Annotated in this window: 60 protein-coding genes and 3 tRNA genes (1 of these 63 only partly in view); 58 read left to right on the top strand and 5 right to left on the bottom strand. The window is 45.9% G+C overall.

Annotated elements, in window-relative coordinates; all coding sequences use genetic code 11:
- Positions 1–48: 48 nt before the first annotated feature.
- The 11 genes from rnpA (at position 49) to DESDE_RS20650 (ending at position 9,332) form a co-directional block, all read left to right on the top strand.
- Positions 49–384, top strand: a complete 336-nt coding sequence (rnpA, locus tag DESDE_RS20695; RefSeq protein WP_014795981.1) for a ribonuclease P protein component — start codon at positions 49–51, stop codon at positions 382–384.
- Positions 385–594: a membrane protein insertion efficiency factor YidD gene (gene yidD / locus DESDE_RS21445; protein ID WP_083838578.1), complete on the top strand. Its 210-nt coding sequence runs from the start codon at positions 385–387 to the stop codon at positions 592–594. It begins immediately after the preceding gene.
- Positions 595–605: 11 nt separating this feature from the next.
- Positions 606–1,301 (top strand): YidC/Oxa1 family membrane protein insertase, encoded by a 696-nt coding sequence (locus tag DESDE_RS20690; RefSeq protein WP_014795979.1) that lies wholly within the window; start codon positions 606–608, stop codon positions 1,299–1,301.
- Positions 1,302–1,322: 21 nt separating this feature from the next.
- Positions 1,323–1,961: an RNA-binding cell elongation regulator Jag/EloR gene (jag, locus tag DESDE_RS20685; RefSeq protein WP_014795978.1), complete on the top strand. Its 639-nt coding sequence runs from the start codon at positions 1,323–1,325 to the stop codon at positions 1,959–1,961.
- A gap of 205 nt (positions 1,962–2,166) precedes the next feature.
- On the top strand, positions 2,167–3,546 hold the full coding sequence (gene mnmE, locus DESDE_RS20680) for a tRNA uridine-5-carboxymethylaminomethyl(34) synthesis GTPase MnmE (protein ID WP_014795977.1): 1,380 nt from the start codon (positions 2,167–2,169) through the stop codon (positions 3,544–3,546).
- 8 nt (positions 3,547–3,554) lie between these two features.
- Positions 3,555–5,468 (top strand): tRNA uridine-5-carboxymethylaminomethyl(34) synthesis enzyme MnmG, encoded by a 1,914-nt coding sequence (mnmG, locus tag DESDE_RS20675; protein ID WP_014795976.1) that lies wholly within the window; start codon positions 3,555–3,557, stop codon positions 5,466–5,468.
- The gene (gene rsmG / locus DESDE_RS20670; RefSeq protein WP_014795975.1) at positions 5,458–6,177 is read left to right on the top strand and encodes a 16S rRNA (guanine(527)-N(7))-methyltransferase RsmG; all 720 of its coding nucleotides are present in this window, start codon (positions 5,458–5,460) and stop codon (positions 6,175–6,177) included. Before mnmG ends, rsmG begins: the two co-directional genes overlap by 11 nt.
- 250 nt (positions 6,178–6,427) lie before the next feature.
- A complete protein-coding gene (locus tag DESDE_RS20665) occupies positions 6,428–7,189 on the top strand; it encodes a ParA family protein (protein ID WP_014795974.1) in 762 nt (253 codons plus the stop codon).
- Positions 7,182–8,033 carry a ParB/RepB/Spo0J family partition protein gene (locus DESDE_RS20660; protein WP_014795973.1) on the top strand — a complete coding sequence of 284 codons (852 nt, stop codon included), beginning with the start codon at positions 7,182–7,184 and terminating at the stop codon, positions 8,031–8,033. The genes DESDE_RS20665 and DESDE_RS20660 overlap by 8 nt, the downstream gene beginning before the upstream one ends.
- An 80-nt stretch (positions 8,034–8,113) precedes the next feature.
- The gene (locus tag DESDE_RS20655) at positions 8,114–8,803 is read left to right on the top strand and encodes a DUF554 domain-containing protein (RefSeq protein ID WP_014795972.1); all 690 of its coding nucleotides are present in this window, start codon (positions 8,114–8,116) and stop codon (positions 8,801–8,803) included.
- A 28-nt stretch (positions 8,804–8,831) separates the two neighbouring features.
- Positions 8,832–9,332: a DUF4446 family protein gene (locus DESDE_RS20650; RefSeq protein ID WP_014795971.1), complete on the top strand. Its 501-nt coding sequence runs from the start codon at positions 8,832–8,834 to the stop codon at positions 9,330–9,332.
- Between the two features lie 71 nt (positions 9,333–9,403).
- Here the strand turns inward: DESDE_RS20650 and yyaC are convergent, their stop codons facing one another.
- The gene (gene yyaC, locus DESDE_RS20645) at positions 9,404–9,973 is read right to left on the bottom strand and encodes a spore protease YyaC (protein WP_014795970.1); all 570 of its coding nucleotides are present in this window, start codon (positions 9,971–9,973) and stop codon (positions 9,404–9,406) included.
- A gap of 119 nt (positions 9,974–10,092) precedes the next feature.
- On the opposite strand from yyaC, the gene DESDE_RS20640 reads away from it, so the two are divergent.
- From DESDE_RS20640 to rlmH, 34 genes are all read left to right on the top strand, one after another.
- A complete protein-coding gene (locus DESDE_RS20640) occupies positions 10,093–11,124 on the top strand; it encodes a YkvI family membrane protein (RefSeq protein WP_014795969.1) in 1,032 nt (343 codons plus the stop codon).
- Between the two features lie 101 nt (positions 11,125–11,225).
- Positions 11,226–11,570 (top strand): hydrogenase maturation nickel metallochaperone HypA, encoded by a 345-nt coding sequence (gene hypA / locus DESDE_RS20635; RefSeq protein WP_014795968.1) that lies wholly within the window; start codon positions 11,226–11,228, stop codon positions 11,568–11,570.
- Entirely contained in the window at positions 11,567–12,244 is a 678-nt protein-coding gene (gene hypB, locus DESDE_RS20630) for a hydrogenase nickel incorporation protein HypB (RefSeq protein ID WP_014795967.1), read from the top strand. The genes hypA and hypB overlap by 4 nt, the downstream gene beginning before the upstream one ends.
- Complete coding sequence (locus DESDE_RS20625; RefSeq protein ID WP_014795966.1) at positions 12,241–12,642, top strand: tetratricopeptide repeat protein; 402 nt, start codon at positions 12,241–12,243, stop codon at positions 12,640–12,642. The genes hypB and DESDE_RS20625 overlap by 4 nt, the downstream gene beginning before the upstream one ends.
- 114 nt (positions 12,643–12,756) lie before the next feature.
- On the top strand, positions 12,757–13,401 hold the full coding sequence (locus tag DESDE_RS20620; RefSeq protein WP_014795965.1) for a CBS and ACT domain-containing protein: 645 nt from the start codon (positions 12,757–12,759) through the stop codon (positions 13,399–13,401).
- 781 nt (positions 13,402–14,182) lie between these two features.
- Complete coding sequence (locus DESDE_RS20615) at positions 14,183–14,974, top strand: CvpA family protein (RefSeq protein ID WP_014795964.1); 792 nt, start codon at positions 14,183–14,185, stop codon at positions 14,972–14,974.
- A gap of 56 nt (positions 14,975–15,030) precedes the next feature.
- Positions 15,031–15,234: a DUF951 domain-containing protein gene (locus tag DESDE_RS20610; protein ID WP_014795963.1), complete on the top strand. Its 204-nt coding sequence runs from the start codon at positions 15,031–15,033 to the stop codon at positions 15,232–15,234.
- 84 nt (positions 15,235–15,318) lie between these two features.
- Entirely contained in the window at positions 15,319–16,419 is a 1,101-nt protein-coding gene (gene ychF, locus DESDE_RS20605) for a redox-regulated ATPase YchF (protein ID WP_014795962.1), read from the top strand.
- Positions 16,420–16,565: 146 nt separating this feature from the next.
- A complete protein-coding gene (rpsF, locus tag DESDE_RS20600) occupies positions 16,566–16,853 on the top strand; it encodes a 30S ribosomal protein S6 (RefSeq protein WP_014795961.1) in 288 nt (95 codons plus the stop codon).
- Positions 16,854–16,868: 15 nt separating this feature from the next.
- Positions 16,869–17,282 carry a single-stranded DNA-binding protein gene (locus tag DESDE_RS20595; protein ID WP_014795960.1) on the top strand — a complete coding sequence of 138 codons (414 nt, stop codon included), beginning with the start codon at positions 16,869–16,871 and terminating at the stop codon, positions 17,280–17,282.
- A gap of 20 nt (positions 17,283–17,302) precedes the next feature.
- Positions 17,303–17,533 (top strand): 30S ribosomal protein S18, encoded by a 231-nt coding sequence (gene rpsR, locus DESDE_RS20590; RefSeq protein WP_014795959.1) that lies wholly within the window; start codon positions 17,303–17,305, stop codon positions 17,531–17,533.
- Positions 17,534–17,657: 124 nt separating this feature from the next.
- Positions 17,658–17,981 carry a MazG-like family protein gene (locus DESDE_RS20585; RefSeq protein ID WP_028305652.1) on the top strand — a complete coding sequence of 108 codons (324 nt, stop codon included), beginning with the start codon at positions 17,658–17,660 and terminating at the stop codon, positions 17,979–17,981.
- Positions 17,982–17,995: 14 nt separating this feature from the next.
- Positions 17,996–18,952, top strand: a complete 957-nt coding sequence (locus DESDE_RS20580) for a DUF2232 domain-containing protein (protein ID WP_014795957.1) — start codon at positions 17,996–17,998, stop codon at positions 18,950–18,952.
- Positions 18,953–18,989: 37 nt separating this feature from the next.
- Positions 18,990–19,436: a 50S ribosomal protein L9 gene (gene rplI, locus DESDE_RS20575; RefSeq protein WP_014795956.1), complete on the top strand. Its 447-nt coding sequence runs from the start codon at positions 18,990–18,992 to the stop codon at positions 19,434–19,436.
- A 26-nt stretch (positions 19,437–19,462) separates the two neighbouring features.
- Entirely contained in the window at positions 19,463–21,472 is a 2,010-nt protein-coding gene (gene lonC / locus DESDE_RS20570) for a Lon family ATP-dependent protease (protein WP_014795955.1), read from the top strand.
- Positions 21,444–22,778, top strand: a complete 1,335-nt coding sequence (gene dnaB, locus DESDE_RS20565) for a replicative DNA helicase (RefSeq protein ID WP_014795954.1) — start codon at positions 21,444–21,446, stop codon at positions 22,776–22,778. The genes lonC and dnaB overlap by 29 nt, the downstream gene beginning before the upstream one ends.
- Positions 22,779–23,051: 273 nt before the next feature.
- A complete protein-coding gene (purB, locus tag DESDE_RS20560) occupies positions 23,052–24,350 on the top strand; it encodes an adenylosuccinate lyase (RefSeq protein WP_014795953.1) in 1,299 nt (432 codons plus the stop codon).
- A 57-nt stretch (positions 24,351–24,407) separates the two neighbouring features.
- Entirely contained in the window at positions 24,408–25,691 is a 1,284-nt protein-coding gene (locus DESDE_RS20555; protein WP_014795952.1) for an adenylosuccinate synthase, read from the top strand.
- Positions 25,692–25,834: 143 nt separating this feature from the next.
- Positions 25,835–25,910, top strand: a tRNA-Lys gene (locus DESDE_RS20550).
- A 297-nt stretch (positions 25,911–26,207) separates the two neighbouring features.
- Positions 26,208–27,389: an ABC transporter substrate-binding protein gene (locus tag DESDE_RS20545; RefSeq protein WP_014795951.1), complete on the top strand. Its 1,182-nt coding sequence runs from the start codon at positions 26,208–26,210 to the stop codon at positions 27,387–27,389.
- 136 nt (positions 27,390–27,525) lie between these two features.
- Complete coding sequence (locus DESDE_RS20540; protein ID WP_014795950.1) at positions 27,526–28,407, top strand: branched-chain amino acid ABC transporter permease; 882 nt, start codon at positions 27,526–27,528, stop codon at positions 28,405–28,407.
- 10 nt (positions 28,408–28,417) lie between these two features.
- The gene (locus tag DESDE_RS20535; RefSeq protein WP_014795949.1) at positions 28,418–29,494 is read left to right on the top strand and encodes a branched-chain amino acid ABC transporter permease; all 1,077 of its coding nucleotides are present in this window, start codon (positions 28,418–28,420) and stop codon (positions 29,492–29,494) included.
- Positions 29,487–30,281 (top strand): ABC transporter ATP-binding protein, encoded by a 795-nt coding sequence (locus DESDE_RS20530; protein ID WP_014795948.1) that lies wholly within the window; start codon positions 29,487–29,489, stop codon positions 30,279–30,281. The genes DESDE_RS20535 and DESDE_RS20530 overlap by 8 nt, the downstream gene beginning before the upstream one ends.
- A 5-nt stretch (positions 30,282–30,286) precedes the next feature.
- Positions 30,287–30,988, top strand: a complete 702-nt coding sequence (locus tag DESDE_RS20525; RefSeq protein WP_014795947.1) for an ABC transporter ATP-binding protein — start codon at positions 30,287–30,289, stop codon at positions 30,986–30,988.
- Positions 30,989–31,114: 126 nt separating this feature from the next.
- Positions 31,115–31,190, top strand: a tRNA-Glu gene (locus DESDE_RS20520).
- A gap of 6 nt (positions 31,191–31,196) precedes the next feature.
- Positions 31,197–31,272: transfer RNA gene (locus DESDE_RS20515), tRNA-Phe, on the top strand.
- A gap of 189 nt (positions 31,273–31,461) precedes the next feature.
- Positions 31,462–32,010 carry a hypothetical protein gene (locus DESDE_RS20510; protein ID WP_014795946.1) on the top strand — a complete coding sequence of 183 codons (549 nt, stop codon included), beginning with the start codon at positions 31,462–31,464 and terminating at the stop codon, positions 32,008–32,010.
- Positions 32,011–32,088: 78 nt separating this feature from the next.
- Positions 32,089–32,229 (top strand): six-cysteine ranthipeptide SCIFF, encoded by a 141-nt coding sequence (gene scfA / locus DESDE_RS21435; protein WP_014795945.1) that lies wholly within the window; start codon positions 32,089–32,091, stop codon positions 32,227–32,229.
- Positions 32,230–32,365: 136 nt separating this feature from the next.
- On the top strand, positions 32,366–33,817 hold the full coding sequence (gene scfB / locus DESDE_RS20505; RefSeq protein WP_014795944.1) for a thioether cross-link-forming SCIFF peptide maturase: 1,452 nt from the start codon (positions 32,366–32,368) through the stop codon (positions 33,815–33,817).
- Between the two features lie 15 nt (positions 33,818–33,832).
- A complete protein-coding gene (locus DESDE_RS20500) occupies positions 33,833–35,839 on the top strand; it encodes a molybdopterin-containing oxidoreductase family protein (RefSeq protein WP_014795943.1) in 2,007 nt (668 codons plus the stop codon).
- Positions 35,840–35,953: 114 nt separating this feature from the next.
- Positions 35,954–36,598: a tetratricopeptide repeat protein gene (locus DESDE_RS20495; protein WP_014795942.1), complete on the top strand. Its 645-nt coding sequence runs from the start codon at positions 35,954–35,956 to the stop codon at positions 36,596–36,598.
- A gap of 100 nt (positions 36,599–36,698) precedes the next feature.
- Positions 36,699–37,511: an MBL fold metallo-hydrolase gene (locus DESDE_RS20490; protein ID WP_014795941.1), complete on the top strand. Its 813-nt coding sequence runs from the start codon at positions 36,699–36,701 to the stop codon at positions 37,509–37,511.
- A gap of 20 nt (positions 37,512–37,531) precedes the next feature.
- Positions 37,532–38,695 carry a S1C family serine protease gene (locus tag DESDE_RS20485; RefSeq protein ID WP_014795940.1) on the top strand — a complete coding sequence of 388 codons (1,164 nt, stop codon included), beginning with the start codon at positions 37,532–37,534 and terminating at the stop codon, positions 38,693–38,695.
- 81 nt (positions 38,696–38,776) lie between these two features.
- Positions 38,777–39,256 (top strand): 23S rRNA (pseudouridine(1915)-N(3))-methyltransferase RlmH, encoded by a 480-nt coding sequence (gene rlmH / locus DESDE_RS20480; RefSeq protein ID WP_202947939.1) that lies wholly within the window; start codon positions 38,777–38,779, stop codon positions 39,254–39,256.
- A 569-nt stretch (positions 39,257–39,825) separates the two neighbouring features.
- On the opposite strand, the gene DESDE_RS20475 is transcribed toward rlmH, so the two are convergent.
- A complete protein-coding gene (locus tag DESDE_RS20475) occupies positions 39,826–41,016 on the bottom strand; it encodes a coenzyme F420-0:L-glutamate ligase (RefSeq protein ID WP_041917445.1) in 1,191 nt (396 codons plus the stop codon).
- Positions 41,017–41,147: 131 nt separating this feature from the next.
- On the opposite strand from DESDE_RS20475, the gene DESDE_RS20470 reads away from it, so the two are divergent.
- Positions 41,148–42,038 (top strand): LysR family transcriptional regulator, encoded by an 891-nt coding sequence (locus tag DESDE_RS20470; RefSeq protein ID WP_014795937.1) that lies wholly within the window; start codon positions 41,148–41,150, stop codon positions 42,036–42,038.
- Between the two features lie 67 nt (positions 42,039–42,105).
- Here the strand turns inward: DESDE_RS20470 and DESDE_RS20465 are convergent, their stop codons facing one another.
- The 3 genes from DESDE_RS20465 to DESDE_RS20455 form a co-directional block, all read right to left on the bottom strand.
- On the bottom strand, positions 42,106–42,372 hold the full coding sequence (locus DESDE_RS20465; RefSeq protein ID WP_014795936.1) for a hypothetical protein: 267 nt from the start codon (positions 42,370–42,372) through the stop codon (positions 42,106–42,108).
- Positions 42,373–42,382: 10 nt separating this feature from the next.
- The gene (locus tag DESDE_RS20460; protein ID WP_014795935.1) at positions 42,383–43,378 is read right to left on the bottom strand and encodes a DMT family transporter; all 996 of its coding nucleotides are present in this window, start codon (positions 43,376–43,378) and stop codon (positions 42,383–42,385) included.
- A gap of 191 nt (positions 43,379–43,569) precedes the next feature.
- Positions 43,570–44,481, bottom strand: a complete 912-nt coding sequence (locus tag DESDE_RS20455) for a LysR family transcriptional regulator (protein ID WP_014795934.1) — start codon at positions 44,479–44,481, stop codon at positions 43,570–43,572.
- A 741-nt stretch (positions 44,482–45,222) separates the two neighbouring features.
- Between DESDE_RS20455 and DESDE_RS20445 the strand changes: the two genes are divergently transcribed.
- The 12 genes from DESDE_RS20445 to eutJ all read left to right on the top strand — a co-directional run.
- Complete coding sequence (locus tag DESDE_RS20445) at positions 45,223–47,271, top strand: alkaline phosphatase family protein (protein ID WP_014795932.1); 2,049 nt, start codon at positions 45,223–45,225, stop codon at positions 47,269–47,271.
- 126 nt (positions 47,272–47,397) lie between these two features.
- Entirely contained in the window at positions 47,398–48,783 is a 1,386-nt protein-coding gene (locus tag DESDE_RS20440; protein WP_014795931.1) for an MFS transporter, read from the top strand.
- Between the two features lie 219 nt (positions 48,784–49,002).
- On the top strand, positions 49,003–49,299 hold the full coding sequence (locus DESDE_RS20435) for a BMC domain-containing protein (protein ID WP_005815246.1): 297 nt from the start codon (positions 49,003–49,005) through the stop codon (positions 49,297–49,299).
- 26 nt (positions 49,300–49,325) lie between these two features.
- Positions 49,326–49,616 (top strand): BMC domain-containing protein, encoded by a 291-nt coding sequence (locus DESDE_RS20430; protein WP_014795930.1) that lies wholly within the window; start codon positions 49,326–49,328, stop codon positions 49,614–49,616.
- A gap of 51 nt (positions 49,617–49,667) precedes the next feature.
- Entirely contained in the window at positions 49,668–51,191 is a 1,524-nt protein-coding gene (locus DESDE_RS20425; RefSeq protein ID WP_014795929.1) for an acetaldehyde dehydrogenase (acetylating), read from the top strand.
- Positions 51,192–51,220: 29 nt separating this feature from the next.
- Positions 51,221–53,767: a choline trimethylamine-lyase gene (gene cutC / locus DESDE_RS20420; RefSeq protein WP_014795928.1), complete on the top strand. Its 2,547-nt coding sequence runs from the start codon at positions 51,221–51,223 to the stop codon at positions 53,765–53,767.
- A gap of 46 nt (positions 53,768–53,813) precedes the next feature.
- Positions 53,814–54,797, top strand: coding sequence for a choline TMA-lyase-activating enzyme (gene cutD / locus DESDE_RS20415; protein WP_014795927.1), 984 nt, complete (start codon positions 53,814–53,816; stop codon positions 54,795–54,797).
- Positions 54,798–55,352: 555 nt separating this feature from the next.
- Positions 55,353–55,559, top strand: a complete 207-nt coding sequence (locus DESDE_RS20410; RefSeq protein ID WP_041917315.1) for a hypothetical protein — start codon at positions 55,353–55,355, stop codon at positions 55,557–55,559.
- A complete protein-coding gene (gene eutS, locus DESDE_RS20405; RefSeq protein ID WP_014795926.1) occupies positions 55,556–55,909 on the top strand; it encodes an ethanolamine utilization microcompartment protein EutS in 354 nt (117 codons plus the stop codon). Before DESDE_RS20410 ends, eutS begins: the two co-directional genes overlap by 4 nt.
- Positions 55,906–56,346 carry a EutP/PduV family microcompartment system protein gene (locus DESDE_RS20400; protein WP_014795925.1) on the top strand — a complete coding sequence of 147 codons (441 nt, stop codon included), beginning with the start codon at positions 55,906–55,908 and terminating at the stop codon, positions 56,344–56,346. Before eutS ends, DESDE_RS20400 begins: the two co-directional genes overlap by 4 nt.
- 45 nt (positions 56,347–56,391) lie before the next feature.
- Complete coding sequence (locus DESDE_RS20395; RefSeq protein ID WP_014795924.1) at positions 56,392–57,063, top strand: hypothetical protein; 672 nt, start codon at positions 56,392–56,394, stop codon at positions 57,061–57,063.
- A protein-coding gene (gene eutJ, locus DESDE_RS20390; protein ID WP_014795923.1) for an ethanolamine utilization protein EutJ crosses the window boundary here: on the top strand, positions 57,051–57,401 show its start. Its footprint extends 492 nt past the window's final position; 351 of the gene's 843 nt are visible here — the first part of the coding sequence; the start codon lies at positions 57,051–57,053; the stop codon falls past the right edge of the window. The genes DESDE_RS20395 and eutJ overlap by 13 nt, the downstream gene beginning before the upstream one ends.

Below are 57,401 nucleotides of genomic sequence, written 5' to 3'. Positions count from 1 at the left end.
TTTGTGAGTAAGACTAGAGTATATGAAGTTTTTGATTACGGAGGAGCCATGTTACAGAGAAAGTTTAGATTGCGTCAAAAATCTCTTTATAGAAAGGTTTTTGCACAAGGGAAAAGTTTCTCTGGTAAGGTTGTGGTAATCTATGTAGCAGAGGGCCCCTCACGATTCGGATTTATTGCTTCCAAGAAGGTGGGTAATGCTGTTGTCCGTAATCGGGCTAAGCGTTTGATGCGAGAGGTTATTCGACTCCATCTTCCCGAGATTAAAGAAAATACTCAAATAATTTGTATTGCTCGTTCTTCAATTAAAGGAGTTTCCTATTCTCAAGTAGAAAATAGTCTTTTGAAAAGCTTATATAAAGCAAAGGTTATGAAGGAACGTTGATTGATGAAAAATTTATTGGTTGGTTTAATTCGGGTTTATCAACGTTATATTTCACCTCTTAAACGACCATCCTGTCGTTTTTATCCTACATGTTCTGAATATTCTATTCAAGCTATACAAAAGTACGGGGTCATTAAAGGCGGCTGGAAGTCTGCAGTCAGGATTTTAAAATGCCATCCCTTTCACCCTGGTGGTTATGATCCAGTTTAAGGAGGGTTTCTGTGAATACATTTGTCGTATGGATGACCGCATTGCTGAAGTGGTTATATAATTTAACCGATTTGGTCGGTTTTGCAAGTTATGGTTTGGCTATTATTCTTCTAACCATTATTATTAAGACCTTGATCTACCCTCTTACCTGGAAGCAGATGAAGTCCATGCGAAAGACGATGGAGATTCAGCCTAAGCTTCAAGAAATTCAGAAGAAATATAAAAATAATCCCGAAAAGCTTAATCAGGAAACCATGGAGCTTTATAAGAAGCATAATCTCAATCCAGCCGGGGGCTGTCTGCCTTTGCTGGTTCAATTACCGATTTTCTGGGCTTTATACAGAACCCTCTTTAGTTTTAATAACTATATCACCGACCCCAGCCAGGCTATGTTCTTAGGCTTTAATATTACTGAGAACGGTAATTTGGTTCTGGCGATTTTAGCAGGCGCTACGACTTTTTTACAGACTAAACTTACTACGGCGTCCAATCCGGCTATGAAAGCCCAGAATAATAGTGGAAAACCTGATCCTACTCAGTCTACGCAAAAGATGATGCTGTATTTCATGCCTTTCTTTATGGCCTATATTACTTGGACTGTACCATCAGGTCTTGGTTTGTACTTCTTTACGATGAATATTGTTTCTGTTTTTCAACAGCTTTATATTAATCGCAAATTGAATAATGAACAGGGCGAGGTTGCATAGAGTTACAAAGGGAGGATATCCATGAGATTTGTTGAGAAAACAGGTAAAACTGTAGAAGAAGCTATTAATGCTTGTCTGAACGAATTGGGAGTTGAGCGGGATCGGGTGAGGATTGAGGTCTTAGAAGAGCCTACCAAAAAAGGACTTTTCGGATTATTGGGAACCACCCTTGCTAAAGTACGCGTTAGCTATGAAGACTGTCTGGGTGAGCTGGCCTGTTCCTTTCTTAAAGATGTGTGTAACTCCATGGGTGTCAGTGCAGAGTTTAAATATACACAACAAGGGCAGCATTGGCTTGTTGATATTTCCGGTGAAGAGCTTGGTATCTTAATTGGCCGTAGGGGAGATACTCTGGAAGCACTCCAGTACCTGACCAATCTTGCCGTAGCTAAACAGGTTTCTGAAAAAGTTCGTATTATTATTGATGTCGAAGGTTATCGTCAGCGGCGGGAAGAGACCCTGGTCCGTTTAGCCAAGAGACTATCTGATAAAGTAAAACGTACTGGAACTCGCGTTGTCTTAGAACCTATGAATCCTCATGAAAGAAGGATTATCCATACTGCTTTGCAAGATGATGCAAGGATCTCTACCTTTAGTGAAGGTGAAGAACCCAACCGTAAAGTGGTTATTTCCTTAAAACGGACAAAAGAGATTTCCTGAGGGGTGAGGCTACCCCTCTTTTTTTGCACTATCAGGTGATGAGTTAAATTATAGGCTCGGCGAGCAACAAGTGCGAAAGCACTGCTTTTGGGGTTTTCTTTGTATTATACATCTCCTTTAATGGTATATTAGTCAGGATAAGTTTTGAATGACTATAGATTGCTATTAAAATGAATCGGATACTGATTGAATGGGAGCGGATTCCATGGATGATACAATTATTGCCTTGGCTACAGCTGTAGGTGAAGGAAGTATTCATGTTTTAAGACTAAGCGGACCTCAGGCAAAAGAAATAATTGATCAGGCATTTACACCTCATCATCCTAAACGTTGGCAGGAGATGAGTCAATTTACTTTGCATTTAGGCCATTTCTATGCTGGTGAAAAGGTTTTAGACGAAGTGCTCATCAGTAGGATGTTAGCCCCGAGCTCTTATACAGGGGAAGATGTCTATGAGATAAATTGTCATGGCGGTCTTTATATTGCGGAAAGGATTATGAAAGAATGCATACGTCTGGGGGCACGTCTTGCTGAAGCCGGAGAATTTACGAAACGTGCTTTTCTCAATGGAAAGCTGGATTTAATCCAGGCTGAAGCTATTGTGGATTTGATTTCTGCCAAGACCGATAGCTCGGCCGATCTGGCACTTCATCAGATGGAAGGACTGCTCTCCCAAAAGATTTCTATCCTAAGGGAGCAGGTTCTGGAGACTCTTGCTTTTATAGAGGCAGGGATTGATTTTCCGGAAGATGATGTGGAAAGCCTGGATCGAGAGTCACTTCTTCAGCGCATTAGTAAGGGACTTGATTTAGCTCGTGATTTGCTTAAGGGGAGCAAGACAGGTAGAATCCTCCGGGAGGGAATGCTGACGGTCATTGTCGGACAGCCTAATGTTGGTAAATCCAGTCTGCTCAACGCCCTTATGGGGGAAGAGAGGGCTATAGTTACAGATATACCAGGTACCACCCGGGATGAAATTAGGGAAGCGGTTAATATAGGCGGAATACTTTTGCAGCTGGTGGATACGGCAGGAATTCGTGAAAGTGAGGATCTCGTTGAAAAGCTAGGTATCGAGCGAACCTGGAAAGCAATGGAGAAGGCCGAGCTGATCCTGCTTATTATCCAGGCCGGACAAGAACTCAGTGTAGAAGAACTTAGGATTTTAAATGAGTATAATAAAGATGTTATTGTTTTAATTAATAAAATTGACCTTTTCTATAGTAAGGAGCAATTTGAGGGGATTCTTCAGAACTACCCCACTCAGCAAGGGGTATGGATTCCTTTTTCGGTGAAAGAAAATTCTGGTTTTGATGAATTGGAGAAAGAAATTATAAGAAGAGTCTATCAAGGCAAAGATGAAAGGACTAAGGAGCCTTTACTTTCCAATGTACGTCAAATTATGGCATTGGAGAGGGCTTCTTTGGCCTTGGCAAGCGGGTTTGACTCGGTCAGAAACGGACTTCCTTGGGATATCGTATCCATTGATATTCGTCAGGCCCTTCAGGAAATTTCTCAAATTACTGGGGATACTATTCAGGAATCCTTGTTGGATGATATTTTCTCACGATTCTGTATAGGAAAGTAGGAGGAACAGTGGAATTTTTTGCGGGAAAATATGATGTTATTGTGGTAGGTGCCGGACATGCAGGCTGTGAAGCAGCTTTGGCTGCCGCACGCATGGGTTGTCAAACTCTATTGATCACCTTGAGTTTAGATAATATCGCCCATATGGATTGCAATCCTTCCTTGGGAGGACCGGCAAAAGGACATTTAGTCCGTGAAATTGACGCTTTAGGTGGACAAATGGCAATCACCGCCGATGAGACATCAATTCAAGTCCGTATGCTTAATACAGGAAAAGGCCCGGCAGTTCATGCTCTGAGGATTCAATCCGACAAGCAGGCCTATCATCTTAATATGCTCAATGTGGTCATGGGGCAGGAAAATTTGATACTTCACCAAGCTATGGTGGATCGGATCAAAACTGAAGAGGGAAAAGTGAGCGGGGTAGTAACCCGGACGGGAGCTTTCTATGCTGCACCCAATGTGATTTTAACCAGTGGGACCTATCTGCGGGGGCGGATCATTATTGGTGATGCGATGTATGATGGGGGTCCCAGCGGACAGCAAACGGCTATGAGCCTTTCCGGTGAGCTAAATGCCCTTGGCCTGGAGCTGGGACGTTTTAAGACGGGGACACCGCCGCGAATTCATCGCCGTTCAGTGGATTATTCTAAATTTAACATTCAGCCTGGAGATTCTGTCCCCTGGCGTTATTCTTTTATGCCCACCCAAAGCATGTATTGGGGACAGGATGTGGACAAACAATGCCCTTGTTGGTTAGGGTATACCACCCCTGAGACTCATAAGATTATCCAGGATAATATACACCGGGCGCCGTTATACTCAGGAAAAATTGAAGGGATTGGACCCCGTTATTGTCCTTCCATCGAAGATAAAGTAGTTCGCTTTGCCGATCGTCCTTCCCATCAGATCTTCCTTGAACCTGAGGGATGGGATAGTGACGAACTCTATGTAGCTGGACTATCCACCAGCATGCCGGAGGAGATTCAATATGAGATTCTGCACAGTGTCCCCGGATTAGAGAAAGCAGAACTTTTGCGTCCCGGCTACGCCATAGAATATGACTATGTGAAGTCGCATCAACTTTCATTGAGCTTGGAGGTACGCAAAATTCCCGGGCTTTTCACGGCAGGACAACTTAACGGAACTTCAGGCTATGAAGAAGCGGCAGCACAGGGCCTATTGGCAGGGATTAATGCAGCACTGCGGATTCAAGGAAAAGAACCCTTTATTGTTCGCCGGTCCGAAGGATATTTAGGTGTGCTGATCGATGACTTAGTCAATAAAGGTGTCAAGGAACCTTATCGTTTACTGACCTCAAGAGCGGAATATCGTTTGATTCTTCGTCAGGATAATGCCGATCTGCGTTTAACTCCAAGGGGAAGAGAGATCGGTTTAGTTAACGATGAGCGCTGGGAAGCTTTCCAAAAGAAAAAAGAGGCCATCAGTGAAATTCATGCCTTATGGCGAGGAACCACTTTTTCACCTCTTAATGAGCAATTGGCAGAGGTATTGGCATCAGTTAATTCTGCTGCAGTCCATGGTGGTATCAGCGGGGAAGAATTGATGAGAAGACCTGAAATTACGATAAATGAAATAAAGCAGCTTATGCCCCAGCTGGCGGAGTATGATGAAGAATCTCTGCTGGAAGCAGGTATTGAAATAAAATATGCGGGCTATATCGAAAAGCAGCTTGCGGAGATTGAGCGTTTTGCCAAGATGGAAGAACGCTTAATTCCTGAGGAGATTGTTTATGATCAGATAAAGGGATTATCGACAGAGGGTAGATTAAGGCTGAAAGAGGTTTCACCCTCTAATATGGGTCAAGCTACACGGATTACTGGGGTGACTCCGGCGGATATCTCTGTATTACTTGTCTATCTTGAGCAAAAACGCAGAGGGGGTCAGTTCCATGCTACCTGAGCATAAAGAACTTCTTAATAGATTGACCCTCGAGCGATTGGATATTCAACTCAGTCAGGATCAGGTTGAGAAGTTTTCTACCTATGCAGATTTATTAGTTCAATGGAATGAGAAGGTGAATCTAACAAGTATTACGGAACCCGAAGAAATAATCCTAAAACATTTTATTGATTCTCTTGCTTTGGTTTCTTTTATTCAGGGAAATAAGCTTGCTGATATTGGGACAGGGGCTGGTTTCCCTGGAATCCCACTAAAAATTTTATTGCCCGAAGTTGAGGTTTACTTGGTGGATTCTTTGGCTAAGCGTTTGGATTTTTTAGAAGTAGTCATTGAAGAATTGGAATTGAAGAAGGTAAAGACAATACACGCAAGGGCGGAAGATTTCGCCAGGGACCCTAAGTATCGGGAAACCTTTGATTGTGTTACTTCCCGAGCGGTTGCTCGCTTACCTGTATTGCTTGAGTATGCTGTTCCTCTGCTTAAAAAAGGCGGTTATTTTCTAGCGGCAAAGGGATCCCAAGCTAATGAAGAGGCTATGCAGTCAAAAAAAGCATTGGAAATCTTAGGAGCCGAAATAAAAGAAATTAAATTATTTAATTTGGGAGTAGAAGCAGAGCACCGGGCAATTATACTGGTGGAGAAAATTCTACCTACTCCCCATGCTTATCCCCGCAAAGCAGGTACTCCTGCTAAAAAACCTTTACTATGATTTTACGCGAACAGCTGCTATCGACTCAAGACGACCAATGAACCGGCAGCGCCTTTGTGGTAGATTTTTGATTTAAGCGCCTTTAGGGCGCTTTCTTTTTGCTTTTTATCGACTTTCCTATTCTTTTCCGACGGAAATCCCTAGTTTTATCTGGTGTGATTTGATACTATAAAAGGTAGTCAATGAACGGTGAGATATTGTCTATAGTATATTTAATTTTGCTTTGAAGTATTGAGAGGGGGGGCACATTTTGGCTAAAATTATAGCGATTGCCAATCAAAAAGGAGGAGTAGCCAAAACGACCACAGCAGTTAATTTAAGCGCCTGCCTTGTTGAACAAGGAAAAAAGGTTTTGCTCCTTGATCTGGATCCTCAAGGAAATGCTACAAGCGGTTGTGGAATACTTAAAAGTAAGCTGAAGGAAAGTATTTATGATGTACTTATTAATGAAGTTCCTATTGAAAGGATTATAAAAAGTACGGAGTTGGCTGGGTTATTTGTTGCGCCTGCACAAATCGAGTTAGCCGGTGCTGAGATTGAGCTTGTTGCACTGGAGAAGAGAGAAGGAAAACTTGCTTCTGCCCTAGCGACTATTAAAAACGACTATGATTTTATTATTATCGATTGTCCTCCCTCCTTGGGCTTACTTACTTTGAATGCTTTAACTGCCGCCACGGATGTCCTTATTCCAGTTCAATGTGAGTACTACGCTCTTGAAGGGCTGACTTTGTTAATGGATACGATTCATAGAGTAAAAGGTAGACTGAATCCTCATTTGAATATTCTTGGCGCGCTGTTGACAATGTTTGACGCACGAACCAATTTAGGAATCCAAGTGGTTGACGAAGTTAAAAAGTATTTTAAAAGTAAAGTTTTTTTAACTATTGTGCCAAGAAATGTCCGATTGGGGGAAGCTCCAAGTCACGGCAAGCCCATTGTCCTTTATGATGCGCGCTCACGAGGTGCTGAAGTTTACCGTGATTTAGCAGAGGAGGTATTGCAGCGTGTCTAAAAGAGCTTTAGGTCGTGGCTTAGAGGCATTGATTGGTGCTGAACCCGTAGGAAATGAAGCTTCAGTCCAAGAGATTGAGTTAAATAAGATAAAAGCTAACCCCGATCAACCGAGAAGGGGCTTTGATCAGGAAAGTTTGGAAGAATTAGCTGCGTCCTTAAAGACCCATGGTTTGCTGCAGCCAATATTGGTTCAGCCAAAAGATGATGGATATATTATTGTTGCCGGTGAAAGACGCTATCGTGCTGCAATGCTGGCTGGGCTTACTAAGATTCCCTGTCTTCTCCAAACAGGAAGTGAACAAGAGTTGGCGGAGAAGGCATTGATAGAGAATATCCAGAGATCTGACCTTTCACCGGTGGAAGAGGGCCTCGCTTATGCCCGTCTCATAAAAGAGTATGGACTGACTCAAGAACAAGTTGCTGAGAGAGTGGGAAAGGGACGTCCTACAGTAGCGAATCTTCTTCGTGTCATTCAGTTGCCTGATCCAGTGCTTCACTTAATTCAAGAAGGTAAATTAAGCCTCGGCCATGCAAAGGTCCTCCTGGCAATTAAGGATTCATCACTTCAGGTTCTTTTAGCACAGAAGACAGCGAAAGAGAATTTGCCAGTGAGGGAATTAGAAAACCTAATCTTAAAATATACAGAGCAGAGTAAGACTCCAAAGAAAGATAAAATGAAGGATTCACCGTTGTTTGCTCAAATTGAGGATCAATTGAGGTCTTCCTTTCAAACCAAGGTGAAGGTGAAGGGGAGCGCCGTCAGAGGCAAAATTGAAATAGAATATTTCTCTGAGGATGAGTTTAATCGCCTTTTAGAGATATGGAATATCAATATTGATTAAAAATGTTCCACGTGGAACACTCTACTCTTTGGGTTTGTAATAAATAGTGTTCCACGTGGAACAGTGATGAAGGTGAAAAGGTGTTAGGTACCATAGTAAATTCTTTAGCGATCATTGGCGGGGCTTTGGTGGGAATTATTTTTGGCAAGGCGCTGCCTGAAAAAATGAAGAAAACAGTAATTCAAGGGATAGGATTGGCAGTTATTCTCATTGGGTTAAGTATGGCATTAGAAACAAATAACCCACTGGTGGTTATAGCGAGCTTAGTTTTGGGAGGAATAATCGGGGAATGGATTGATATTGAGCATAAGCTTCAGCAGTTAGGTAAATGGCTTGAACATAAATTTGCTAAAGGCGGAAATGGAAATTTCACGAAAGGTTTTGTTTCCTCCAGCTTAATGTTCTGTGTGGGAGCTATGGCCATTATGGGAGCTCTTGAAAGTGGTATTAAAGGAGTGCATGACATACTCTATGCGAAATCTTTATTGGATGGCATTTCCTCAATTGTTTTAGCTTCATCTATGGGCATCGGTGTTTTGGTTTCTGCTGTACCTGTTTTTCTTTATCAAGGCGGAATAACTATCTCTGCATCACTTTTACAGGGGTTGCTTTCTGAGCCTGTCATTGCAGAGATGAGCGCTACCGGAGGATTACTCATTGTCGGCATTGGTCTGAACATACTTGAAATTAAAGAAATAAAAGTAGGAAATCTACTGCCGGGAATATTTGTAGCTGTCCCCATAACTATGATACTATCGCAAATGGTGTAGTCGCTATAAATGGATTGAGGAGGATACAATGAATTTGGAACAAATAATGCCCTTATCCACCTGGGCAATCATCTTGGTGGGAGTATTATGTGTCATTGAACTGATTTGGATTTTAGTTTTGCAGAATCGTATGAAAGGATTTCAAAAATCCTATCTCGCTCTCCAGACCTTTCTTGATGGAAGCTCATTGGATGAACAACTTAAAGAATATATAAATAAGGTTAATCATATCAATACTAATTTAGAGGCGACGGAAAAAAGAATGGATCAGGCAGAGCTTAAGCTTCGTTCCGCAATCGATAGGGCCGAACTGGTGCGGTTTAATGCTTTTGACAATATGGGAAGCGATCTCAGTTTTGCCTTAGCACTTCTGAATCAGCAGGGAGACGGTGTCGTTCTTTCCTCGATTAATAATCGTGAAGAATCAAGGGTTTATGCGAAACCGGTAATCCAAGGAGAATCCACCTATCATCTTTCTCAGGAAGAAAAGGCGGCTATTGTAAAAGCGAAAGAAACGATCAAAATATAATTTAAATCGTTTGAGAAGCAAAGTAAAAACCCGTTTTCAGGGATGACTGAAAACGGGTTTAATTTCGTGTGCTAGGAGAGCCTCGTTTTAATGTAGGCATTGCCCAAAAGGTCACTCATGGTTTCAGCCATTCTCCAGACTAAACCGAGGCGGGTATTTTGTAAAACCATGTACTCCATAAAACCTCCCACATTGACTATACCGGTGAGATGGACTTCTCCCACTGCCGGAAGCTCTTTATGAACACCTGCTCCAGGTTTTAAGGGCCCATTTGCAAGAGTGATATTCCCTACAGAATCCATTTTCCCGAGGCAAGCATCAATGGCGATGATAAAAGGGTTGTAATAGGAGTTCTGGATATGACTGATGTACTCCGATAAATTTGCTGCATGCACCGGTTGCTCAAGAGTTCCCAAAACACTAAGCTTAGGCAAAGCTTTTTGGCTTAGGTAAGTGCCCGTTATAGGACCGAGCGCATCACCGGTTGAGCGGTCAGTTCCAATACATAAAAACACCAACGGGCGATGACGTTCACTGTGCAATACTTCAATAAGCCGAGCTTCCATCTTCTGGGTTGCAACTTTATCATCAAAATGAGCTTTATATTTATGTGATTCGGTAAATACCGAAAGAATGCCCATGAATTCCCCTCCCAAAATATGTAAACATAAACATACCTATCTCAATTATTCCCCGATTGTCAGGAATTTATGCATGAGCGGAAAGAAGAGGCCATAAGCATGAGGCAGGGGGGAGTTTTATGAATAGTAAAGTGATTTTTCAAGTGGCAGCAACGTATGTGGGCGCTGTCATGGGAGCAGGCTTTGCCTCCGGCCAGGAAATACAGCAGTTCTTTACCAATTTTGGAGGTCTCGGAATCCTTGGGATTCTGTGCAGTACGATTCTCTTTGCTAGTCTGGGGTGGATCATGCTCGATCTGCAAAAGCGATGGAAAGTAACCTCCTACGCGGATTTTTTTCAACGCTTATTTGGTGAGCAATGGGGAAGCAGAATGGACATTCTAGTGAGCCTGCTTCTATTTATTGGCATGACAGCAATGATGTCAGGGGCCGGGGCAGTCTTTCGGCAGTTCTTTGATTTATCACCTTGGCTGGGAATTCTGATGACAGCCTTTATCATATCCTTAGCTTTGTGGTTCAAAGGAGAAGGGGTACTTTGGATTAATAGCATGCTTATCCCGGTGAAATTCGTGTTCTGCATAGGGATAGCCTTATGGGCCATACTCTTTGCCATGGGTACAAAGGATGCAGGGATGGAGCTTACCACGAATCCCCTTATCCAAAACTGGTTCTTTTCAAGTATTCTCTATGTCTCCTTTAATTTGACCTTAGCCATGGTGGTTTTCGCATCTCTAGGCAAAGAAGTTCAGAGGCCGGAAGGACGTATTGGGGCTTTTTTCGGCGGAATTGCACTTGGCCTATTTGCTATAGTCATTGCTCTGGCACTTTTGAAATTTCCCGAAGTCAGAGGCTTTGAGATTCCAATGGTTGCCGTAGCCGGAAGTTTAGGCCCGTGGTCAGGGTTCTGCTATGTGGTTGTTCTTTGGCTGGCCATGCTTACGGCGGCCATTGGCAATGGATTCAGTCTTATTAACCATATGGAAAAGAAATTTAAACTTCCTTATAAGAAGGCGGCTGTACTCCTCCTTATCCTGGTCATTCCTCTTTCGGGAGTAAAGTTTTCTTTAATAGTAAAAACTATCTACCCTCTATTTGGGTATCTGGGATTGATTTTTATTCCTGTGCTTTTTTGGTCATGGCTAAAAAGATAGGCGGATACCCTTGCGGATACGGTTATTTTTGGGATAAGATAGATTGAACAAGACTTTGTCCGGTGATCAGCTTGTAAGCATGGATGGCAAGGAGTGATTGAGTGCATGAGATGTCGTTAATGGGCGGGGTCTTTGAAGCTATTGAAGGAACTTTGGCTCATTATCATGTAAAAAAGGTGCTTTTGGTTAAACTTAAAATCGGGCAACTAACCAATGCTGAGCCCGAGGCATTACAGATGGCATTTGCTGCCTTCGCCAAAGGAACTGTGTGTGAAGGTGCGGAGCTTCAGATCGAATTGTTGCCGGTAAGGGGCCGATGTAGGAGCTGCGGTGAAGAATTTATGGTACCAGGACTTGTTTTTGCATGTCCTGCTTGTCAGTATCTCGGGATTGATATTATACAAGGAGAAGAATTGCTTCTGGAAAGTTTGGAGGTTGAAGAATGAGTAGCCAGCGTGAAATCGCCGTTATGGCCAATTTGCTGCAAAATAATGACATCCATGCAGAAATCAATCGCCAGCATTTTGTGAAAAACAACTGCTTAGCCATTAATATGATCGGTTCTCCAGGGGCAGGGAAAACCACTCTCTTGGAACGAACTTTATCCCATTTAAAAAATAAGCACAGCATAGCCGTGATTGAGGGAGATATTTTTACCAGCAGGGATGCCGACCGAATCGCCCAGCATGATATCCCTGTAGTCCAGATCAACACCGGTGGAGGCTGTCATTTGGATTCCAAGATGGTAGAGAAAGTTCTTCCGGAATTCCAGTGGGATAATTTGGATCTCATGATCATTGAGAATGTAGGCAATCTGGTCTGCCCTGCTGACTTCGATTTAGGAGAAGAATTTAAGGTGGTTGTCCTTAGTGTCGTGGAAGGGGATGATAAACCTTCAAAGTATCCCGTGATTTTCCGTAATTCAAAAGTGGCTATTTTAAATAAGATGGATTTATTGGCTCTGGTGGAAACAGATTTAGACGCCATGAAGGAGGATATCCTAAAAATTAATCCAGAGATCAGGATTTTCGAGGTTTCTTGCCGTACTGGAGAGGGTCTTCAGGAATGGACCCATTGGCTTGATGAAAAAGTTCTGCAAGCAAAAGGAAAGAATGCATGAGCAGCAACCATTACCAACAAGGATTAAAGCATCTTGAATCTGGGCAGCTTCGGGAAGCAGAAGAAGAGTTCTTGCAGTACTTGACTCAATGTCCGGAAGATGCGATGGGTTATAATAAGTTAGGCCTGGTCTATGGGAAAGGCCATGATTTTGAACGTGCTAAAGCGTGTTTTCTTAAAGCCATCGAATTGGACGAAGGATGTATCCATGCGTGGAATAACTTGGGAAATATTGCGCGTCAAGATGGGGACCTGGATCAAGCCATTCGTTATTACCAAAAGGCAGTAGACATCGACCCGATGAATCCGATTCCCGCTAAGAATTTAAAGACGGTACAAAGACAAGCCAAGTGGTCCTTTTCAAGAATAAAGGACCTTCTCGGGAAAAATAGAGATTAATTCTTATCGATTGTCCGTAGTACGTAAAATGTATCTTGGTGAGTAAGGGGCCCTTGAATTTAGAGGAAGTTGAAGGGCAAAAGTCGAATACTCTTAGCAAGAAAAGAGTGTTGAATGGAAAGGGTGATCTTAATGTATGTGAAGCAATTTATGACTTCTCGAGTATTTACAGTGAGCCCGGAAGATAATATTGCCGATACCATGGCTCTCATGCGAGAGAAGCAAATCAACCGTTTACCTGTAGTTGAAAAAGGCAAGCTTGTCGGGATTGTTACGGACGGAGATCTGCGCGAGGTATCCCCCTCGCCGGCAACGACACTCAGCATTTTTGAATTGAATTATCTGGTGGGGAAAACTCCTATTCGTGATGTTGCGGTCAAAAAAGTCATCACCTGTACCCCGGATACCAAAATTGAAGATGCAGCCCTTCTTATGAGGGAACATGGCATAGGTGCTTTGCCGGTCGTCGAGAACGGCAAGTTGGTGGGGATTGTGACAGAGTCGGATATTTTTGATACCTTCCTGGATATCATGGGCTTCCGGAGTCCTGGTCAGCGCTTTGTGATAGAGACCAAAGATGAAGTAGGGGTCATGGTGGATCTGGCATCCATCATGAAAGAGCATGATGTCAATATCACCAGTTTAGCAGTCTATCATTTAAGAGATAATAAAGTTCAGATCCTCGCCCGTCTTAACGGGGACCGTGTGAATGAGGTCAAGGAAAGCCTTGTCTCTAAAGGCTACGATTTAAGTCATTGAAAATCTGACACTATGCGGAAAAGCACCCTCAGGGTGCTTTTCCACTGTAAGCAAGTTTTCCTGAACGAGGCTTCCTTCAGTGTTTAATCTTCTCATGGCATGAAGTATAATAGAGAAGACTCTCATGCCGCTGCAGTAGTATTGGCGGAGGATGAGAAATGTTGTTTGTCTGGGTCACGTAGCTTTACGCACAACGTGTACTCCATAGCTCCAGGGCTGGTTCACTCGCTTTCTTAACAGCTCCGCCAAACCCCGCTGCTTTCTGCATGCGAACCAGTGGCTACGCTACGTTAAGAAAGCCTTATTCACCCGACCACCCCTCCGCTAAATCCGTTCGCTTTTGTGCATAAAGCTACGCTTACGGGTCCTTTTAGCTTTTCTTGCGGGTCTGTTTTCAGGCTAGAAAACATCCTGAACAAATACTCGAAAAACCACCTAAGGATTTTGCTTTAAGGCAGAGAACTGATTCTAAGCGAGCAGGTAAGCAATCTTCGTGAAAAGACTGCAGCGGAGTCGGGTTGGAAACAGGACGTTTCCAACCGGCCATTGAGAACAAGTGCGAAAGCAGTGCTTTCGAGGAGCCGATTTGGCCACGAAACCTGGGCGAGGGTTTCGCCCAAGCCGCCAATGCTACAGAGACTACTTAGCGGCGCAGGTGTACCCGACAGAGCGGAGGTCTTGAGCGATAGAATGCTCCGCGTAGCTTATGAAGTGAACGCCGAAAGCAAAATCCTGGAGATTTAGCTTTCAGAGAAGCCTGAGCTTTAGGAGGAGGGAGACCATGAACATTTTCGATATTCTCGTTTTGATTTTTGTCCTTATTGGGGCAATACAAGGGTATCGGAAGGGCCTTATTTCCGGCTTGATTAGTCTGGGAGGATCGATTCTTGGACTTGTTCTTGCTGCCAAAAATTATCCCACCCTGCTTCAATGGCTGGAGGAAAACACTCCTTTAAGAGGCTGGTTGGAAACAGTAATGTATCAACGAATGCTGCCTTCAGTACAGGCCAAAGCAGAGATGATCCAGGCAGAGACCCTGGAAAAGATCCTATCTATGTTTCCTGAAGAGTTCAGAGGTATTCTCAGCGGTTCCAATCTACCGGATATACATACCTATACGGATAGCGTATTGCAATCCATTGCCCAAACCTTCACCCAGGCTTTTACGGATAATGCCTTAAAAATTATTTCCTTTGCTTTGATTTACTTTGGGGTGATTATTCTTATTGAGATAATGTCCGCCATTCTTTTAGCTCCATTGGGTTTATTTTCGACAACCATCAATGGGGGTGGTGGATTCCTTGTGGGCGGATTTGTTTCCTTCCTTGGGATAGCCATCTTTGTCGGGCTGTTTGCCCCCTTGATTACTATGGCTAACCCCGGCGAAACCATAGGTTTCCTGGAGAGTTCTACCCTTTATCCTTATTTGAAACAAACCTTTACTTACTTAGGAGAATTCTTACGTTTTAATTTTGAACAGGGTCTGAACTGGCCCTTGGATTTACAGGAATTGAATTTACCTATAGATCTTAAGGATATTACTTTGCCTGATCCCCATAACATTGATTTATGACAGGCAATTGAGGGCACAATGTGTAATGGCAAGAGAGAAAAAGGGGGCTAATTGTTGTGATTCCTTTACACGTAGGAGATACAATTCGTCTACGCAAACCTCATCCCTGCGGGAGCATGGACTGGAAGGTCATGCGCACCGGCATGGATTTTCGTATTCAGTGCTTGGGGTGTCAACATCAGGCCTGGATTCCCCGAGTCAAGCTGGAACGGCAGATAAAAGAGATTCTTCAAAAAGCCCATAGTTCCGAGGAACAATGAGAGGAAAGCTTGCGGTTTGACCAAGATTCTCATATAATCTTAGAGGGTTTGATAGAGTGAAAATGAGCTGGAGGTTTTTTAAAAATGACATTGCATGCAGGGATTGTTGGTTTGCCTAATGTAGGAAAATCAACATTATTTAATGCCATAACTCAAGCAGGTGCGGAAGCCGCAAATTATCCTTTTTGCACGATTGACCCCAATGTAGGAATGGTACAGGTACCGGATGCCCGCCTGCAAGTTCTCTCTGAGATGGTTCATCCTGATAAAATAGTCCCTGCTACGGTGGAATTTGTGGATATTGCCGGATTGGTTAAGGGAGCCAGTAAAGGAGAGGGACTGGGAAACAAATTCTTATCCCATATTCGGGAAGTGGATGCCATTGTTCATGTGGTTCGGTGCTTTGAAGACAGTAATGTGGTTCATGTGGAAGGCAGTGTGGATCCGAAAAGAGACATCGATACCATCCAGTTGGAGCTTATCCTTGCCGATATGGAAAGTGTGGAAAAACGCTTAGAGCGTTCTGCTAAGCTCTTGAAATCAGGGGATAAGAAGGCTCTGGCAGAAGTAGCTCTGCTCAATCGCTTGAAGGAGACCTTGGATGCAGGTCTTGCAGCCCGCTCTTTGGAATTCAGCGATGAGGAACGGGAGCTCCTGAAATCCTTCCCACTCTTAAGCATGAAGCCGGTTCTTTACGCTGCCAATGTCAGTGAAGAGGAGATAGCCGATCCCGATAATAACCCCTATGTCCGGAAAGTAAGGGAAATCGCCGCTGCTGAAAATTCTGAAGTAGTGGTGGTTTGTGCGAAGATCGAGGCTGAGATCGCGGAGTTAGAGGAAGGAGAGAAGAAGGTCTTTCTGGAGGACTTGGGTCTTGCAGAATCCGGCTTGGACCGTCTGATTCGAGCAGCCTTCCATTTGCTTGGCCTTATGACTTATTTTACAGCGGGTCAAATCGAAGTGAGAGCTTGGGAGATTCGCCGGGGAATGAAGGCACCCCAGGCGGCGGGGGTTATTCATACTGATTTTGAGCGGGGATTTATCCGCGCTGAAGTGGTTTCTTACAAAGATTTTGTGGAAAACGGCGGTCTTAATGGGGCCAAGGAAAAGGGCCTGGTTCGCCTAGAGGGGAAAGAATATGTCATGAATGATGGAGATATCGTTCATTTCCGCTTTAATGTATAATACATTTATGGATAATATGAGATTTTCCATTTGCATAGTATTATGCAAAGTGCTATAATCTTTAAATGGTAGTCTTTATGTAGTCTTTTAGACTATGTATCCCTGCCCCTGTCATGGGGGCCGCAAGTCCGAGGGGAGGTGCAATTATGAAAGCGTACGAAGTACTTTATGTCATCCGTCCTGATTTGGACGATGAGGCTGTTGCCGCAACAGTGGACAGGTTATCCGAAGTTGTTACCAACAACGGTGGAGCAGACGTGGCTATTGACAAATGGGGCAAACGCCGCTTAGCTTACGAAGTTAACGATTATCGGGAAGGTTTCTATGTCCTGATGAACTTTAATGGTGAAGCTCGTACGGCACAAGAGGTGGAGCGGATCATGAAGATCTCCGATACCGTTGTGCGTTTCCTTACCACGAAAAAAGAAGATTAGTAGGGAGGGGTTACTATGTTGAACCGCGTCGTTTTAATAGGCCGTTTAACGAAAGACCCCGAGTTACGTTATACCCCGAATGGAGTTGCTGTAGCCAGCTTTACATTAGCTGTAGATCGCAATTTCAAGAATGCCAACGGGGAACGGGAAGCGGATTTTATTCCATGTGTAGTATATAGACAACTGGCTGAGCTCTGTGCGAATTATCTTTCCAAAGGTAAATTAGCAGCTGTCGACGGGCGGCTGCAAGTTCGTACTTATGATGCTCAAGATGGGCAACGCCGTTGGGTTTATGAGGTCGTCGCTGAGAATGTGCGCTTCCTCAGTCCCAAAGATGGCGGAAATTCCGGATATGGAGCATCTTCAGGAGCCAGTGACGTGGGGACTTATGGTCATGAAGTAAGCTTAGATGACGATATCCCATTCTAATCGGAAAGGGAGTGAATTTTATGAAACGTGAACGCGGACGCCGTCCAAGAAAACGGGTATGCAGCTTTTGTGTCGATAAGGTAGAAGCTATCGATTACAAGGATACACATAAAATACGCAAGTATATTACCGAGCGCGGCAAGATTCTACCTCGCCGTATTTCTGGTAACTGTGCAAAGCATCAACGTCAAGTGACAGTGGCTATTAAAAGAGCTCGCCACATTGCGTTATTGCCTTATATCGTAGAATAGAGAATGAAGGGGGGAGCTGTTGCTCCCCTTTTTGTACTTTCCTTGCAGGAAATCGGTGTCGGATTAGCGAACATTTTTTAGATAGGGATTTATAAGGTTATAACACACGGTACAGTGATAAAATATGACGGGAGGGGCACCCGTGGTTGAAGTCGATATAGTAAAAGGGTTAAAGGCTATTGAAGAGATTAAGGTAGAAATGCTTAAGGCCCAGTGGGCGATGCAGGAAGGATCTCTGCGCGGCTCGGAAGAAGAAATACTCCAGAGCTTAGCTGATCTTGTTGCTTTAAGCTATTTACTAACTCGGCGCATGGGGTTTGATTTTTCAAAGCTGGATCGCACCCTATTGCAGCGTTTAGAGGAATGGAAGGCCGAGGATCATCACAAAGTAGAAACTCAATGGGGTGATATCAGTTTATTATTAAGCTATTTAGCCCCTGAAGAATAGATTGGAGCATCAGAATGTACGTCAGTGACCAAAAAACCACCAATACCTTAGCAGTACTTGTCCTTGTGATCGGACCTTGGCTTGGAGTCTCCATGCAAGTCTGGGGATGGATGCTGGATATTCTCTTACTTATCGCCTTGTTGTGGGTTGGACGAAGTGTTGGAGGACAAGGTTTACGCTATGGAATGGTCTTTTTGATTTCAGGGTATGGACTAGCGTTGCTTTTTAACGGAGTTTCTTCCATCCAATATTTTAGCTTTGTTCCTTGGGCAGCTTTAGTAACTCTATGGGGAATGGGGGCCAATATCCCCCAGCGGGCGCTTGTTTTTTGGAGCTTAGTCGCGGCTGGGATCCTGGGAGTATTGCCTACCCTTGCTATGCTCATGCAAGGGATTCCTCAAGAAAGCATCCAGAACTTTGTCCAGAATATGATGGATCAATATCGTCAGGCGGGCCTGCTGGAAACCTTAAAAACTCAAGGGATATCTGAGCTGGAGCTTCAGTCCTTGTTTGAACAAATCGTCAACACCCTGATTATGTTGATTCCCGGTCTGGTAGCCATCACAGCCCTTGCCAAGTGGGGTGCAGTCTATTATACATTCATGCGCTGGATACCGATTCCCGGTCGGGAATATCGTCCTTTTACGGAGTGGAGATTGCCCTGGTACGCCATATGGGGAATGAATTTTGCCATTGTCAGTTACCTTATAGGAGATCAGTTCCAGTGGCTGGCTATTAAGAGCATTGGTATGAATCTTATGCTGGTTTATGGAGTCGTCGCTTTTGTTCTGGGAAGTGCTCTTTTTGTGTCTCTTCTCAAGAAGCCTTGGATATCAGGCTTTTTAAAATTCATCCTGCTCTTCTCAAGTTTTCTCTATATACAAGTGACGGCTATGGTCTTAATTATTATGGGTTTATTGGATCTGGTGTTAGATTTTCGCCATATGCCAATCCGCAAGAAAGAAGAATAAAATAACAGTTTAAGGATTGCAGAATGGAGGGTTTTAAATGAAAGTAATTTTAAAAACTGATGTTAAAGGGTTGGGAAAGAAAGGGCAAGTCTGTGAGGCTTCAGATGGCTATGCACGGAACTTTCTTTTTCCTAAAGGCTTAGCTGTAGAAGCTACATCGGGTAATCTCAATGATTTAGCTTCTAAAAAGGCTAATGAAGAAAAGAAAAAAGAAAAAGAGAAGCAGGAGGCGCAAGCTTTGGCGACAAAGCTGAGCTCCCTTTCCGTAGAGATAGTCACAAAGAGCGGTGAAGGGGGCAAGCTTTTTGGTTCCGTCACCAATAAAGAGATCGCCGAGGCACTCAAAGCAAAGTATGGGATTGATGTGGATCGCCGCAAGCTGGAGCTAAAAGAACCTATCAAAGCACTGGGAACCTTTAATGTACATGCCAAATTGCATCCAGAAGTCACAGCTCAATTTCAAGTCCATGTCAAAGCATCATGATCAGGCAACTGTGAAAGGGGTCCCTAATGAAAGGGTTATTAAATCATTGGTTTAAAAAAAATAAAACCGAAGAAATTCAAGAGGTAGAAGAAAAGGACTCATTAAGCAGCCAGGAGGAAGAGAGAAAAGAGGATATCCAGAGCGCCCATGAGAAATGGCATCATGAAGTGGACGCCCTCTATACCCTCCTTGCTAATTATTATGGGAGCGATAAATTGGTCTTAAAGGCAACCCGCCTTGAGGCCATTCCTCTTATTCAATCCGATACGATTCAGGAGCGTACGGCCGGCCTTCTTAAGCTCATTTTGGACGATCCGACGGACCGTCCCTTACCCAGTGAGGAGGAGATTCCCCAGCTTCTTATGGAGATTGAGGACCACTTAGCTGAGCTGATTGCCCGGAGGGCTGTTGAAGATCGTTTGGATAAAGCTGTTGCGGATAAAATGCAGGAGCGGCATGAGGATTACGTTAAAGAAATAAAAAGCCAGCTTCTGAAGGAAAATTCCGGACCGGATAATGCCCAGACCCTCAAGAAATTAGCTCATATCGAAAAGATGAATCAGGTGAAGCTGGCCAGCTCTGTTTCGGAAGTCCTGCGACCTCAAGCCGTCGCGGAAATCATAGGTCAGGAAATCCCCATGCAGTTTCTCTTAGCTAAGCTGGCAACGCCCTATCCTCAGCACATTATTATTTATGGACCTCCGGGTGTTGGCAAAACCTCGGCTGCCCGAGTGGCTTTAGAGGAAGTCAAAAAGAATGTTAACTCTCCCTTTGCCGAGAGTGCTCCCTTTGTGGAAGTGGATGGTACCACCTTGCGGTGGGACCCCCGGGATGTTACCAATCCATTATTGGGCTCCGTTCATGATCCCATCTACCAGGGGGCCAAGCGGGATTTGGCAGAGACCGGAATTCCTGAACCGAAGCTGGGCTTAGTCAGTGATGCTCATGGGGGCATTTTATTCATTGATGAAATTGGGGAGATGGACCCTGTTCTCTTAAATAAGCTTCTTAAAGTATTGGAGGATAAACGGGTTTCTTTCGAATCCGCTTATTATGACCCCAACGACCCTCAGGTACCTCTTTATATCAAAAAGCTCTTCGAAGAGGGTGCCCCTGCCGATTTTGTGTTAATTGGGGCAACCACCCGGGATCCCAGGGAAATCAACCCTGCTTTGCGATCCCGCTGTGCAGAGATTTATTTCAATCCTTTAGAACCAAGGGATATTCAGCACATCGTTTCCCAGGCTGCCCAGAAGTTGGGGGCAAACCTGGTGGAAAACGTTCCGGAGGTTATCAGTAATTATGTCTTTGAGGGAAGGAAGGCCAATACCATCCTTACCGATGCTTATGGGCTGTCCCGCTACCGTCACCCGGAACAGCCGGAAGTTCTGGTGCAGGTTGAGGAAGTCTACGAAGTATTGCGCTCAGCTCGGCTTACGCCCTATATCTCTCATAAGGCTGAGAACCATGGTGAGATAGGGAAGATTTTGGGCCTCGGCGTTCATGGCTTTGTAGGTTCCGTCATTGAGCTTGAGGCCATTGTTTTCCCAGGTCGGGAAGGAAAAGGCACCATCCGCTTCAATGAAACCGCCGGCAGTATGGCTCGGGATGCTGTATTCAATGCTACGGCAGTCATTCGTTCCCTCACCGGTGAAGACCTCAAAGACTACGACGTCCATGTTAACGTGGTAGGGGGAGGAAATATCGATGGACCCTCCGCGGGATGTGCCACCACCTTGGCCATTTACAGCGCATTGAAAAACATACCCCTGCGGCAAGATATAGCCGTAACCGGTGAAATATCAATTCAAGGAAGAGTACGACCCGTAGGGGGCATCGCTGAGAAGATCTTCGGAGCCAAGCAGGCCGGGGTAAAAACCGTCCTCATTCCCAAAGAAAATCAGGCAGATATACCCTCCGGTCTCCAAGGAATACAGGTGATTTCCATAGAAACCTTCCGGGAAGCCCTTGAATATGCCTTATTTGAGTTTTTAGGAGGAGAAGGTCATGGAACTTACCAGAGTTCCCCCCCATAATTTAGAGGCGGAACAATCGGTTTTAGGCGCATTAATGCTTGATCCGGAAGTGGGGAGTTCCGTTTTTGAAGTATTGCAACCCGAGGATTTTTATCGGGATAATCACCGCCAGGTCTTTCTTGCACTACGAGATCTCTTTGAAAAGGGAGATCCGATTGACTTAGTTTCCGTAGCGGAAAGTCTTCGTCAAAGCGGGCGGCTTGAACAAATCGGTGGTATTGCTACCATTTCCCAAATCGCTCGCTCTGTTCCTTCTGCAGTAAACTGTGAGTATTATGCCAGGATTGTAGCGGAGAAATCCCTATTACGCCAACTCATTCGCAGTACCGGACAAATTGCGGAGAAAGGCTATGAACCGGGAGAAGCCGCCACATCTTTATTGGAAGAAGCCGAAAAAGTAATTATGGATCTTTCTCAGAGACAGGTGAAGGACGGCTTCGAATCCATCCGTAATATCTTGGTCAATACCTTTGAAAAAATCGAAACCCTCTATGCCAATAAAGGGAGTCTGACGGGAGTTCCTACCTTTTTTACGGAACTGGATCGTATGACATCCGGCTGGCAGCCCTCGGATCTGATTGTTATTGCCGCCCGTCCCTCCATGGGTAAAACGGCCTTGGTACTGAATATGGCCCAAAATGCTGCGGTAAGGGCGAATGTTCCGGTAGCTCTCTTCAGCTTGGAAATGTCCAAGGAACAACTAGTTCAACGTATGCTTTGTTCGGAAGCTATGGTGGATCAACAAAGAGTCCGTACAGGAGATCTACTGGACACGGACTGGCCTAAGCTTACACGAGCGGTAGGCCCTCTCTCCGAAGCTGAGATTTTTATTGATGATACCGTAGGGATTTCCCTTGCTGAATTACGCTCCAAAGCAAGACGGTTGAAAATGGAGCACGGTCTCGGGCTGATTGTCATCGATTACCTGCAGCTCATGTCTTTAGGAAGACGAGCGGAAAGTCGTCAGCAGGAAGTTGCTCAGATCTCCCGAGGGCTCAAAGGGATTGCCCGGGAATTGAATGTTCCGGTCATTGCCCTTTCTCAGCTCAACCGGGGGGTAGAACAACGTCAGGATAAGCGGCCGATTATGTCCGACTTATTAGAATCCGGTGCCATTGAGGCGGATGCCGATGTCATCTCCTTTATTTATCGGGATGAATACTATAACCCTGAATCGGATAAAAAGGGAATCGCCGAAATCATCATCGGCAAGCATCGGAACGGACCGGTGGGATCGGTAGAACTGGGGTACCTCAAAGAGTTTACAAAGTTTGTGAACCTGGATCGTCAGCATCTTTCAGCCTAAGGACGAAAGTCTTTAGGCTTTTTGGATTAATAATTGAAGCAGAAAGTTTACCTACATATACGAACATTAAGGAATAAAATATCCTTAATGTTCGTATTTTTTATTGACAAGAAATAAGGGCGACTGCTAAGATAAAATTGGTCTGGGAATGATTTTTGTTATTAAGGGAAAAATATTGGGGACTTATTCTAGTGGGGTCCAGCTTAAGGAGTCAACTAAGGAATCGTTCGGACAGGGGTTCGAAGGGAATGAAGATTTAGGGGGACTTTTTTGTTGATTAATCGATATACACATCCTGAAATGGGCCAATTATGGCGGGAAGGATATGAATATGAGCGTTGGCTGGAAGTTGAGTTGGCCGTGGCTGAGGTGATGGCTGAGCGAGGTGAGATTCCGGCACAGGTTCTACCCGAGATCCGCAAAAAAGCCAAAGTCAATCCGGAACGAATAGCTCAGATAGAAAAAGTCGTTCGTCATGATCTCATCGCTTTTTTGCAGGGAGTTGTGGAAGAGGTCGGTGAAGCGGGAAAATACCTGCATCTGGGTTTAACTTCCTCCGACGTTAAGGATACGGGACTCAGTTTAGCATTAAGAGATGCCGGTCACCTTTTGCTTAAGGATTTGCGGGCATTGCGTGAGACATTGGCAGAGCGGGCAATCGAAAGCAAAGATATTCTTATGGTAGGCCGCACCCATGGCATTCATGCTGAACCTCTGACCTTCGGCTTGAAACTGGCCTTATGGATGGCTGAAGTTGAACGTCAGATCGAGCGACTAGAATCAGCCATTGAGTCGATCCGAGTTGGTAAGATTTCCGGTGCGGTAGGGACCTATGCCAATGTCTCCCCGGAAGTCGAAGAAGCAGTCTGTGTCAAATTGGGTCTCAAGCCGGCATTAGTCAGCAATCAGATTCTTCAGCGGGACCGTCATGCTCATTATGTCACCACATTGGCTTTGATTGGGAGCACTCTTGAGAAAATGGCTACAGAGATTCGCAATCTTCAGCGCACAGATATACTGGAAGTTGAGGAGTCCTTTGCTGAAGGACAAAAAGGGTCTTCTGCCATGCCTCATAAGAGAAACCCTATAACCTGTGAGCAGATCGCAGGAATGTCTCGGTTACTTCGCGGCAATGCCCTGGCAGCTATGGAAAATGTAGCTCTCTGGCATGAGCGGGATATGACTCATTCCTCTGTGGAGAGAGTGATTCTTCCCGACAGCTGTATTTTACTGGACCATATGCTGCGGCAAATGACCCGGGTTATTAAGGGTTTACGCATTCAATCCGATCGTATGATGGATAATCTCCTCAAAACCTATGGATTAACTTCCTCTCAACGGGTCCTTCTTGCCTTAGTCGATAAAGGGTGTATGCGGGAAGAAGCCTACCAATGGGTTCAGCAAGCTGCCTTTGCGGCATGGGACGCCGGGCGGGACTTCCGGGAAGTGATTCAGGAAAATTCACAGGTCATGGAGATACTCACCCGCGAGGAAATCAGCGCTTTGTTTGATTGGAGCTATCATCTTAAGCATATTGACGATATTTTTAAACGTCTGGGCTTATTGAAGTAAAGATTTCAGGAAAAGAAATAAGGGTGGGTTCAAGAAGAAGGAACGGGGGAATCAGGAATGGCATCCGTAGTGTTAATAGGTACTCAATGGGGTGATGAGGGAAAAGGAAAGGTGACAGATTTCCTCGCGGAAAAAGCAGATTTAGTCGTCCGCTATCAAGGGGGAAATAACGCCGGCCACACCGTCGTTGCCAACGGAGAAGAGTTTAAACTTCATTTGATCCCTTCAGGAATTCTATATGAAGATAAGACCTGCGTTATCGGCAACGGAGTAGTGGTTGATCCTAAGGTGTTGCTGGAAGAGCTGGATTATTTGGCCGAACGGAAAGTAAAAACCGGAAAACTCCTGATCAGCTCTAACGCTCATGTCATCATGCCTTATCATCGGTTACTTGATTCTTTAGAAGAAGAGTCTCGCGGAGAGCATAAGATAGGAACCACCAAGCGTGGAATCGGCCCAGCCTATATGGACAAAATCTTACGAATTGGCATTCGGATCATGGACTTAATTGACGTGGAAGAATTTTCCGACAAGCTCCGTCGCAATCTGCAGGAGAAGAATAACCTCTTGACGAAAGTTTACGGTGTTGAACCTCTGGACTATGATACCATCTATAGGGAGTATTCCGCCTATGCCCAAAGGATTCGAAATTTTGTAGCGGACAGCTCTTTAGTCGTTGATGAGTCTCTAAAAGCTGGGGAAAAGATCTTATTCGAAGGAGCACAAGGTACTCTTCTGGATCTGGATCATGGAACCTATCCTTATGTCACTTCGTCCCATCCCATTGCCGGAGGGGCCTGTATCGGCGCAGGAGTTGGCCCTACCCGTATTAATCGGGTGGTGGGAGTCATTAAAGCCTATACCACTCGTGTCGGGGAAGGACCATTCCCCACCGAGTTAGGGGATGAGTCTGGGGAACTCATGCGTCAGAAGGGTCATGAATTCGGCACTACTACCGGCCGGGCACGTCGGTGTGGTTGGTTTGATGCAGTGATTGCCCGCTATGCTGTGCGAGTCAGTGGAATCTCTGATTTCGCCTTGATGAAATTAGATGTTTTGTCTGGTTTTGATAAAATTAAAATCTGCGTGGGTTACCGCATCAATAACGAAGTGATTTATGAATTTCCGCAAAGTCAGAAGCTGTTTAAGGTGTGTGAGCCCGTCTATGAGGTTATGGAGGGCTGGCATGAGGATATCACAGGGGTGACTCGTTTTGAGGATTTGCCGAAGGCGGCCCAGGAGTATGTCAGGCGGATCGAACTCCTCACGGAAACCCAGATTACCCTCATTGCGGTCGGACCTGGGAGGGAACAAACCATTGTCCGGGGTGAAATTTTTTAAGAACATCAGTAGTGCAACAATGAAAAGTAAAGCCCATAGATTTTTATGGGTTTAGATAGGTAAAAAAAAGATATATTTTTTTAATAAAAAATATTGACAAGCTCTTAAATTTGCTGTAGAATTCGTATTCGTGAGTGAGTTTTGAGCCATTAGCTCAGTCGGTAGAGCACCTGACTTTTAATCAGGGTGTCCCGCGTTCGAGTCGCGGATGGCTCACCATATTTACTAAAAACGCTTGTGTTCTAAGGAATGCAAGCTTTTTTTTTAATTAATTTGTATGGATAAGACCCCCCTAATAGACACCGTGCATAATAATTATCTGTTATATTCTATTGCATAATAATATTTATCTGTTGCATAATATTTACCTTGACAGGCAGGCCCTTGGAGGCTAAAATTATTTTATCTTTCTGATTATTCGAGGGATAGAATTGTTGAAAAGAGTATGTGCTATTTCATTGTTGGTATATTCACAAACTCGAATAATCATAAAATCTGTTATAAGGAGAAGGTATAATGAAAAGAATGTTCGGTATCCTATTCTCTCTCGTCCTGACCGTAGGCCTTTTGTCAGGTTGCGGAGGCACGGAAAAGCCTCCTGCTGAAACACCCAACGCAGGCGGCAAAGAACCGGCTGCAACCGCCTTTAAGATTGGCGGTACCGGTCCTCTGACCGGCGGAGCAGCCATTTACGGCAACGCGGCCAAGAATGGCGCGCAGATTGCTGTGGAAGAGATTAATGCCCTGGGTGGCATCCAGTTCGAACTCAAATATGAAGATGACGAGCATGACGCCGAGAAGGCCGTTAATGCTTACAATAAGCTGAAGGACTGGGGCGTGCAGATGACCCTCGGCTCCGTGACCAGCACGCCTGGTGTGGCCACCAGTGCTGAGATGTTTAACGATCGTATATTTGCCCTGACTCCCTCCGCATCCGCTCCCGCTGTCACTGAGGGCAAGGATAATGTCTATCAGATGTGCTTCGCCGACCCCAACCAGGGTTCAGCTTCCGCTCAGTATATCGCTGACAAAAAGCTTGGCACAAAAATTGCGGTTATCTACAAGAATGACGATGTCTATTCCAAGGGAATCTATAATACTTTCGTTAGCAAAGCCAAAGAACTGAACCTGGCGATTGTTTCCACAACCACCTTCACCGAGGACAGCCAGACCGACTTTTCCGTTCAGCTGGCCGACGCTAAGAAAAATGGCGCAGATTTAATCTTCCTGCCTATGTATTATACACCGGCCTCTCTGATACTCCAGCAGGCTAAGTCTATGGACTACTCCCCCAAGTACTTCGGTGTGGACGGCATGGACGGCATTCTGACTCTGGAGAACTTTGATACATCCTTGGCTGAAGGCGTTATGCTGCTGACTCCCTTCAGTGCCGATGCTACCGATGAGCGCACCGTCAACTTCGTCAAGAAATATCAAGAACTATTTAAAGAGACTCCCAACCAGTTCGCTGCCGACGGTTATGATGTCGTGTATGCCTACAAGAAAGCCATTGAGACTGCAGGCATCACCCCTGATATGAAGGCCGCCGATATCTGTGAGAAACTGGTCCAAGTATTCCCTACTATTTCTGTTGACGGACTTACCGGTGAGAAAATGACATGGGCCAAGACTGGTGAAGTTTCTAAGACACCTAAAGGAATGGTCATAGAAAAGGGTACCTACGTCGGTATGGACTAAGAAACTGCTGCCCTTTCAAATGGTTTGTCGAGAGGACTGCCGAGTACATACTCGGCAGCCTTTTATCCGTTATGTGGTCTTTTCCGAATATGCTCAAACTACGAATATGCTCAAACTAAATGAAGGTGTGTGAGTTATGACCTTTCTCTCTTTTCTGATCAGCGGACTCAGTCTTGGCAGCGTCTATGCCATCATAGCTCTGGGCTATACAATGGTCTACGGCATTGCCAAAATGCTGAACTTTGCCCATGGCGATGTGATCATGGTCGGTGCCTATGTTTGCTTTTTCGCTACCACACGTGGGAATCTGCACCCAGTCTTCGGTGTGCTTCTGGCCATGGTGGTATGTACTATCCTGGGGGTGGTCATAGAGCGCCTGGCCTACAAGCCGCTTAGAGCGGCAACCTCCTTGGCCGTGCTTATCACTGCTATCGGTGTGAGCTATTTTCTGCAGAATTCCGCTTTGCTGCTCTGGTCTTCTAATCCTAAGGTGTTCACTTCCGTAGTAGGAAATGCCTCCCTGAAGCTTTTCGACGGCCAGCTGACCATCTCTGTTATCGCTATCGTCACGATAGTCGCCTGTCTTATCATTATGGCCGCCCTGACCTGGTTCACCGGAAAGACCAAAATGGGTAAGGCTATGCGCGCCTGCTCAGAGGACAAGGGGGCGGCTCAGTTGATGGGCATCAACGTTAACTTCACCATCTCCGTTACCTTTGCCATCGGCTCTGCCCTGGCGGCGATTGCCGGCGTTCTCCTTTGCTCTGCTTATCCCACCTTGATGCCCACCACGGGCTCCATGCCCGGCATCAAGGCTTTCACTGCCGCCGTGCTTGGCGGAATCGGTTCCATACCCGGCGCTATGATCGGCGGTATACTGCTGGGTGTCATCGAGATATTCGGCAAGGGTTATATCTCCACCCAGCTTTCCGATGCCATCGTGTTCTCCGTCCTTATTCTTACTTTGTTGATCAAGCCCACCGGTCTTCTGGGCAAAAAGATCAACGAGAAAGTATGAGGTGGATGCTATGATCGTATTGAAAAAATCGACACGTAAAAACCTCACTACTTACGCCTTAGTTATAGTGGCTTATATTATTGTCCAATTGCTTATAAGCGGCGGCAATATCAGCTCCTCCCTTCAAGGGCAGCTGGTTCCCATCTGCGCTTATGTGATCTTGGCTATTTCACTGAACCTGACCGTAGGCATACTGGGTGAGCTGTCTTTAGGCCACGCGGGTTTTATGAGTATCGGTGCCTTTGCGGGTGTCGTGGCTTGCATAAGCCTGGAGCAGATCATACCCATCACGATCCTGCGCTTGATCGTATCTCTTATCGTAGGTGCTTTTTTCGCCGGAGTAGCCGGTTTCCTGATCGGAATACCTGTCCTGCGTCTTAAAGGCGACTATTTGGCCATCGTCACTCTGGCTTTCGGAGAAATTATAAAAAATATTATCAACATCCTTTATGTAGGGTTGGATAAAGCGGGGCTGCATGTTAGCTTTCTTAGCGACGCCAATGCCCTGAACCTTGGTGACGGCGGCAGAGTCATTATCGACGGACCTCTGGGCATCACAGGTATACCCAAGCTTTCCACTTTTACCATCGGTTTTGTCCTCATACTGATTACTCTGTTTATCGTACTGAATCTGATTGACAGCCGTTCGGGACGGGCAATTATGGCCTTGCGCGACAACCGCATTGCAGCGGAGAGTGTGGGTATTCATATCACTAAGTATAAGCTGATGGCTTTTGTCACCTCCGCCGCCCTGGCTGGTGCCGCAGGTACTTTGTTTGCCATGAATTATTCCACCATCATTGCCTCTAAGTTCGGTTTCAATACCTCGATCCTGATTCTTGTTTTTGTGGTCCTGGGAGGTCTGGGTAATATTCGGGGCTCGATTATCGCCGCCACCCTACTGACCATACTCCCTGAGCTGCTGCGTCAGTTTAACAGCTACCGCATGCTTTTATATGCAATCGTTCTCATCCTGATCATGCTGGCCACCAACAATGATGCCTTTAAGAGCCATTTGCAAGCTTTAAAAGAAAGGCTGCTTCCTGCAAAGTTCAGAAAAGAAAAGGGGGGCACGGAAAATGGATAAGGGTGATGTGAACATGCTGCCGGTGCTGGAAGCCCGGGACCTGGGTATAAACTTTGGCGGACTTATGGCTGTCAATGGTTTCAACATGGCTATCGGACGTACGGAGATAGCCGGACTCATTGGCCCCAACGGCGCAGGAAAGACGACTGTGTTCAATCTGCTCACTAAAGTATATCAGCCTACCCATGGCACCATCCTGTTGGATGGACGTGACACGCAGAATATGAACACAGTACAAATTAACAAAGCCGGTATCGCCCGGACCTTTCAAAACATACGCCTTTTCTCGAATCTATCGGTTGAGGACAATGTAAAGCTTGGCATGCATAATCATATCCACTACGGTATGTGGAATGGTATCCTCCGTCTCCCTGCTTACTGGAAAGGCGAGAAGCAGGCACATGAGAAGGCCATGGAGCTTTTGTCCATCTTCGATATGGAGAGCTTGGCGGGGAAACAGGCGGGATCCCTGCCCTACGGCGCTCAACGCAGACTAGAGATAGTCCGTGCCTTAGCCACGAAACCCTTGCTACTGCTCCTGGATGAACCTGCCGCCGGGATGAACCCTTCCGAGACAGCCGAATTAATGGATAATATCGTGAAGATTCGTGATACCTTCCAGATCGCAATTATGCTCATCGAGCACGACATGAATCTGGTCATGGGCATCTGCGAGAAAATAAGTGTGCTTAATTTCGGTAAAGTCATCGCTAACGGCAACCCCAGCGAGATCAGGAACAACCCTCAGGTCATCGAAGCTTATTTAGGCAAGAAGAGGGAGGGCTGATCACTATGTTGAAAGTTGATAATATAAACGTCTTTTACGGTGCTATACACGCCATCAAGGGGATCTCCCTGGAGGTCAACGAAGGTGAGATCGTGACTCTGATCGGGGCCAATGGAGCCGGAAAGAGCACCGTCCTAAAAACTATTTCCGGCTTGCTGCGCACCAAGACCGGTGGTATAAACTTCTTGGGAAAAGACATCACGTCCACGGCACCCCACAAGATTGTAGAACGCGGTTTGGCTCATGTCCCTGAAGGCCGGCGAATTTTTCTGCAAATGACCGTCCAGGAAAATCTGGAAATGGGCGCATATACCTGTCCTTCCGGCGGTATCGAGGCCGAATTGGAAAAGATCTACGCTCTGTTTCCACGACTTCTGGAACGCCGCAAACAGGTTGCGGGCACGCTTTCCGGAGGGGAGCAGCAGATGCTGGCTATTGGCAGGGCGCTGATGAGCAAGCCCAAACTTCTGATGCTGGATGAGCCCTCCATGGGCCTTGCGCCGATACTGGTGGAGCAGATCTTCACCATTATCCAGGAGATGAACAAGGCCGGAACCACTGTGCTTCTTGTGGAGCAGAATGCCCAGATGGCCCTGTCTATTGCTGATAGAGCCTATGTTCTGGAGACCGGCTCCATCTCCATTTCCGGCACCGGCCGGGAACTGGCCGAGAGCGATGAGATCCGCAAGGCCTATCTGGGAGGCTGAGCAGCTTTGATGAAGGCAACGAAAAGTTATAAAATAAATGTTAAAAAAAATCTGTCTAAAGGCCTTTACTTATAGGCAGCTTTTGTGTATACTACTAAAGCGTGAGTGAGACACCTCACCATTAGTGGCCCATTGGTCAAGCGGCCTAAGACACCGCCCTTTCACGGCGGTAACACGGGTTCGAATCCCGTATGGGTCACCACTATTTGCCTCGGTAGCTCAGTCGGTAGAGCAGAGGACTGAAAATCCTCGTGTCGACGGTTCGATTCCGCCCTGAGGCACCATTTTGATATAAGGAAGTTTATCTTCTTAAGCCATACTGTAGGTTAGGCAGTGTGGCTTTTGTATTGTCAGATTTATATTTGGCGGTATTTATATTCTATTGCCAATAGACAGAAAATGAGCTACACTATAATCTGAATCACTGTCACATCCTGCTAGACCTCAGATTATATGTAACTGGAGGAAGCTCTGTGAAATTGAACAAAGTGCTGGTTATTATTGCACTTCTGGTGATTTTTTCACTCAGTGGTTGCGGCTCCCTTGAAGAGGCTGTTCAGGAGGCCAAAAAGGTGGTTCCAGGCGATTGGGAGGTAGTCCATACCCAACAGGTTCAAAATGAGACGACCATCGTCTTTTACATCAATAATAACGAACTTGGGGCAGGTTTGTTTCAGAAGGATGCCTTTGGTTGGAAATGGCTTGGAACCGAGGGTGGGTCTTTAGTAACTCATCCGAAAGGATTGTCATGGCGTTACTCGGATCTGGGAGATAAATCTGCAAAGTTCTATCTTTACTATGGATTCGTCGAAGAACCTCAAATCAATACCATTGAAGTAAAGACCACTTGGGGAGAGGTTGTTAAAGCGAATATTGTTAGATCCGGAGATTATCGCCTTTGGTATGCGATGATCAGCAAGGCTCAGGTTCCCTCGGTTGATGCGGATATTACCGGATACTCGGAAAAAGGGGAAGTCCTTTATTTATTCAGTCAGCCCAAACAAGGGACAGTAAAGAAGTAAAATACATTTTGCACACTAACTTGTCCTCATGATATAATGAGTGACGAATTCTTATGTGTTTGAGAGGAGGCTGTGAAGATGGCAAAACATATTCAAACGGTTGTTAAAGCCAATTTAAGTGAAACCTTGAAAACAGGTGGCTGCGGAGAGTGTCAAACTTCCTGTCAATCTGCCTGCAAAACATCCTGTACTGTAGGAAATCAAGTCTGTGTGAAGTAGTATTCGTCAATAGTACCCTTACCAGAACATAATTTGCGACGAAGTGAAGATTGAACATAGGTTACCGAGAACCCACCTGATTCAGGCGGGTTCTGTTTCTATGTTTAACTATTTGAGAAAGAAGGGAAAGCCGCCAATGTTCCTTGAAGGATATAATCTTAAGAAAAATGTCCATAGCTATCAACAGGGTGATCTGAATATTGCCTATGATGTAAATTCCGGATCCCTGCATGTTTTAGATAAGGCGACCTTTTCAATCCTGAAGGTATTGGAAAGACTGCAAGAGGAGAATAAGCCTTTGCATAAGGAAGCGGTCACAGCACAGCTACGGGCAGAGGACATACATCTCTCTCATGAGGAGGCCGCTGAAATCTTTGCTGAGATGGAAGAGCTGCAGCAGGAGGGTGTCTTATTCTCTAAGGAAGCAGAGGAAAAAGGCCTTGCTTATCCGGCGAAGCCCATTGTAAAAGCTATCTGTCTTCACGTGGCTCACGATTGCAACCTGCGCTGTAATTACTGCTTTGCAGGAACAGGTGCCTTCGGGGGAGATCGGGGTCTTATGGACCTGGAAACCGGGAAGAAGGCCATTGACTTTGTTCTGGAGGCTTCCGCTCATCGTAAACATTGTGAAGTGGACTTTTTTGGCGGTGAGCCCCTTCTGAATGTTCAAATGGTAAAAGATGTTGTCCAGTACGGGAAAAAAGCAGCGCGGGACAAAGGCAAGACCATTAAGTTTACCCTAACCACCAATGCGGTGCTTTTAAGCGAAGAAATACAGAACTTTCTGGAGCAGGAAGATATCAGTGTCGTACTCAGTATTGACGGCCGTCCGGAAGTTCATGACCGCATGCGTCCCTATGCCAATGGTAAAGGAAGCTATGCCCAAGTGGCTCCACGCCTCCAGCAGTTCGCAGAGAAACGTCCTGAGAGCTCTCCCTACGCCGTAGGTACTTATTATTATGCCCGGGGAACCTATACCCACCATAACCTGGACTTTGACAAGGACGTAATGCATTTGCTGGATCTGGGTATGAAGCAAATATCCCTGGAACCTGTAGTGGCCCAACCCAGTGATCCCTATGCTTTTCAGGAAGGGGATCTTCCTGAGATTTTAAAGACCTATGATCGTTTAGGGGAAGAATTGTTGGCTCGCCGTTACAATGGTGAAGATTTTAGCTTTTTCCATTTTAATGTAGCCCTTGATCAGGGACCTTGTCTGCCCAAACGCCTCTCCGGCTGCGGAGCCGGCCATGAGTATGTGGCTATTTCACCGGAAGGGGATCTCTATCCCTGCCATCAATTTGTTGGCCAGGAGGAGTTCAAGATGGGTTCTCTTGGGCAAGAAAGTGTCCCTCTTAATCCGGAGATCATCGAAAAATTTCGTTCCGCCCATATCTACAGCAAACCTGCCTGCCGTCAATGCTGGGCACGTTTTTCCTGCAGCGGTGGCTGCCACTCGGCCAACCAGGCCTTTAGCGGTCGACTTAACGAAGTCTATGCTTTAGGCTGTGAGTTCCAGAAGAAGCGCCTCGAGGTAGCGCTCTATATGAAAATTAAAGAGGCTTCATTGAATAACACTCAAGGCTAAATGGAGGGGATAAACATGACCGTTCTGCGCTCAGCTTGTCCGCTGAATTGTCCAGACAGCTGCGGCTTTGTTGTTGAGTACAGTGAGGACAAAGGCCTGCAGGTTCATGGGGATAAGAAGCATCCCTTAACCAAAGGATTTATATGCTCAAAAGCTCAGGCTCAGGCGCAACGGGTCTTCTCGGCAGAAAGACTGCGTTTTCCTCTTCTTAAGGACCAAGGAGTATTTCGTCGGATCTCCTGGGATGAAGCCTATATCCTTTTAGCAGATAAAATAGAAGAGACCCTTAAAGAAGTGGGAGCCAGGGGAATTCTCCACCATTATGATTATGGACACAACGGGACATTAAGGGAGCTGGACCGGCGCTTCTTCCAAGCCTTAGGCGGGGTCACGGAGCCAAGGGGAAGTATGTGCTGGGGAGCAGGCTACCGGGCCCAAGAGATTGATTTCGGGGGAGTTTTGGCCAGCGATTGGACCCAGGTCACCCAAGCGAAGGTCATTATTCTTTGGGGACGGGATCCGGCTATTACAAATCTGCATATGGTGCCTCTTTTGCTTGAGGCCAAGAAGGCCGGCGCAAGGATCGTCGTGATTAATCCGGTGCGGGTAAAGAGTGCTGATTTTGCTCAGGATTATGTTCAGGTTAATCCCGGCAGTGATGGCGTCCTGGCTATGGGAATTGCCCATATCATTTTGCGGGAAGGCTGGCTGGATTGGGATTTTGTACGTCGTTCTGTCCAAGGGCTGGAAGCCTTTGCCCAAAGGGCGAAAGAATACAACCCGGAAAGAGTAGCCATATTGACCGGGATATCGGTTGAAAAACAAGAGGAATTAGCCCAGATCATAAGCCGCACCCGACCTGTAACTATCCTTGCCGGATATGGTTTGCAGCGATATAGTGGTGGGGGTAATACTCTCCGTGCCATTGATGCTCTTTTAGCGTTAACCGGCAACCTGGGGAAATCCGGAGCGGGCATCCATTATGGCAATCAATACCATGGACGTCATCTGAACAAAGTCACCATGGATCGCCATCGTTATCAGTCCCGGACGTTTCCCCATCCATTTTTGGCTGAAGAGATAAGAAAGGCCGATCCACCTATACGCCTGGCCGTAGTGACCCGATCCAACCCCTTGGTCCAGCAGCCCGATTCCCTACTTTGGCGGGAGGTCTGGCGGGAAATACCCTTTAAGGTGACCTTTGATATCACATTGACGGAGACTGCCCGCCATTCGGATATGGTTCTGCCTGTTACGACAGCTTTTGAAGAGGAGGACCTGATCGCCACCTCCTGGAGTCCCATTCTCCAGCTTACCCAGAAGATTGTAGAGCCCCAGTATGAAGCCAGGTCTGAGGCTGTGATTTTTACAGAACTGGCACATCGCCTGGGCCTGGGAGAGGCTTTTCCCTATACGACCGAGCAGTGGCTGGAATACGTTCTGGCCCCATTGTCAGAGTATGGAATAACTTTAGAGAGTTTAAGAAAGGGTCCTATTCGAGCCCCTTATATTCCTGAAGTAGCTTGGGAGGATTTGCAGTTTAAGACTCCCAGCGGAAAGATTGAGCTGGCTTCAGAGATAGCCCTGGCTGAATATGGGGATGCTGTAGCCGATCCCCTCCTTGAAGGTTCCCGGGATAACCTGAAAGTGTATCAGGAATTTTCAAAAACTCAAAGTCAATGGGATTATCCCTGGTATCTTATCACCCCTCATCCCCATCATTCCCTTCATTCCCAGTTCCAGGAGACAGAAGGCTTTCAACTTTATATTCATCCTCAACTCGCTGAGAAGCATTACCTCTTCACTGGGGATCGGGCCTTGGTAGAGACAGAGCATGGTCAACTTTTGGCTTGGGTGTCTGTCTCCGAAGACATTCACCCTCAAACGGTGGTTATACCCGAAGGAGGAACCGTAGATGGATTTGGGGTTAATCAACTGTTGGCGGGCAAACCTTCCGATTTCGGAGAAAGCACTCCCTATTACGAAGCACGGTGTCAGTTGCGCAAATGGATGGTGGACTAATAAGATGAGTCTCCTGTGCTATTTGGCACAATCCTTTATAGACTAACTTTAAGGGAAATGTTAAAATAAAAGAGCATGTTCATAGTGAGATTGCTATATTGGAGGGGTGGTTCAGTGCAGAAAAAAACCCAGAAATTAACCGTATATGTTATTGTGGGCTTACTGATTATCAGCTTGGTAGGAACTTCCTTTATGTTCTTGGGGGATATGCGTCCTACGGTTGGCAAAAATTATCAGGATCAAATTAATAGCTTAAAGCAGGCTCTGGAAGCGAATCCTCAGGATACTCAAATCCGCTTAAGTCTTGCCGATACTTACTATGATTGGGGTATGCAAACCTTATCCCAGGATATGTCGGAAGAAAATCTGGGAGCGACTACATCAATCCTTCAGCAGGCGGTGGCAGAGTACCAGGAGGTTCTGAAGACGGAGAAGAACGTCAATATTCTTGTCGATATGGCTACTGCCGCTTTTTATACAAGCCAAAATGAATTGGCTGATCAGACCTTCCAAGAGGCTTTGCAGGAGGATCCGAACTTTTATAATGGCCTTTATAATTACGGAGTTTTCCTGTATTCCCAAGGAAACTATGGCAAGGCTATTGAACAGTGGGAGAAGGCTTTAACTGTAGAAAATATTTCGAAGGACAATCAAGATCGGCTGGAGAGAAATATCAAACTGGCACAAGAAGGCATTGTTCAGCAATTTCAACAATCGGGAAATGGAGATTCACCCGACTCAAATTCTGAGGCTAAATAAGCCTCAATTTTTATTTCCTGATCAAAATTATTTTAAACATTTGTTATAGATAAAGGATCTGATATAATATTCTTTGTTTAGACGGGAAGAGGGGAACTATGTGCATTTAGCGACACTGGCCAGTGGGAGCTCCGGCAATTCCATTGTTGTGGGGCATGGAAAGAGGAATTTTCTTGTGGATTGCGGCATTAGCCTGAAGGCAGCACTACATAATCTCTCCATCCTCGATATATCTCCTTTAGAAATCGAAGGAATTTTCATTACCCATGAACATAGCGATCATATTAAGGGAGCTGGGGCAGTCGCACGAAAGCTTAAAATCCCCATCTATGCCTCAGCAAGGATATGGGATGAGCTGAATCCCTCTATAGGGAAGCTTAAAGATGAACAGCGAGTGGTGGTAGAGGATTCTTTTTCCTGTGCAGGCATGAGGATCCATGTCTTTCCTACCTCCCATGATAGCAAAGAAAGCTTTGGTGTTCGGGTGGAGGTCGAGGAGCCGGTCAAAGGTCAAAGTAAGAGGATCGGTATCGCTACGGATACAGGAATTATCACAGAAGAAATGCATCATGCTTTAAAAGGTTGCGATGCTTTAGTAGTAGAGGCTAACCATGACCGTGAGATGCTTTGGCAGGGGAGTTACCCTTGGTATCTTAAGAAGCGGATCAGTGGGAATTATGGTCATTTAGAGAACAGCCAGCTGGCCGAGGGTCTTCTCCAATGGATTGAGGGGAACACCCGACGTATTGTCTTGGCTCATTTAAGCGACGAAAATAATACACCGGAAATCGCCTTGTCCACCATCTTACGTAGTCTCAAGGAATCCCGTGTAGCCAAGGAAAACCCGGATCTAAGATTGCGGGTGGCACCACGCTATACACCGCATGAACTGATTGTTTTGGACGAATACTAAGCCAATGAGGAGGTAATGGCATGGGTTATTATGACCAAAATGATTATTCCGAATATGGATCGAAGAGGCGCAGACCCAGGTTTTTCTCTACGATTGCCTTGGCCTTAATCAGTGCGCTCATTGGCGGTCTTGTCTCCGTGGCCTTAGTTCCTTCTTTATACGGTAACCAAATGCCAACGGGGGGAAAAGAAGTTATTCTGGGCCAAGGATCCTCCACCCCACCTGTGAATATTGCCAATCCCACCGGATTTCCAACGGTAGAGGTCGCCAAAACTGTAGGGCCGGCTGTCGTAGGGATCGCCAACTTCCAATCCCGGGGGAGGATCTTTGGCGGCAGTTCCGAACTGACTGAAGCAGGAACCGGCTCCGGCTTTATCATCGATGCCCAATACGGTTATATTGTTACCAATTACCATGTCATCGCCAATGCTTCGAAATTAATTGTGAGTCTGGCCGACGGAAGAAATGCCGAGGCCACTTTAGTGGGGCAGGATCCGCGTACAGACCTGGCGGTGATCAAAATTCCTGCGGACGGACTTACGGCGGCACAGCTGGGAAACTCGGAGCAGCTTCAAGTAGGGGAACCGGTAGTGGCTATTGGTAATCCCGGTGGCGAGGAATTTGCCCGTTCCGTGACTCAAGGTGTCGTGTCGGCCAAGAACCGGATTTTGTTAATCGAGGGAGAATCCAGCTTTAACTTAATTCAGACCGATGCTGCGATCAATCCGGGCAATAGCGGTGGTCCTCTGGTCAACTACAACGGCCAGGTTGTAGGGATCAATTCAGCCAAAAATGCAGAAAAAGGCTTTGAGGGAATGGGCTTTGCTATCCCTATTACGGATGCCATACCCGTCCTTGAGCAGCTTATTGAAAAAGGTTACTTCAGTCATCCTGGACTTCTGGTATCCATCGATACCCGCTATACACCTGAATGGGCGGCCCAAAGAAGTTGGCCCGCCGGTGCCTATATATCCAATGTGGACCCCAGTGGCCCGGCAGCCCGGGCCGGAATACAAGCGGGAGATGTTTTGGTGAAAATTAACGGAGTCACGGTCAAAAGTTCCTTGGAATTAACCCATGAATTATTTAAGTTCAAACCAGGGGATACCGTCACAGTGACGTATTACCGCAATGGGAAGAATATCGATGTCCAGGTGAAACTGGTTGAGATCATCGCCAGCTAAATAGGTTCAGGGTGGTATATAATTTGGGGGGGATATGAGCAATCATGATCCTCCCTTTATTCAGTAAGGAGTACAACTATGCTGCAGATTAAAATCATTGCTGTGGGAAAGATTCGGGAAAAGTTCCTTATAGAAGGGATTAAGGAATATACGAAACGCTTAAGTGCTTATATCCGCTTGGAGATTATGGAGATTGGGGATGAGCCCTGTCCGGAGCGTCTTTCCTCCGCCGATGAAGAACTGGTTAAGAGTAAAGAAGGTGAGCGGATTCTGAAAGGGATCGGCTCTCAGGAGCATGTCATTCTTCTTGATCTGCAGGGAAAAGAATTCACCTCTCCGGGCTTCTCGGAATATATAGATGGCCTTGCCTTAATGGGAAAAAGCAGTGTGACTTTTATCATCGGTGGTTCCTTAGGAGTCTCCCAGGAAGTAAGGGGAAGAGCGGATTACCGCTGGTCTTTTTCCCAATTAACCTTCCCTCATCCTCTCATTAGACTGCTGCTTCTGGAACAAATCTATCGGGCCATGAGAATCAGCAAGGGGGAGCCTTATCATAAATAGGGATAGGTAAATAGACTCGCTTTTTTAAATTTCCAAGCGCTTGGAAATTTGAAGTTTAGACGAGTCTTGAAAGGGCTTGCAATCTGAATCTCCAGGATTTTGCTTTCGGCGTTCACTCCATAAGCTGTGCGGAGCAATCTAATCGCTCAAGACCTCTGCTGCGTCGGGTCCACCTGCGCCGCTAAGCAGTCTCTGTGGCATGGCGGCTTGGGCGAAACCCTCGCCCGGGTTTCGTGCCCAAATCGCTCCTCGAAAGCACTGCTTTCGCACTTGTTCTCAATGGGCGGTTGGAAACGTCCTGTTTCCAACCCGACTCCGCTGCAGTCTTTTCGCGAAGATTGCTTCCTTGCTCGCTTAAAATTCGTTCTCTGCCTTAAAGCAAAATCCTTGGGCTGTCTTTCGGGCTTGAGCGTGCGGATGTAGGAGGAACTAGCTGACCAGCCCAGGAGCTATGGAGTGAGCGTTGTGCGTAAAGCTACCTGACCCGGACACATGAAAAAACGAGACTCACCAACACAAAGAACCCTGGCCACCCTAATAAGCGGCCAGGGTTTTCTTTTGTACCCCGATTATTTTGTATAATTATCAAAATAGCCTTTGATATAGACGATTGGCGTCCCTTTATCTCCGCTGCCGGAGGTTAAATCAGATAAAGAACCGATGAGATCCGTCAGCCTGCGAGGAGTTGTTCCTTGGGCTTCCATCGACCCGACCAGGTCTTCACATTTATTTTGAATATACTCTGAAATGGCTTTCCTCTGGGCTTCTCCGCAAAGATGGGAGAAATTATTGTCTGCCAAGTATTTTAATTTCACTTCGTTTGGCGTACCTTCAAGCCCTGCAGTATAAGCGGGAGAAACGACCGGGTCTGCCAGTTCCCAGATCTTCCCCACGGGGTCTTTGAATGCCCCGTCGCCATAGACCATGACTTCCACTGTTTTACCCGTTTTATCTTTGATTTCCGCTTGAATACCATCAACGATGGACTGGCAGGTATTCGGAAATAGTTTCACACGATCTTCGGTTGCTTTATTCGAACCGAGGAGACCGTACTTTTCGTTAAACCCGCTGCCATTGATGGATTCTGTAAGAAAATCATCAAGGCCATAGACTTTTTCAGCGCCGCTATTTTTTAAGATGCGTTTAGTCCGGAAGCGGGAATGAATATCACAAGTCAATACCTGCTTAGTATAATTTAAGATGGTTTTCGGGTTATTGGAAAAGATGATTTGGCAAGTGGCGCCTTCCGCTTCAATTAAATTTCTGTAGTATTCGATGTAATCAACACCGGTGAATGGATGTTTGATATAACCGAAATGCTGGCGGAATTCAGCTTCTGTTAAGACATCTGTCCAGGGATTGATACCTTTCTCATCCAATTTATCCAGGTCTACAAGGTGGTTACCCACTTCATCTGAGGGATAGTTTAACATCAGGACAACATGTTTTATACCCTTTGCGATTCCTCGTAAGCAGATGGCAAATCGGTTGCGGCTGAGGATCGGAAAAATGACCCCCACTGTTTCCTCACCGAATTTAGCTTTTATATCTGCGGCAATATCGTCAATTGTGGCATAGTTTCCTTGGGCACGGGCGACAATGGATTCTGTAATAGTAACAATATCACGATCCTCGATCATAAAACCTTCAACTTTTGCTGCATTTAATACAGCATCCACTACGATCTGTTGAATATTGCACCCTTGGTTAATAATAGGTCCACGAAGTCCACGTACTACGGTTCCAACGACTCTTTCCAATGTGATCTCTCCTCTAGCAAGAGTATATTCTACATAAACTAAGTAGAAATTTTCAATCAACTCTACTATACTCTTTTATAGTGGTATAAGTAAAATTAATATTTATAATATCTGATACAAGGAGAGCTAATATGGTTGGAAAATTAGATTTATATCGCATATTTAACGCAGTGAGCAGAAATAAAAGCTTTTCCAAAGCGGCCCAGGAACTCTATATGACACAATCAGCTGTCAGCCAAGCCATTGCAAAGCTGGAGAGTGAATTGGAAATACAACTTTTCCACAGGACATCAAGAGGAGTTATATTGACCAATGAAGGAAATCTATTAAATGAGCATGTGAACTCCGCCTTAGGAATGATTAACGCTGCAGAAGATAAAATCCTGGAATTTAAAGAGCTGAAAACCGGACAATTGCGGATTGGAGTCGGAGATACAATTACCCGTTATTTTTTATTGCCTTATTTAGAGGAATTCCACATCGCCTACCATGGAATCAAACTCAATATATTAAATGGAACGACAACAGAGATCCAAGACTTTATCAAGTCAGGAAAAGCGGATGTGGGGATCTGCAATTTGCCGATTCAGGATGAAAACCTTCAGGTCATACCTTGTAGGGAGATTCAAGATATTTTTGTATGCGGGGAAAAATATAAAGAAATAACGGAAAAACCTATTAGCTTAGAGCATCTAATGGAATTACCGTTAATCTTTTTAGAGAAGAAATCAAATTCCCGAAAATATGTGGAGAGTTACCTAAAGAAGAAGGGTTTCCCTATTTCACCTGTATTTGAACTTGGGTCCTATGATCTTGTTCTGGAGTTTTCCAAAATAAACTTAGGTATTGCCTGTGTAATTAAAGAGTTTTCTAAGGACTACTTAGAAAGTGGAAGCTTGTATGAGATAAGGTTAGAAGAGGAAGTTCCCAAAAGGAGCATTGGCATATGTTATTTAAAAAATGTCCCACTGACATCTGCAGCTAAGAAGTTTGTTGAGAGTATCCATAACGGGCAATCTTAAAAGATGCTTTCCTTTGTTCCCTAAGAAAAGGTGGTTTGCAGATTTTTAATAATCTCTATAATGTGGTTTAGCTAATATATTTCATACGTTTTCTACCATATTCAGTGATGTTATAGCATTGCTGAAGTTTTCCGTCTTTATCCACAGCAACACGGGTTGGGTCAATCAGGCCAACAGCTTTTAGAGAAAGCAGGTAGCTATCAACGTTATTTTCGTTAACCCCTCTATCGAGAGGATAGTCCTCTTTGAGCATTTTTAGTATTTCTTGATCCGATATTCCTGCATTATGGAGAATAATTTCTACCACTCTGAACTTTATGGGAATTAAGCTCATGTTGAACCTCCTATCGTCTTCTTAAGTTAACAAAATCTTTTGGAGTCCCAATCGTAAGTATTGTGCCAAGGGTGATAATAATAACACCGATGATCAGGTTGGGGGTGATCTGTACAATGTTTAATAACCACCCGAAGAAGACGGACCATAAGGCAAAGGTTACATTGAGGCCCATAGCCCGGGTTACTCCGGTCATATTCATAGCGCGATACCAGGCAAATGTAGCGGATCCGCCAATTAAAGCGATACCGGCAATATACCATGCGGTATGTGAGGTAAAGCACGAGTAGAGGATGCCGTAAGCAACACTTCCAAACACCGGAAGAATTACGAAGAAATTGACCAAGAAAGATGTAAGATCTCGAATACCAATTGCAATATCCGAATCCACTAAATCCATGCCATAGGTTGACATGACTCCCTCCAGTGCCCACACAATGGCAGCAACAGCGGCCAGTCCTATGCCGAGATAAAAGTGGGGGAAAGCAGACCCTTCTGGTGGGACAAACCCAACAATAAACGCGCCGATTATGGTCAGCACTATGCCGGCTCCTACCCGTGGAGGCACCTTCTCCTTAAGAAAAATTGCTCCAAGAACAGCACCGATAGCCGGATAGGCTGCAGTAATGGCTGCAGTATATGAGGGACCGGCAAAAAATATCCCTAACATGTTACAAGACATTCCAATGGGTCCACCCAGGATAGCCGCCAAGATGATCATTTTACCCGGACGGGTTTTCAAGGTGCGTACATAATCACGCCATTTGCCTTGGACGACATTATAAATAAATACCCATAATGCAGCGAAGCCATCATGCAAGCAAGCTCCCACTAAAGGAGCAGCAAAGATGCTCATACTGTTTGTGAAGGGGGCTAAAGCAAGTACGATCCCCATTAATACTCCGTCTAAGCCCCAAGCGGCACCAGCATATAAGCCACTGCCAATCCCCTTTTGGGCAAAGCTTAGGTCCTGCTTTTGCATAAGCAATTGTGTATTCTGATCCATTTGTGCTACTCCTAGTTGACGAATTATAAAGTGTAACTCTATGAGAAATATTTAACATGATCCGGCGAGAAAGTAAAATACATTGTAAATATACCCCCTATAAGTGTAGCTTTTGATCCTATTAATTTTATAGGGGCATAAAGAAGCCAAGATAATTAATTTTATCTCAGCAGTATGAATCGTGGGCTCATTTATGGTCTGACTTCTGTTTTCCGGGAACAGGTAGCTCTAATGATTTTGATGAATTCCTTTTCGATCATGCAAAGATGGTGGCGATCCGACCAAATTAAGACAACGGATACATCCAAATGAGCATTATTGATGTATAGCTTGTTTATTCTACTGGTCTTCATATACTCATCAGCCATAAATTGAGGGACAAAAGCGATGACTTCTCCCTGAGTTAGGATTTTTTCCATCATCTCTAAATTATCAACTCGATAAGATACATTGAAAGAACCATATTTTTGCAGCAAACTGGATACACCGCACTCAGTAATATACTCTGTGTTGTACAAAAGAATGGGTAAAGATAGGGCTCTTTCCAGGGTAATAGCTGATTCTGAGGTTAATTTACGATTAATCCCCGTAATCACGACAAATTCATCGGAAAAGAGTTCTTTGTATTGAATATCCTTTGATTTACGAAACGCATCAGTACTCAAAATAATCCCAAAATCAGCCTTGCCTTTCTCAATATCTTGTAATATATTATTTGACTCGCCAACTTTAAGCAAGACATTGACTTTAGGGTGATTATGCTTGAAAGTAGTTAATATGTCCGGCATGATCGTAATATTAACGCTAGGCTCTACGGCGATGGATATATTTCCATTGAGTACAAGCGAGTTACCGTGGGCAATGGATTTAATATCATCAATCCCATTCAGCACTTCCTTGGCCTTAACGATAATGAGTTCTCCCGCTTCAGTTAAATAAGCGCCAGAATTTGTCCTTTTCAGCAGAACGACACCAAGCTCATCTTCGAGCTTACTGATAGCAGAGCTTAGAGCAGGCTGCGAAATGTGGGAACGTTCTGCGGCAAGGGAAATGGACTTAGATTCGTTGACAGCAACTAAATACATTAATTGTTCCAGACGCATTTCAATTACCCTCTTCTAATATTTACTTCTTGTGGTATATATATCCATGAATTGGATTGGGAGTTGAACACGACTAAATTATACGAATTTGTGCTTCAAATAACAATACTCGATAAGCGGTATTAACAAAATTTATGATCACTTAATTGTGTTGGTTATAGGGGGCATAATCATTAAGTATTTTACAGAAAAAATGGGATTGCTTATAATGTGGGCAAGTACAAGATATCACAAGAACAATCCGAAGATCCAATTCTTAGAACAAGGAGGGATTAAATAGTGAGGTATCAGAACCTTTTTTATTGCGGGAAGGTTCTGAATTGTAAAACTACAGAAACGCATAACTATAGTATGTTTTGTGGCGACTCTGGCGCTGAACTTGTCTATAGGGCATTGATTGGGCCCATTTTTTACCCCAGGGGCCTCTATTTTGGATTGAACCCTACTCAGCACAAGCTATGTCAGAAAAAAGTCTACCTCTATTCCAGCTATGCCTGCCGCGGTGTCATGGGGAAAGCCCTTTAAAACCAGCAAATATAATGGTGACGAAGACCTTGTTACAAGCACAGTTCAAGTGGACGGACCTCTCAGACAACAAGTATTCAAGTCGTTTTGAAATCTAACGTTCTTCACACCCATAGTGAACGATGCCGCGTTCACTATGGGATGAGGAGATACCTTGCCGAAGATTCTTCAGATAGTTGGAAACGAAGCAAAATTTATAAAAGGAGGATGAAATTTATGAAGAGAACAGCACTAACCAATAAACTATTAGTGCTAGGGGTCGACGGTATGGACCCAAGGATTAGTCGCAAATTCTTGGCCGAAGGAAAAATGCCTAATTTAGAAAAATTTATTGAAAAGGGATCAGCCAGAAAGGATCTGCAGCTTCTGGGGGCTATTCCAACCATTACACCACCTTGTTGGACGACCCTTGCTACGGGCGCTTATCCAGGAACTCACGGCATCACCTGCTATTGGAGACAATCGCCGGAAAGTCTGGATGCGGTGGTTTATAATATGGACTCCCGTAATTGTACTGCGGAACAAATCTGGAATATTACATCTGAAGCCGGCATGAAGACTCTTGTTTGGCATTGGCCGGGGAGCTCTTGGCCCCCAACCTCCCACAGTGAAAATTTAAGTGTGGTCGATGGTACGCAGCCAGGTTCTGTCAACATGGGCGTTGCTCAGCTTGACTGGGAAAAAGTTATTGTCGCCTCACCGGAAATTAAAGAAGTCCGTTATGCCCCAAGAGTGGAGAAACCAGCTGGCGTGGGTTGCATTATTACTGATTTGGAAGATACTTTGGACGATGAAGTCGATGATGAAATGATGGAACTTTGGTGGGGTGACACAGCCCGCCAAGGCGGCGAAATCCGTACCTATGTCATGGATGATGAAGATACAGAAGTTGTGATCGGCAGCAAGGTAGCCTATGATATTATCAACTCTCCCCTCAAAGAGGCTACAGGTTGGAGCAATGCCCCGGAAGGAGCCAAGGAATTCACGATCCTAACCTCCGGCGGCCTGGTGAGACGTCCTGCTTTGCTTCTCAAAAATGAAACCGGCGAATATGATCGAGTGGCTATTTACAAGAATAAGAAAGCAGAAAAGCCAATCGTTACCTTGGAAAGGGATAAAATGGTAACGGGCATTATTGATGATGTGACCAAAAAAGAAGTCACTAAGCCTGCCTGCCGTTCCATGAAGATATTAGAACTTGATCCGGCTGGTAATGCAGTGAGACTTTGGATCAGCAATGCTCTTGATATCAGCAATGATCAATTATGGCATCCCAAAACCCTCTATCAGGATATCGTCAGTAAGGTTGGCGAGGTGCCGCCGGTCAGCTTAATCGGCGGAGAAGATGATGAATTGGTTCGTGAAATCTTTGAGCCTTCCTGGGCAATTTACGATAAGTGGCAAGCGGATTGTCTGAATCATTGCATTAAAGAAGAAGGGTATGAAGTCGTATTCTCTCATCTTCATAATATCGATTGTGCAGGTCACCAGTTATGGCATCTTGGCAAGACCTTGCCGCCATGGGATCATACAGATGAAGAAGTTTACAAAGGGTTCATTGAAAAATTCTATACCCAAACCGACGACTACCTGGGAGAATTCCTCTATCTCTTAGACGAGGGGTGGACGGTATTGATCGTCAGCGACCATGGCCTGATTGTCGGGGAAAACGTACCTCCTATTTTAGGGGAATACGGCGGCCTCAATACAAAGGTCATGGAAGAATTGGGTTATACAGTTCTGAAGAAAGACGAAAACGGCAATTCCCTCCGAGAAGTCGATTGGGAAAAAACAAGGGCAGTCCAGATTCGCAGCAACTACATTTATATTAATCTTAAGGGCCGGGACAAATACGGTATTGTGGATCCGAAAGATAAATATGATTTAGAGGAACAGCTCATCTCCGATTTGTATAACTACCGGGATGAGAGAACCGGCAAGCGTGTGGTCGGCATCTGCCTGAGGAACAAGGATGCTGTGTTAATCGGCACCAATGGCCCGGAGTGCGGTGATATTTTCTTCTCCATCGAAGAAGGATACAATAGATTGCACGGGGATAGTATTTCCACTTCAGAAGGATATTTTGAAACCTCCGTTTCACCAATTTTCGTGGCAGCCGGCAGTGGTATTAAATCAGGATTTACCACGGAGCGGGTCATCCGTCAAGTTGATGTAGCACCGTCAGTTTCTATGCTGCTCGGATTGCGGTACCCTGCCCAATGCGAGGGAGCCCCAATTTATCAGATTTTCTCCGAAGAGATTTAAGACTTATAAATTAACTAAGTGGCTATCAGGACTCCGCCTTGTGTAAGGTTACACGGGCGGAGGCTATTTTTGGTACAGTAAGCGCAGGGAAATGCGCACCATCCTTAAAGAAAAGGAGAGAAGGTTATGGTAGATAATAAACCAATGACGAGTACCCGATACATGGACGAAGCCACCATGAACAAATCCCACTATAAGTTTCTGATTTTATTGGCGTTCGGCTATACCTTTGAGCAAATAGACGTTTTTTCTTTTTCCTTCGTTGCACCTGCCCTCACAAAGTATTGGGGTGTATCAATGGAATGGATTGGCCTAGTCAACTCTTGCACTTTTGTTGGTATGCTTTTAGGTTGCTGGCTGGGTGGTTGGTTTGCAGACCGCATCGGCCGTAGAAAAACCTTCCTCGGCTCGATTCTTTTGTTCTCTTTATGTTCTTTGGTGAACGGTGGGGCACCCAACCAAGAAATCTTCCTAGTTGCAAGAACCCTAACGGGTATTGGTATGATGGGCATGGTGGTAGTAGCTATGGTATATATTGCCGAATTGCTGCCCGCTGCCTCCCGGGGTAAGTGGCAGGCCATCGCTCTAGCCACTGCACTTTTAAGTATCCCCCTTATTGGTCAGTTGGCCTCTCATATTATTCCTAACAACCCGGAAGGTTGGCGCTGGATTTTATACATCGGCGGTTTAGGCTTTATCGTGTTAGCATTTGGTAATAACTGGCTAAAGGAATCTCCCCGTTGGCTCATTAGCAAGGGTCGTTTTAAAGAAGCAGAAGCAGTCATTCAGTTCTACAGACCCGATGTTAAAGTGGATCTTAGTGCCGAGGCCTCTGGTAAAGTTAAGGAGGAAAAGGCTCAGGAAACAACCAAAACCCTCGAAGTGTTACGACTCTTATTTAGTAAGGAGTATAGAAAAAAGACCCTTGTTCTTATCAACTTAGTTGTCTGGAACACCGTCGGTTACTTTATGTTCTTCGCTTGGATGCCGACCCTGTTGAACGAGTACGGCTTTTCCCTGGAAGACTCCCTGTGGATGGTAGCCCTAGTATCCTTCGGTAGCCCCATTGGTAACTACTTAGCGGCCTTCTTTACCGATAAAGGCGGTAGAAAAGTTCCCATCGTTATCTATGGTGCCATCATTGGGGTTCTAACCGTTATCTTTGGTACCATCAAGGCTCCTATGCTGATCGTCGGAATTGGTTTTATCATTCGAATTTTGATGGACGGTGTGTTCGTTCTAATGTGGTCTTACTTGGCCGAAGCGTACCCCACCCAATTTAGAAGCAGTGGTACCGGTATTATCTTCAGCACCGGTAGAATTCTAAACGTTGGTGCCATGGCCATGGTTCCTCTAATTTACAAGCAGTTTGGTTACAGTGTCCTGTTCGCCATTATCGGTGCCATGTACATCATGATCGCCGTCGTTACCGGTATATGGGGCGAGAGAACCGCTGGGCGTTCCTTGGAAGAAATTGCAGAGACGGACTCGAATAAAACCGTTTCTGCTTAAAAACGAATCGAGTACAATATTAAAACCTCCTGGCTTGCCAGGAGGTTTGGTCTTATGTCAGTCTCTGATTATATCCCGTATAAGTGTTTAGTATATTACAGTTATCCCAGTAGGCACTATAATAAAAGTAACATGTGCAATCATACACAACTACAAAATTCGATGAAATATGCTAAGAGATGCTATTGGGTTTGATGTTATATAAAGAGGAGTAATTCTATGGAATACTTTGGCGAAGAAGCCTTAGGACTTATTGAAACCAGGGGAATGGTTCCGGCCATCGAAGCGGCGGATGTCATGTGCAAAACTGCAGATGTGGTGCTTGTTTCCTATGAAAATATTGGCTCAGGGCTGGTCACCGTTATGGTGAAAGGGGATGTCGCCGCAGTAAGATCGGCAGTAGAAAAAGGAGCAGCAGCTGCAGCAGCGATTGGAGAACTAACGGCCGCCCACGTTATGCCGCGCCCCGTCAGCCGGGTGGGCAAGATTGTTTCAAGACATGATATCGATGCTTAACACTGAAGGTTTTGGAGGAGTATCCCGTGGAGAAAAATGATGCTTTAGGGTTTATAGAAACTTATGGACTGGTTTCGGTGCTGGAAGCTGCGGATGCTATGTGCAAGGCAGCAGAAGTGGAATTGGTGGGTTATGAGAATGTTGCTTCAGGTCTGATCTCCGTGGTGGTCCGGGGGGATGTGGGAGCAGTAAAAACAGCGGTAGAGGCCGGCATCGAAGCAGCCGGCAAGGTGGGTAAAATTTATAGCACCAATGTAATTGCCAGGCCCCATCCCGATGTAGAGAAAATTGTAGCCAAGCACCTTATTGATTGGTAAACAGTGCAGTTTTGAGCTTGTTCAATCCTCAAGTGGAAAGGGGGATAAAGAATGAATCGCATGGACAATGATTTGCTTTCAATTCAAGAAGCACGGATTCTGATCGAAAACGCCCGGGAGGCTCAAAAGACTTTGGCGGCCTTTCCCCAGGAAAAGCTGGACCGGATTGTGGAGCGTATAGCTGCCGAAGTGGCGAAATATGCCCGGGAACTGGCGATTATGTCCTATGAAGAAACGGGATTCGGAAAATGGCAGGACAAATATATAAAGAATATTTTTGCCAGTAATTTTCTCTACAAGAAAATCAGTAAGATGAAAGTCGTCGGCATTATCGCTGAAGATAAAGAGAATCAAACCATAGATGTCGGCGTACCTGTGGGAGTCATTGTCGCTTTGCTGCCATCCACCAACCCCGTATCCACTACCATCTATAAAACCTTAATCGCCATAAAATCAGGCAATGCCATTGTTTTTTCCCCTCACCCCAAGGCGAAGAAAACTATCAGAAAAGTGCTGGAGATACTGGTGCGGACCGCTGAAGCCAGCGGGCTGCCCTGCGGGGCCATCGGCTATCAGAGGACCCAGGCTGTTGAAGGGACACTGGGGCTGATGAACCACAAGGATACAGCCCTGATCATGGTGACAGGAGTGCCCAAGATGGTCAAGGCCGCCTATGCCTCCGGGAAACCGACGATCTATGGCGGACCCGGGAATGGCCCGGCTTTTATAGAGCGTTCGGCCGACATAAAACAGGCAGTAGCGGATATCATTACCAGTAGAACCTTTGACAATGGCATAGTGTCCGCCTCAGAGCAATCCATTGTGGCTGAGGAATGCATTGCCGACGAGGTAAGGGAAGAGCTGAAAAGAAATGGTGCATACTTCCTCTCGGCAGAAGAATCAGCACAACTTGGTCAACTCTTTCTGCGGTCTGACGGCAGCGCCAATCCGGACATCGTCGGTAACACGGCTGTAGAGCTGGCACGGAAAACTGGCGTCTCTGTCCTGGAAAATACTAAAGTCCTCATTTCTGAACAAAGATTTGTTGCTCCGACCAACCCCTATGCTAAAGAAAAGCTCTGTCCGGTGTTGGCCTTTTATGTGGAAAAGGACTGGCTCAACGCCTGTGAAAAATGTATCGAGCTGCTGCTCAACGATGGCCGGGGGCATACCCTCGTCATTCATTCCCGGAATGAGCAGGTGATCAGGGAGTTTGCCCTGAAAAAGCCCGTCTCAAGAGTACTCGTGAATACGCCCGCCACTCTGGGGGGAATTGGAGGAACAACCAATCTCTTCCCGGCCTTAACTCTCGGTTGCGGTGCCGGCGGCGGCGGGTTCACTTCAGATAATATTTCACCACTGAATTTAATCAATATCCGCAAGATAGGCTATGGGGTACGAAAACTGGAGGACATAACCTGTGGTCTGCAGGCAGAATCGGCAGGATTAACGGAGCTAACAGGACTAAACGGAAGTTTTTGCTCCGGCACAGGTTACCCTAAGGAAAGAACCCAGGACCTCAACGAGCTGTTGGAAACATTGCTGGAACAGCTTTTACCTTATAGAAATGCTTAAAAGTCAATGAATAAAAGGGAGGGCAAAGGATGGATAGCAAAGAATTTTCGGCGAAATTTGCCGATGTAACTAAGAACTTATCCCCAGAGGAAACAGCTATTGTTATGAAACTATTTCAGGAGATCTCCAAGGAACTGGCGGCACATTCCCCATCCCCGGCGTACCAAGAGAGAAAGTCCCCTGTGTACGAAGGGGAAATCACCGGTCTTACGCCGCGTTTAAACAATCTGCGCACAGTCTATTTACAAGCCAAACCCAGTGTCAGCATCGATCGGGCCAGAGCATTCACCCAAGTAACCAGGGAAAATCCCGGCTTACCTAGGATTCTGCTCCGGGCCAAGTGTTTCAGAAGGGCCTGTGAGACGGCGCCTCTCTTCATTCAAAAAGACGAACTCATTGTGGGACATCCTTGCGGAAAACCGCGGGCCGGTGCGTTTTCACCGGATATTGCCTGGAGATGGGTTCGGGATGAACTGGATACTATGGCCACCAGAGCACAGGATCCCTTCCAAATCAGTGAAGAAGATAAGCGCATCCTCCGGGAAGAAATCTTCCCTTTCTGGGAAGGGAAAAGCGTGGACGAGATTTGTCAGAAACAATACGAAGATGCCGGGATCTGGTCCTTTTCCGGTGAGTCCTTTGTGAGTGACCTTTCCTACCATCAAATCAACGGCGGCGGCGATACCGCCCCCGGATATGATGTAATCCTGATTAAAAAAGGAATTAAAGGGGTAAGGCAGGAAGCTGAGGACAGATTGAGCAAATTGTCCATGGAGAACCCGGAAGACCTCGACAAGATCTACTTCTATAAAGCAGAGATTGAGACTTGTGACGGCATTTTGGCTTATGCCCAACGGCTTTCCAATTATGCCCGAGAATTAGCCGACCGGGAGGTGGATTCCGTACGGAAACAGGAACTGCACAAGATCTCTGATATTTTGACCTGGGTTCCCGCCCATCCGCCCCGTACCTTCTATGAAGCCCTTCAATCGATTTGGACCCTTGAATCCCTGTTTGTCGTTGAAGAGAACCAGACAGGTATTTCCCTGGGACGTTTGGATCAATATATTTACCCCATGTTCAAGGCCGATATGGAAAGCGGCCGGCTCAACAAACTGGAAGCCTTCGAATTGTTGAGCTGTTTTCTGATCAAATGCTCGGAAGTAATGTGGCTGTCCAGTGAGCAGGGAGCTAAATATTTCGCCGGCTATCAACCCTTCATCAACTGTACTGTAGGCGGCCAGAAGCGCACCGGAGGGGATGCCACCAACGAGCTGACCTATCTGATCATGGATGCCGTTCGCTTTACCAAGATGTATCAACCTTCTCTGGCCTGCCGAATCCATAATCAATCCCCCCAAAACTATCTGAAAAAGATTGTCGAAGTGGTAAAAGCCGGGTTAGGTTTCCCTGCCTGTCACTTTGATGACAGTCATATCAAGATGATGCTGGCGAAAGGCTTCAGCATTGAAGATTCCCGGGACTATTGCCTTATGGGCTGTGTTGAACCTCAGAAATCCGGCGGTATCTATCAGTGGACATCCACCGGCTATACCCAATGGCCCATCGCCATCGAATTTGTTCTGAACCGCGGCGTTATGAAATGGCGGGGCACGATGGAAGGTCTTGATACCGGCGATCTTGACGACTTCAGGACTTATGAAGAATTTGATGCCGCTTGTAAGCAACAAATTGAGCATATCATTCGTTTATCAGCGATTGGCACCATTGTGAGTCAGCGTGTCCATCGAGAACTCGTTCCTAAACCCCTGATGTCTCTGCTGGTCGAAGGCTGTATGGAAAAAGGGACGGATGTTACCAGCGGTGGAGCGCGGATCAATTTTGGTCCTGGATTGATCTTCTCCGGCCTGGGAACTTATGCAGACTCTATGGCGGCGATCAAAAAGCTGGTATTTGAAGAGAAGAAGGTCACCCTGAAACAAATCAGGGATGCCCTGAATGCCAATTTTGAGGGCTACGAAGCTTTGCGCACCGATTGCCTTAATGCGCCGAAATACGGAAATGATGATGATTATGCTGATTTAATTGCCTCCGATATCATTGTTTGGACCGAACGGGTTCACAATTCCTTTAAAATGCTCTTTTCCCATTTTACTCATGGCACCCTTTCCATTTCCAACAACACACCCATCGGTGAAATAACCGGGGCGACACCGAACGGACGGCTGGCCTGGACACCGCTGTCGGACGGAATCAGTCCGACCCAAGGTGCGGATAAATTCGGACCCACAGCCATCATCAAATCCGTCAGCAAGCTGAGCGTTGAATCCATGAATATTGGCATGGTGCATAACTTCAAACTACTGCGCGGTATTCTCGAAACTCCGGAAGGGGAAAACGGCCTGATCACCTTGCTCAGAACAGCATCCATCCTCGGCAACGGCCAGATGCAATTCAGCTATGTGGATAATGAAGTTCTGAAACGGGCTCAACTCGAACCGGATAAGTATCGGGATCTAATTATTCGCGTCGCCGGATACAGCGCCTACTTCGTGGAATTGTGCAAAGAGGTTCAGGACGAAATCATCAGCCGCACCGTTTTGGATCACTTTTAAGTTTTTAATCACCTTTAATTAGGTAGTTTCTAGAGATGGAGACATTATGAGTACTGAAATTTGCAGCATTTTAGAACGGCAGGCGAGGATCTTCAATGTTCAGAAGTATTCTCTCTATGACGGGCCGGGCATAAGAACCCTGATTTTCTTTAAAGGATGTCCCCTGAGATGCCGATGGTGTTCCAACCCGGAGGGACTGGAGCGAAAATACCAGGTCATGTATATGGAAGACTCATGTATTCACTGTGGCAATTGTAGTCCGGTTTGCCCTGTCAATATCCACTTTTTTGCCAATCAGGACGTCAAACCGGCACGCACCTACTATGAACCGACTAAGCACACCATCAACCGGAGCATCGACTGTGTAGGCTGCCGCAAGTGTGAAGCAATCTGTCCGAAAAAGGCCCTCTCCATTGCCGGTACGGATCTGAAAATCTCTGATGTGCTGGAAATCATCCAACAAGACGCACTCTTCTACCTGAGCTCAGGTGGAGGAGTCACCCTTGGCGGAGGGGAAGTAACAGCCCAGCCCGAGTTTGCCACCAATCTGCTCATGGAATGTCAACGGATGGGAATCAATACCGCCATTGAAACCTGTGGGTATGCCAAGCTGGATACTTTGCTCATGATCGCTCAGTTTACCGATTTGTTTTTGTATGATCTTAAGCACATCGACTCGGATCGGCACTACGAACTGACAGGGGTACGGAATGAACGCATTCTCGATAATCTGACCGAGCTGATTCACCGCGGATTCAATGTCAAGATCAGAATGCCCCTTATTCGAGGGATGAATGACAGCAAAGACACGATCTGCCGCACCATGGAATTCCTTCAACCCTTCAACAGCTGCAAGAACTTTCAGGGAATCGACTTGCTGCCTTATCACAAATTAGGAATCAATAAATATAAGCAGTTGGATATGAGCTACACCATTACCGAGGATTTGAGTTTTAAGGCCGAAGAGTTGGATGAGATCGCTCGAATCATTGGGGGATACGAGCTGCAGGCCAGTATCATCAGGCATTGACTTGGCGAAGTAACCGGCTATCCGCAGTCGGTACTGGCAGGGGTGTCCGAGCGGGTCGCGTAGCTTTACGCACAACGTACCTTCGGGCGTGAGCTCCTGAAACCCTCCACTGGAGGCTTTCTTCATCGGATCTCACGTACTCCATAGCTCCAGGGCTGGTTCACACGCTTTCTTAACTGTTACGCCAAACCCCGCTGCTTTCTGCATGTGAACCAGTGGCTCCACAGTGTTAAGAAAGCGACCTTCACCTGACCGCCCCTCTGCTAAATTCGTTCTCTTTTGTACGTAAAGCTACGCTTGCGGGTCTCTTTTCAGCACTGCTTTCAGGACTTTTACGGGACTTTGCAGGAGTCATCTTAGCAGTCGATCTGGGCAGCCGACCATGCCGCCAGCGGCCCGGCAAAGACGGAAAAAGTGGCCCGGGCCAGGAAGCTCATCCTGCAAAGACCCGCTCACTCACCCCCGCAAAGCAACCCAAGGATTTTGCTTTACAAAAGAAAGCGAATTTAAGCGAGCGGGAACAAAACTTCGCGAAAAGCATGCAGCGGAGTCGGGTTGGAAACAGGACGTTTCCAACCGCCCACTGAGCAGGAGCGATTTGGGCGGGCACCCGACGGAGCGGAGGGCTTGAGCGGTAGTTTTGTCCGCACAGCTTATGGAGCGACCGGTGTAAAGCAAAATCCTGGAGAGTTCCGGGGACCCTCGGAGCCTTCGCCTTCAACCCCCTTTTCCAAACAGCATCCGAACGGAGGGATTTTATGAGTGTTACCGATGACTTTGACAGAAAACGAATAATTCAAGAATACGTTCCCGGCAAGCAGGTCACGCTGGCTCATGTTATCGCTTCACCGGTACAGGACTTATACGAACGTCTCGGCATTGAAGAACGGGGAGCCATTGGAATCTTAACCCTCACACCCAGTGAGACGGCGATCATCGCCGCGGATATAGCCACCAAGGCCTCCGATGTGGAGATAGGTTTTTTGGACCGCTTTACAGGTTCTTTGGTACTATCCGGTGATGTGGCAAGTGTTCAGGCAGCCATCATGGCCATCAATGACACCCTGGAAAAGCTGTTGAGCTTTACCACGGCCAGGATAACCAGCACATGAAAAAACGCATCATGATCGTCGGACCCACTCAAGCCGGTAAATCCTCTTTGGCTAATATCCTCAATGATACCTCCAGACCCTTAAAGAAAACCCAGGATGTCATTTATGGGAGGAATACCATTGACACTCCCGGCTCATATATTGAAAACCCTTCCATGTATAAATACCTCATTGCCACAGCCCAAACTGCATCCCATGTGCTTCTTCTTATCGACTCATCCAGGCCCGTCGAGGTCTATCCGCCCGGCTTTGCGAAAACCTTTACATGTCCGGTTATCGGTGTGATGACTAAGATTGACTTGGAACCGGAGAATGCCCCATTGTGTACCCAACAAATGCAGAGTATCGGGGTTTCTGGACCCTATTTCCGGATCTCTTTAACAGACAACACGGGGGTAGGGGAGCTGAAGGAGCATCTCTTAGGCACATCCAATTGAACAGGACATTAATTAAGGAAGATTTCAGGAAGTGGGGGTGAAACCATGAGGTTTATTACCGAGACAGAATTACGCGATTTATATAAAGCTGAGCTCTTTACGGCTTATGTTCTGGAACCCCGGACGAAAATCACACCGGAAGCCCGCCAATTTCTTGTCGATAGGGGAATCAAGCTGGTAGAAGCCCAAGACAGCAAAAGAAAGAGTGCCAACAACGTTAAGTCGGGCCCGGAGCAGGAACGGGAAAGCTGGAACGTTCTGAGATTAAGACGCAGAATGGAGAGTCTGGAATCTCTGTTTCTGATGGTGGGGGCGAACCTTCTGAGCGGTGGTGATGCTGTTCTGGCCGAAGAAGTATTCGCGCTGGGAAGATGTTTCGGCGAGGTGAAAAAATCGGCATGGGAACAGAGGTTGCCGGTTAACCTGCAATTTCAGAATTGGTCTGAAGCAGAGATCAAAAACTGCTCAACCTATCTGGGCAAGCACTTTGATATCAACGAGTTTCACGTGCGGGCGGAAAATGGAGCAGCCATTGCTTCCTTAAACCACTTACGGGCAACTCTTCGTGAACTGGAATCTTCAATCCTTGAAGCCTATTGGCATGAGGAGGGTAGAGTTTGCTCACGAGAGGATCTTATTGAGAAAATTAATCTGATCATGAACATACTCTGCGTCATGATGTGGAAGTGTCTGGGAGGGCAATCATGCAAAGCGTAAATTCTGCTTTTCAATACTGCGATCAACTGGTTCAGGTGTTTGAAAAAGTTATCAATCATCCTATCGTGAGCAAATCCTCCGTCTACTACACAGGGATTGACCTGGGGACCGCCTATATTGTTCTGGCCGTCCTTGACGAGAATTATCAGCCGGTGGCCGGTGCCTATCGCTTTGCCAATGTAGTCAAAGATGGGATGGTCGTGGACTATATAGGTGCCATTCGCATCGTCAAAGAATTAAAGCAGGAGCTGGAAGAAAAACTGGGCACGGAATTGCTCTATGCCGCAGCAGCCCTGCCGCCGGGAACCATGACCCTGGATTCAGGTGTGATCAAACAT

Origin of the sequence: Desulfitobacterium dehalogenans ATCC 51507, from assembly GCF_000243155.2 — a bacterium.
Classification (GTDB): Bacteria; Bacillota; Desulfitobacteriia; order Desulfitobacteriales; family Desulfitobacteriaceae; genus Desulfitobacterium; species Desulfitobacterium dehalogenans.
Note: the sequence above shows the minus strand (reverse complement) of the source record. Positions and strands in the feature narration are given on the sequence as shown.

Coding starts and splice junctions, on each gene's coding strand:
- eutS (WP_014795926.1), top strand. CDS start 55,556: ATGAGTGTTACCGATGACTTTGACAGAAAACGAATAATTCAAGAATAC.
- rpsR (WP_014795959.1), top strand. CDS start 17,303: ATGAAACGTGAACGCGGACGCCGTCCAAGAAAACGGGTATGCAGCTTT.
- DESDE_RS20545 (WP_014795951.1), top strand. CDS start 26,208: ATGAAAAGAATGTTCGGTATCCTATTCTCTCTCGTCCTGACCGTAGGC.
- DESDE_RS20625 (WP_014795966.1), top strand. CDS start 12,241: ATGAGCAGCAACCATTACCAACAAGGATTAAAGCATCTTGAATCTGGG.
- DESDE_RS20555 (WP_014795952.1), top strand. CDS start 24,408: ATGGCATCCGTAGTGTTAATAGGTACTCAATGGGGTGATGAGGGAAAA.
- DESDE_RS20525 (WP_014795947.1), top strand. CDS start 30,287: ATGTTGAAAGTTGATAATATAAACGTCTTTTACGGTGCTATACACGCC.
- DESDE_RS20465 (WP_014795936.1), bottom strand. CDS start 42,372: ATGAGCTTAATTCCCATAAAGTTCAGAGTGGTAGAAATTATTCTCCAT.
- scfB (WP_014795944.1), top strand. CDS start 32,366: ATGTTCCTTGAAGGATATAATCTTAAGAAAAATGTCCATAGCTATCAA.
- scfA (WP_014795945.1), top strand. CDS start 32,089: ATGGCAAAACATATTCAAACGGTTGTTAAAGCCAATTTAAGTGAAACC.
- DESDE_RS20440 (WP_014795931.1), top strand. CDS start 47,398: ATGGTAGATAATAAACCAATGACGAGTACCCGATACATGGACGAAGCC.
- rpsF (WP_014795961.1), top strand. CDS start 16,566: ATGAAAGCGTACGAAGTACTTTATGTCATCCGTCCTGATTTGGACGAT.
- DESDE_RS20445 (WP_014795932.1), top strand. CDS start 45,223: ATGAAGAGAACAGCACTAACCAATAAACTATTAGTGCTAGGGGTCGAC.
- rnpA (WP_014795981.1), top strand. CDS start 49: ATGTTACAGAGAAAGTTTAGATTGCGTCAAAAATCTCTTTATAGAAAG.
- DESDE_RS20425 (WP_014795929.1), top strand. CDS start 49,668: ATGAATCGCATGGACAATGATTTGCTTTCAATTCAAGAAGCACGGATT.
- hypB (WP_014795967.1), top strand. CDS start 11,567: ATGAGTAGCCAGCGTGAAATCGCCGTTATGGCCAATTTGCTGCAAAAT.
- DESDE_RS20650 (WP_014795971.1), top strand. CDS start 8,832: ATGAATTTGGAACAAATAATGCCCTTATCCACCTGGGCAATCATCTTG.
- DESDE_RS20485 (WP_014795940.1), top strand. CDS start 37,532: ATGGGTTATTATGACCAAAATGATTATTCCGAATATGGATCGAAGAGG.
- ychF (WP_014795962.1), top strand. CDS start 15,319: ATGACATTGCATGCAGGGATTGTTGGTTTGCCTAATGTAGGAAAATCA.
- lonC (WP_014795955.1), top strand. CDS start 19,463: ATGAAAGGGTTATTAAATCATTGGTTTAAAAAAAATAAAACCGAAGAA.
- cutD (WP_014795927.1), top strand. CDS start 53,814: ATGAGTACTGAAATTTGCAGCATTTTAGAACGGCAGGCGAGGATCTTC.
- DESDE_RS20615 (WP_014795964.1), top strand. CDS start 14,183: ATGAACATTTTCGATATTCTCGTTTTGATTTTTGTCCTTATTGGGGCA.
- dnaB (WP_014795954.1), top strand. CDS start 21,444: ATGGAACTTACCAGAGTTCCCCCCCATAATTTAGAGGCGGAACAATCG.
- DESDE_RS20530 (WP_014795948.1), top strand. CDS start 29,487: ATGGATAAGGGTGATGTGAACATGCTGCCGGTGCTGGAAGCCCGGGAC.
- rsmG (WP_014795975.1), top strand. CDS start 5,458: ATGCTACCTGAGCATAAAGAACTTCTTAATAGATTGACCCTCGAGCGA.
- rplI (WP_014795956.1), top strand. CDS start 18,990: ATGAAAGTAATTTTAAAAACTGATGTTAAAGGGTTGGGAAAGAAAGGG.
- DESDE_RS20585 (WP_028305652.1), top strand. CDS start 17,658: ATGACGGGAGGGGCACCCGTGGTTGAAGTCGATATAGTAAAAGGGTTA.
- jag (WP_014795978.1), top strand. CDS start 1,323: ATGAGATTTGTTGAGAAAACAGGTAAAACTGTAGAAGAAGCTATTAAT.
- DESDE_RS20455 (WP_014795934.1), bottom strand. CDS start 44,481: ATGCGTCTGGAACAATTAATGTATTTAGTTGCTGTCAACGAATCTAAG.
- DESDE_RS20640 (WP_014795969.1), top strand. CDS start 10,093: ATGAATAGTAAAGTGATTTTTCAAGTGGCAGCAACGTATGTGGGCGCT.
- DESDE_RS20400 (WP_014795925.1), top strand. CDS start 55,906: ATGAAAAAACGCATCATGATCGTCGGACCCACTCAAGCCGGTAAATCC.
- DESDE_RS20595 (WP_014795960.1), top strand. CDS start 16,869: ATGTTGAACCGCGTCGTTTTAATAGGCCGTTTAACGAAAGACCCCGAG.
- yyaC (WP_014795970.1), bottom strand. CDS start 9,973: ATGGGCATTCTTTCGGTATTTACCGAATCACATAAATATAAAGCTCAT.
- cutC (WP_014795928.1), top strand. CDS start 51,221: ATGGATAGCAAAGAATTTTCGGCGAAATTTGCCGATGTAACTAAGAAC.
- mnmE (WP_014795977.1), top strand. CDS start 2,167: ATGGATGATACAATTATTGCCTTGGCTACAGCTGTAGGTGAAGGAAGT.
- DESDE_RS20540 (WP_014795950.1), top strand. CDS start 27,526: ATGACCTTTCTCTCTTTTCTGATCAGCGGACTCAGTCTTGGCAGCGTC.
- DESDE_RS20435 (WP_005815246.1), top strand. CDS start 49,003: ATGGAATACTTTGGCGAAGAAGCCTTAGGACTTATTGAAACCAGGGGA.
- DESDE_RS20535 (WP_014795949.1), top strand. CDS start 28,418: ATGATCGTATTGAAAAAATCGACACGTAAAAACCTCACTACTTACGCC.
- DESDE_RS20470 (WP_014795937.1), top strand. CDS start 41,148: ATGGTTGGAAAATTAGATTTATATCGCATATTTAACGCAGTGAGCAGA.
- DESDE_RS20395 (WP_014795924.1), top strand. CDS start 56,392: ATGAGGTTTATTACCGAGACAGAATTACGCGATTTATATAAAGCTGAG.
- DESDE_RS20620 (WP_014795965.1), top strand. CDS start 12,757: ATGGAAAGGGTGATCTTAATGTATGTGAAGCAATTTATGACTTCTCGA.
- DESDE_RS20460 (WP_014795935.1), bottom strand. CDS start 43,378: ATGGATCAGAATACACAATTGCTTATGCAAAAGCAGGACCTAAGCTTT.
- DESDE_RS20580 (WP_014795957.1), top strand. CDS start 17,996: ATGTACGTCAGTGACCAAAAAACCACCAATACCTTAGCAGTACTTGTC.
- DESDE_RS20500 (WP_014795943.1), top strand. CDS start 33,833: ATGACCGTTCTGCGCTCAGCTTGTCCGCTGAATTGTCCAGACAGCTGC.